Below are 41,825 nucleotides of genomic sequence, written 5' to 3'. Positions count from 1 at the left end.
ATCCGCATCGTCGCGAAAAAGAAAATCACCCTCAATGCCGGTGGCAGCTACATCACCCTTGATCAGAGCAGCATCGAGTCAGGGACTGTGGGGGACCACTACATCAAGGCAGCGCACTTCGACTTCCTGGGGCCGGCCAGCCTGAAGGCCGCTCATCCGGAGTATCCACAGAGCCTGTCCAAACAACCGCTGCGGATCAGTGTGCCGCAAGCCCCCAATGCGCCCGGTAAAGGCTGGGCAGGCATGCCCTACACCTTGTACGCCGACGGTGCAGTGTTAAAGCAGGGCGTGCTGGATACATCCGGGCAAGTGTTGATCGACCACGAGGTTGTGACCCAGCAGTACCGAATCGTCATGGCCAATGGCGTTAGCTTCCAGATACCGGTGCCCACCGATTACCGAAATGCCGAGCAGGCGAAGCTGGCCAACAGTGGCTTGCACAACCACCGCTCGCAAACCGATAGCGAGGTGAGCCAACCCACATCGCATACAGATCAACGCGCGCTTTACGACGACGTAATGAGCGCAGTCAGTGGCCTGGAAGAGAAAATCTCATGACTCAGACCGACATTGTTGTACCCGTCGCCCTGCAACATACCCAGCAGGCCACCTGTACCTCGCCCTGGTACGTGCAGAACACTGAATATCACCCTGTCGAGGCCACCTATCAGCCATTGATCAACGGGGAAGAAGCGTTCAAAGCCGTGCATTTGGCTATCGCCCAAGCGACTAAAACCGTCGATATCATCTGCTGGGGCTTCCAGCCGTCGATGTATTTCATCCGCGACGGCAAGAGCGTGAGTATTGGTGAACTGCTCAAGGCGAAGGCTAAAGAGGGGGTCAAGGTTCGCGTCTTGGGTTGGGAAATGCCGCTCAACTCCGCCGGCTTTGCGGGCGAGGCGAACCTGCCTGGCAAGGGCACGGTGCGCATCAGTGACCGGGCGCTGCAAAGTTCTACTCAGGCGCAGTACGACGAGGACCGTCGTTGGTTTGCCGACTGTGCGGTCTCGGATGCCGAGGCTGTCAAGCAGGGGACGAGGGGGCTTCCAGTGTTTGTCAGTCGCGGTTTCAGCTGGGAGGAGAGGTCGAGGATTTCCGATGAGCTGAAACATGAACGTCTCGATTCGCAAATCAGCGCAAAGATGCGCAACACGCTGAAGCTGACGGCCTCGCACCATCAAAAAAGTGTGCTGGTCGACTATGAAGTGCCGGCCCGCGCGGTTGGCTTTGTCATGGGCCACAACATGCTCGATGAGTACTGGGATAAAGACGAGCATTCGGCTCTGCGACGTTCCAAGGATACAAAGCCTGAGCCCAATGGCGGCCCCCGTGGCGACACGCCGCGCCAGGATATTTCCAGTCAGATCAGCGGGCCGATCCTGGAGCACCTGCACCATAACTTCGCTACCGCCTGGCGCAAGGAAACCGGTGAGGAGCTGCTCGTATCGCGCAATGCGATGGTGGTGGGACCACAACTTCAATGTACCCCCGGTGCCACTCGCCAGCTGGCCCAACTGTTGCGCACCCAACCACAGACAGGCAAGCGCGACATTGAAAGGCTCTACCTGAACGCGGTCAACAACGCGACCCAGTTCATCTACATCGAGAACCAATACTTTCGCTGGCCACCTCTGGCGGAAGCCATCAAGAAGGCGGCGGCCGACCAGACCGCGGCTGGGCGTGATCCGGGGTTGCATGGCGCGTTGCACTTGTTCGTGATCACCAATGCGACCGATGACGGCATGGGCGCAGGCACCGTGAATACCCAGCGCATGCTCCAAAGTCTGGGGCGTGCCGAGACCATTCCGGGGGTGACTGAGTTGCGGATCAGCGAACAGGTGATAGACGCCGCTCCGCCCCGGCCACGACCTGATTCACGGGATCACGCCGGGCAGAGAGAGCTGGCCAAGTGGCAGGCCGAAGTCGATCAGAAAATCCAGGAAATTAAAGACAACACGATTGTTCCGCAGGAGATCCCTGGCCTGAAAGTTCACGTGTGCTCGTTGGTAGCGCCTGATTCGCCGGCGGGGAAGTCATGGATGCCGGTGTACATCCACTCCAAGGTGATGATTGTCGACGACGTATTCACCACCCACGGCTCGGCGAACATCAACACCCGCAGCATGCAGGTGGATAGCGAGCTGAATATTGCGCATGAGTGGGTGAGTGTGACGCAGGCGATGAGGCGGCGGTTGTGGGAGCTGCATACGGATAAGAGGGGGGCGAAGGATGATCCCGGGGAGGCGTTTGATGCCTGGGCGGAGATCATCAAAGAAAACAAAACACGCCTATCGAAAAATCTGGCACCCGACGCTCCGCTCGTCGAATTTTTTTACGGTGAAAAGACCCTGAAGGATCTTGACTGATGCACCGGCCCCTTCTGCTCTCAAGCCTGCTGCTGGCTGCCTGCAACAACGGCGGTTCCCTTACTCATCTTAACCAGGACATTCCCATGAATCCGATCACTGAGGCTAAGAAAAAACTGGCCTTTACCTGCGTGCACGAAAACATACCCGAGCCGTCGGCCGAAGCCGATGTGCTATTTCAATACGCCCGCTGGTTGCAGAAAAATAACCAGCTCAGGCAGGACAAAACCGTCAATATCGGGATTGAACGACTGTATCGGATTGCCGCTGAGAATGGTCATTACAAGGCCAATATCAACTTGCAGAACGGCGCCTTGCGTGGAAAGTTCAAACTCCGGAACGACGAGCATCTGCGCCTGAGCCAGCAACTGATCGACGCGAACGTGGCGACGGGGTACTACTTTATTGGAGTTTTCCTGAAGAACGGCTCCGCCGGGCTGAAGTCTGATCCGGAAATATCGCTGCGCTATTATCGCAAGGCAGCCGATCAAGGTAACGCTCAAGCCCAAGACTACGTAGCTGAGAAATTAGCTCCGATTAACTTCGCACCGGACATCGCCCGACAGATGCGCCGTTGTGCGGCGGAACAAGGCTATGGCGAGGCAGCAGATTCTTTAGGTGTTGACCTAAAAATAGATGGTCAGTACCAGGCCTCTCTGGAGGCATTCCAACTGGGCGTTGCAGCTGGCACCAGCACCTCGGCCTCACGCTTGTACAAAGGTTTTAGTAATCCGCCACCGTCTAATCAGCTTTATTACCTCGCCCAACAGGAAGACCTTGAACGCGCCGAACGTTACGAAAAAATTTGGCGAATTCTCGCAAATTACTCCTACGCCGACCCCAAAGTCCCTGAAATTAACGAAATCCTCCCCCTGCCCCCCGCCAAATTGCCCGTATGGGATGGAAAACTCCAATGGCTGGAAACCCGCCTCGCCAACATCCCGCCAGAAAAGCCCAGTGAAGCGTTGATCAACCAACTGGCCAAGGCCATGGTCCTCGACCCGGAGACCGGAAAACCAATGCCTGGCTCGCCAGCGTTCAGCGAAACCAACTTCTTGGGGCCGACCTGCGGAAGCGGCGAAGCGTGCCCGCAGAGCGGCTACTGGAGGATCAGGTGGAGTGGCCGAGGGCGGTACTATTTGTTGCAAGCCAACGGTGCTCGCTACTTCGAACAAGGCGAGATCATGCCGAAGGCCGAAGTCGACTTTGATCGCAAGCGCATGTGGCCTCTTTCCGTGAAGATCGTAAAGACAGAAATAGGGGTGACATGGGGACTGCTTGGATGAGGCGCTACGCTCTTATAGGGCTGCGATTGAACGCGCTTATTTAGCCTAAACCCCTACCGCCGCAGGATTTGAACCCATGGCGGAAACAGGGCCCGTGCTTTACTCCATCGAGTCGGTAAGTTGCCCAGTGTCGTCCCGGGAGCCTCTGATTTTGTTTTTCATGGGGTTGCTATTTTCTTTGGCGAAAAAGTGCACTGGTAGCCCTGAAAAATCATGTATTTCTCGTCCTTGCCGCACCATTTGGCACTTCCCCCCCCCCAGGCCTAGTTGCTGGAGCCACCACCGGGGGCCGTGCCGCCCTGTTTCTGGTCGTAGTACTCGGGAATAGGGTACTTGTAACTCTCCAGCAAACGTTGCAAGGCTAGGTCGCGTTCAGCGGGCGTGGCCTTTTGCACCTTGGCGGACGCCCGTTCGCCGCTGACTTGCATCTGCAGCCAGCCCTCGGTCTGTTTTTGCTGTGGCGAAGACGGCCCGGGTTCAATCGCCAGCGCTGTCAGCGGCACGCTGGCTGAGAGCAGGGCGGCAAGCAGTGTGAGTTTCATCGTGTGTACTCCCTTCAGAAACCTATTTGACCGACGCCGGCGGCACGTCGCTGACGGCAGCGACCTGATCCTTCGGCGCTGCCGCCGTTGATGTGGGCGCCTTGAGTTGCTGCGCCCGCGCTTGGGCCTGCGTCACCTGTTCGGGGCTCAGGCCCATGCGGCTGGCCACTTGTGCGGCTTGCTCCCAGTTGTCCTGGTAGATCATCAGCGTCACCAGATTGATCGCTGCCAGTTGATCACTCTGCTTGAGCTCCATGGCCGTGAGGAATTCAAAACGTGCGTCTTCCAGGCGCCGTTGGTTGAGGTACACGACGCCCAGGTCGTTGCGGATTTTCTCGTCGGTGGGCGACATCTTCGCCGCGCGTTGCAAGTGCGCCATGGCCTGGCCGTTGTCACCCCGGGCGGCGGCCAGTTGGCCCAGGCCGTGCTCGCCTTCGGCAGCCATGCAGGTGCCGAGCAGGCTGCGGTACAACGGTTCGGCTTCGCTGCGCCCCAGCAGGCGGTACACCTTGGCCTGGCGCTGGCGCACCTGGGGCAGGGTGTCCGGCAGGTTTTGCAGGTTGGCCAGGCTGGCGTGCAGCTTGCCTTCGTTGGCCATATCGTCGGCCAGGTTCAGCGACAACTCCTGATTGGAATTGGGCTTGGCACAACTGCCCTGCGCGCTGAACCCTGCCCACGGCAGCTGTCCGTTACTGGCGCAACCGCCCAACAACAACAGGCTGCAGGCGATCATCACGGTCTTCATGGCATGTCCTCTTAAAACGTGAAGGCTTTGGCGATGGCGATAAAGCCAGGGCCGGCCAATACGATCAGTAGTGCGGGAAACAGGAACAGCATCATCACCACGGACATCTTGGCGGACATCTTGGAAATGTATTCCTGCAAGCGGGTCAGGCGCCGGTCATCCAGCAGCAGCTTGAGCGACTGCAGTGACTTCATCGCACCGCCGCCCTGATGCAGCAGCTGCTGGAGGATCAGGCAGGTGTCGGTGAGTTCATCCACGGCCAGTACCTGACTGGCCTTGTTCAGTTCTTCACCCAGCTCCAGCCCGGAGTCGACGCGCGCCAGCACCAGGCGCAGTTCGGCGGTCAGCACCGGCAACAGTTTCTGCGCGTCGTAGGCCATGACCCGAAGCGCCTGCTCCACGGCCATGCCGGACTCAAACAGGATGCGCACCAGGGGAATGAAGGTCGTCACTTCCCGGCCGATTTGTGCCTGGCGCTTTTTGGCGAGAGAAACCAGGACTCGCTTGGGCAGCAGGTAACCGATGATCAGGCCCAGCAGGGCGATCACAGCACCATGCTCGGTGTCGGGAAAAAACACATTCAGTGCCAGCGCGGTCAGGCCCAACAGGAGTATCGGCGCGCCGATCTGGCAGGCGGCGAACATCGAACGCTGGCTGGCCTTTCTCCAGCCCATGCGGTTGAGCAGGGTTTGGGTTTCGTTGTCGAGGCTGACGGTGCGCTGGCCGATCCGGGTACTGCCCAACTGGTGCAACCACTCACTCATCTTGTCGTTGCGGCCCGGCTCGCCTTGCAACCGTTGGGTGACCAGGCGTTGTTGACGACGACTGCTCAAGATATTGGCCAGCAGCAGCGATAACGCGGCAAGAAACAATACGGCACTGATCACTATTGCCATCTCATATGCTCCGCAACATGCGCCATAGCACCACGCAGCCGGTGATTTGCAAGGCGAATGCTGCGAGCATCAGGCGCTGGCCACTGTGGTCATCCCACATGGCCATCAGGTACGTCGGATTAACGATCAGGAAGTAGCCCGCGACACTCACCGGCAGCACTGCGAGTACCAGCGCGGTCACTCGGGTTTCCCCCGTCATGGCGCGTAATTGCCGTGCGCCCTGGTCGCGCTCGCGAATCATCTTGATCAGGTTTTCCAGCAGCTCACTGGCGTTGCCTCCGTAGCGGTGGTTGACCTTGAGGCCCAGGGCAAACAGGCGCAGTTCATCCTGTTCATAAAACTCAGCATAGTCTTGAGCCGCGTCGGGCAGGCTGACACCCAGTTGCACATTGCGCTTGATGCGGCCCATGGATTTTTTCAACGGGTCGTCGCTGGCATCGATACCGCTCAAGATCGCATCCGCCAGGGTGCGCCCGGATTTGAGGCTGCGTACGGCGTGGTCTAGCAATTGCGGCAGTTGCTCGATCATTCGGCGCAGCCGGCGGCGGTAGCGTACGGCGATGTACAGGCGTAATGCCAAAGGCGGTGCCACCACCATCACGAACAGGCCTATCCACTGGCCCAGGAGCCCTCCCAGCAGGGCGCCAACGGCCCACAGGGTCAGCCACAGGCCCAGGCGTTCGGTCGGCCTGCCAAGGCCTGCACGGATAAACGTGCGCTCCAGGCTGGTGGCTACCGCGTTGTCTTTGATGGACTGGGGTTGCCCTTGGGCCAGGCGCACCAGCACCCGGTCGGTCTGGGCCTGGCGCAAACCGTTGCGCATCAGGCCTATCCCCAGTACCAGAAAGGCCACGGCGAGCAGGGCGAGCAAAATCGGAACGATCATCGGGTTGCCTCCTACACCGGCAGGTGGCCTTCGTGGCGCAACTTGTCACCCGCGGGATTGACGGCTTCGCGCAGGAAGCCGAAGCCGGTGCGCTTGTCGTGGCGAAACAGGGTGTTGGTGACGTACACGTCCTCGCGGATGCCCACCACTTCCACTATTTCGCTGACGCAACGGCGGCCGTCGGGCAGGCGCGTCAGCTGGATTACCACGTCCAGCGCCGCACAGATCATTTGCCGCAGGGTTTTTTCCGCCACCACCCGGCCGGTCAGGCCCACCAGGGTTTCCAGGCGCAGCAGGGCGTCCTGGGCGTTGTTGGCGTGCACGGTGCTCATCGAGCCGTCGTGGCCGGTGTTCATGGCGGTCAATACGTCGATGACTTCCACACCCCGAATCTCGCCGAGGATGATCCGGTCGGGCCGCATCCGCAGGGCGTTGCGGATCAGGTCACTGGCTTTCACCTCGCCATGCCCCTCGGCGTTGGGCGGGCGGGTTTCCAGGCGCACGACGTGGGGATGACCCAGTTGCAACTCGGCCACGTCTTCAATGGTGACCAGGCGTTCGCGGGGGTTGATCAACTGGCTGAGAATGTTCAGCAGCGTGGTCTTGCCGGTGCCGGTACCGCCGCTGATCAGGATATTGCAGCGCTTGCCCACGGCGTCCTGGAAGAACTCGAAAATCGCCTGGTCGATGGTTTGCATGGCCACCAAGTCGCTGCTTTTGAGCATGTCCTTGCGAAACTTTCGAATCGACAGGCAGGGCCCGTCCAGGGCAATCGGCGGGATGATCGCATTGACCCGGCTGCCATCGGGCAGGCGCGCATCGACCATCGGCGACGACTCATCCAGCCTCCGTCCCAGCGGCGCGAGGATGCGCTGCATGACCCGCTCCACATGGTGGTCGTCGATGAAGCGCAAATCACTCTGCTGCAGCAGGCCATCGCGCTCGACGAATACCCGGTGCGGGCCGTTCACCAGAATCTCGGTGACGGTCGGGTCGCGCAGCAGCACTTCCAGCGGGCCGAAGCCGGTCAGCTCATCGACGATCTCTTCGGCCAGGCGTTCCATCTCATAGCGGGAAATCGCCAGGTGCATACGCGTGATGTATTCGGCGACCTTGTCGATTACAAATTGCGCCAGGGATTGGCGGGTGCCTTCCAGCAGGTTTTTCCCCGACTCTTCGATGGCATCGATGATGTAGCGATGCAGCACCAGTTTCAGGCCGTCGTGATCGGTGTTGCCGACGCTGCCGCGAGGCGGAACACCAAACAGCTTCTCGCCGCTCATTTGGTCCTCAGCAGGCGGTTAAGCCAGTTGGTGGAGGGTTTTTCCAAGCCTTCGGAGCGTTTTGCCAGGCGCTCGCCCAAGGCGCGCAACGCTTGGGTCAGGCTTTCCCGAGGCGCCAGGGAGAACAGGGTCTGGGCCTGGTTTTTCGCGCTCAGGCGCACCTCCGGGCTCCAGGGCAATACCGCAATCACTTCCAGCCCGAAGCTTTTTTCCAGCGCTTCCGAGTCCGGGGCGGCGCCTTTGAGGTAGCGGTCCACCAGCAGGCGGGCGTGGTCCAGTTTCATGCCTTTTTCGCGCCACAGGTTGAGCACCGCCAGGTTGCGGCGACAGTCCGGCACGCTTTGGTCGGTGCACCACAGCAACTTGTCGCAATGGCTGACAAAGGTGCGCAAGGCTTCACTGTCGGGCTGCCCGGTCAGGTTCACCACAATGTGCTGGAAGTGCTGACGCAGGGCGCTGAGCAACATGTACAGCTCAGCCGCACTGGTACGCTCCAGGGGCTCGTCGTTTTGGTGATAGGCGAGGATGCGCAGGCCTGCTTCGGCTGACGTGAACGCGCTGTTGATCAGGGTCGAGTCCAGGCGGCGCAGGTGGCGCAGGGCATCGCCGAAATGAAAAGAACTTTCCAGCCCCAGCAATGCCAGGCTGTCTGCGAGGGGCAGGCCCAGGTCGAGCAATAACGTTTGCTGCCCGCTCTTTTGCACCACCAACGCCAAGTGGCTGGCGATCAGCGCGCCGTCGGCATTGCCTTGGGTGCCGTAGAGCACGGTCAGCCCGCCCAGATGGGCATTGGGGGTCACTGCCGGCAAGCGTTTACTGAGGCGGCGGACCAGGCCGGCGACTTCACTGGAGCGTGAGCCGTAGGCCACAAAGTCCCGTGCGCCGGCACGCATCGCGTTCAGCACGAGCTGGTTGTCCATGCCGTCGCCCAAGGCCACGATGGCGAGCATGGGCTTGGCTTCCAGGGCGCCTTCGATCAGGGCGCACTGGGTGGTCACGTGTTCACGGTCCAGGCCAATGAACACCAGGTTGGCGAAGGTCACGTCCACCAGCGCCAACAATTCGTCGAGGCTGCCAGCGCCAGCGCTGACCACCTGGCCCAGAGGCGCGAGTGCACCCTGGAGCCATTCCAGATCCGTGGTGTTGCGGGTGATTGCCAAAAAGGTCTGGCTCAGGCTCTCGCTCATTCGGACAGTCCACTGCGGCGGTCGAAATTGCCGTTTTCGAGGAAATACAGGCGGTACCAGTTAGGGTCGTAGTTGCGCAGTTTTTCTCCTGGCAACGAAGGCAGTTGGGCGTTGGCAGCCAGGGGCTGAACAAGGTGTGGGGTGACGATCATCAGCAACTCTTTTTCCTGGCGGCTGACGCTGGAGTCGCGAAAGAACGCACCCAGGATCGGGATGTCGCCCAGGCCCGGAAACTTGCTGACGCTGGAGGTGTTGTTGGTGCTGATCAGGCCGCTGATCACGAAGCTTTCGCCGTCGGCCAGGGAGATGCTGGTGTCGGTACGGCGGATCGTCAGCGCCGGTACCGAGATGCCCTGGATGGTGACGGCGTTGCTGTAGTCCAGCTCACTGACCTCCGGCGCGACCTTCAGGGAAATTCGCCCATGGTCGATGACGGTCGGGGTCAGGGTCAGACGGATACCGAACTCCTTGTACTCGATGGAGATGGTGTTGCTGCCGCTGCTGGGCACCGGGATCGGCACTTCACCACCGGCGAGGAAGGTCGCACTTTGCCCACTGAGCGCCACCAGGCTTGGGCGGGCCAGGGTGTAAGCAAACCCGCTGCTTTCCAGGGCGTTGATCATGGCCGAGACACGCCCGCCGCCAAAGCCGATGTTGAAGGTGTCGTTGTTCACCGGGAGTCCCCGGAATCCCGTGGCTGCCGCGTTGGCGACATTGTTTGGGGCACCGAACAGAAAGTTGCCACCCCGGCCAAATATCGAGGTACTGGCCTCCTTGAGTTTGGTGCGGCTCACTTCCACAAAACGGATGTCGGTTTGCACCTGGCTGGGCAGCGTCGGGTCATCGGACGGCGACAGGGCCAGGCTGGTCAGGGCCGAGGTGGCCTTGCCCTGGACGAACACCATGCTCTGGCGCGGGCTGCTGGAACAGGCCGTCCAGACCATCAGGCTGGTGGTGCCAGGCGCCATGCCGGTGAGCAGGAATGCCTGGTTGCCGTTGACCTGCACATCGGCCACTTTCGGATCGCCAATGGCCAGCCGCGTAATCGGCACCGGCGATTGAATGGCTTGTTGAGTGCCTTCGCCCACCTGCAGCACCGCCGGAAGCTGGCCCAGGCCAGCGCAGTTACCTGACGCTGCCAGTGCCGCCCCGACGGGCAGGCTCAGGGTGAAAAGAGCCCCGAATACTCGCGAAAAAAACCACACGGTACGACTGCTCATTCAAGGCATCCTTAGCACTTTCAGGGCGTTTGTTGAGTCACCTGGTTGCCGCGTATCACCTCGACCCCCGAGCGTTTTGGAGCACCATTGGCGGTGGCTTGGCCGAAGCTGTTAAGGGGCGCCGGGCTGAAAGACAATTGGTTGAACTGATAGAGATCGCGCTTGGTGTTTTCCAGGTTCATCGCGGACTCCGTTTCACCGGCCCAGTATTGGCTCAGCAGTTGTTCGTCGGCACTGCGTACAGCCAGGCGCAACACACCGGATTGGGCCGCGAGCATCAGCCGGCTCATGAGCTCCTCGGGTACCGCGAGGAGTACCGTGCGTGCGCTGGCGCGATTCTGCTGTGCCTTGAGTTTTTCGTCCGGGGTGCTCGGTGGTACAGAGCCGGGCTGGCCATCGTTGGTCAACCCCAATTGATCGCCCACACCCAGCAGGCGCAAGGCGGGTACCACCACTTGTGCGGACTGCTGCGGGTTGCTGGCTTCCTGGCGCAGGAAGAGCAGGACGTCCACGTAGTCGCCCGGGTTGAGTTGCCCGCCGGCACCGATCACTTCATCCACCGCGACCGCCAGGGCTCGCTCGTTGGGGCGGATCATTCGCGCCAGGGTGCCGCCGGAGTTGAAGCTCTCCTCGGTCAGCCAGGTTCCGGCCGGCAGCGGTCGCCAAGGGATCTTGCCCACGGCCTGGTCGAGGTTGGTCAGGCTGCCGGCGGGAACCGTGCGCAGTCTTTCCAGGGTCAGGTCGGCGGCGGTGAGTGCCACAAAAGGCGCAACATCGTGGGCCAGGACCACCACGGGTTGGCGTGTCTGGTCTTCGGTGACGGGTTGTACAACGTCGGGTGATGGGGGCACGGGCGGGGCGACAGGGGCAGGGCGGCTGAGTACCAGGCCCCAGTAGCCTGCAATCAATGCACCTACCAATAGCAGCCCGGCAAGAATCAAGCTAATCCGACTGTTCATGAAGGCTCTCCCTTTCCTGCTGCATCCACTGCACTTTCCTACTAATGCCTGCGTATTCGGGTTACTGCGAGCGTCTAACTATTTCGCTATTTGAAGGTAGTTCAGCTAGGACAAAATGCCATTACTGGGCAGAAAATATCTCCAAGTCTTCTGAAAAAGTTGGATTTTTGGCGTCAGTCTATCGACTACTACTTTGTGATTAATCAGTTCTTACAGTTGTTGGTATGGGGTTTGTTGACAATGCTCTAGTGGCACACCGGAATCATTTTGTGATGCCGCGATACCGGCGCCATGGGCGCAAAGGAGAAGTCATTATGTTCCTTGATCTGATTCGCATGGGTTTCATCAAAGTCCAGATTTTTTTCTATTCGAAAGAAGGAGCGTCAGGTATCGAGTACGCGCTGGTAGCGGCTATGGTTGCTGTGGCGCTGGCTGCCTTTATTACACCCATCCGGACGGCGATAACCGGCGTCTTTACCTCGATACAAGCCGCCATTCATACTTGACGCTGGTACTCGCGCAAACACGTGCAGGTTCCGCTGAATGATCTATTGCGCATCAGGCATTTCTCCATGAATTCCTCTTTGTCTCCCCGGCAACAAATCCTTTTGGTGGACGATGAAGAGGACGCCCTCATTGAACTGGCCGAGTCGCTGGAGAATGAGGGCTTTGTCTGTTTTACCGCCACCTCGGTCACCTTCGCTTTGCAAGAGCTGACCCTGCATCCCGATATCGCCCTGGTGATCACCGACCTGCGCATGCCCGAGGAAAGCGGTATCTCCTTGATCAAGCGCCTGCGCGAACACACCTCACGCCAGCACCTGCCGGTGATCGTCATGTCTGGCCATGCCGAGATGGATGATGTCAGTGACATGCTGCGCTTGCAGGTGCTGGACCTGTTTCGCAAGCCGATCTACCTGGTACGGTTGATCGACACCCTCAACAGCCTTTTCCCCATTCCGAAAATCAGGCTCATGTAGGAGCGAGCGGGCTCGCTCCTACAGGGTTCAGAGTTGGTAGCTGAAACTCAACGTATACCGCGGCCGTCGATTGAAGCTGTCCAGGGCGATGTCCGACATTGGCTTGGCCGCTTCCAGCGCGATGTTGTAGTACTTGTTATCGCCGAAGCGCAGACCCACCGCCGCCGATGACATGTTGTTGCCCTTGACCGGCAGTTCGTTGAACCAGGTCTTGGCCTTGTCCAGCACCACATACGGCTGCAGGATTTTTACCCACTCGCCGCTGCGGTTGAAGCTGTAGTTGACCTCATACGCCACGCCCCAACCCTTGTCGCCCGAGCCCTGGTCATCCGGGTAACCGCGCCCGAAATTCTGCCCGCCGAACGTCGCCCGTTCGCTGTCGGGCAAGGTGTCGTCGCTCCAGTAAAAGGCCGCCGATGCGACGCCTTGCCAGTTGTCGAAGAACTTGTCGCTCTGCACGCCCGAGACGCGCAGGCGGAAGAAGTCGATGTCGGGCTTTATGCCCTCGAAGTCACTGCGGGTCTTGGCACCCAGGCCGTCGATGCCTTGGTACAGGCCGGCGCTGAGGATGCGCAGTTGGCGCGTGTCGGATTTGCGCCAGTCGCCTTCAAACGCCAGGGCGCGCAGGTTGGTTTCCAGGTCGAAACGTTGGGGGAAACCCACCAGTTGATAACGGGTGGTCTGGTCCACGGCATAGAGCCGCGTGCCCAGGGTCAGCGACTCGGTGGGGGAGGCGATCAGGGGATGGCTGAGGCCGATGGAATAGCGGTCGATTTCCTGGTGGGGCTTGAGTTCAAAACCACCGTCCAGCTGCACATTGCTGCGTGGGTCGGCGCGGTAGCGCTCGGCGTTGACCACCAGTTGGGTACCCTCGGCATTCACGAACTGGCTGTAGCCCAGGCGGTAGTAGTGCTCCTTGTCCTCGCCGGGCGGGAACAGGCCGCTGACGCTCAACTGCTCGCCCATGGAGGTCTGGGAATTGCTGGTGCCGGTGATCAGGGCTTGCAGGCCGCCACGGCTGTCGTCGGTCATGCTCATGCTGCTGGTGAAGGGTTTGCGCGAGGCCTGGATCTGCATGCGCGTGCCGCCATCGGTGGTGCCCGGCGGCGGTACTTGCGCCTGCAGCGTCACTCCCGGAATACGCCCCATCAACGTGGTGTAGCGTTCGAAGGTCTTGCGGGTCAGCGGGCGCTCGGCCAGCAGCTTGGCTGCCAGTTTGTCGACGTAGGCCGAGACTGAACCGATGTCGCCCTGAATGTTGTAATCCTTGATGTAGCCCTCCACCAGCACCACGTGCACCAGGCCGTTTTCGAAGCGCTGGTCGGGCAAGTAGGCGTAGGACAACAGGTAGCCATCCTGCTGGTAGCGGCGGGTGATGCCGCGGGTGGCTTCAATCAATTGGGCGACGGTGGTTTCGTGGCCAATCAGCGGCTCGAAAACCTGGGCCACGTCCTTGAGCGGGTAGATCGTGCCTCCGTCGATTTGCAGCTTGCGAATGGTCACTTTGGTGTCCATCAACAGCGGCTGGCCCTGGGTGGCCGCCGGCTCCGGCAATTGGGTCTGCGGGGTGACCGGGCGGTAGGCATCGGCGGGGAGATTGGGCACCGGCAGGTTGCGAATGGTGTCGTTACTGTTGAGGAAACTGGGCAGGGTCTCGGCGTGGACACTGGAAGCAATGAGGGTGAGCAGAAACAAAGGCGTCAGGGCGCGCATAGGACACTCCATGGTCAAACTGCAGCAGCGTTTCGCGGATTCCCGCCGGGTTCTGGGGCGCGGTTCGGGAGGGCCTTTCACTGGCCAATAAAAAAGACGAGAGACTCATTGGAATCTCTCGTCTCAACCAAGCGTAGGCGCTGGAGGGGAGGCCGTCTAATGGCCAGGTGCAATTCTATTTTTTGCCAGTCAGCCCACCGAGCAAGCCGCCCAGACCACCGCCTGTGTTTGCGTTTGCAGTGCCGCCGGCAGAAGCGCTGGCACCCACATTCAAACCACCGAGCAGGCCGCCACCGCTACCGCTGGTGCCACCGGTGACCAAGCCGCCCACCGAGCCGACAGTCCCGCCGACGGCATTCAGGGTACCGCCCAAGGCGTTAGTGATCGGGTTGGCATTGGCTGCCGTCAGGTTGGCGCCCAGGCCGCTGACTGCACCACCGACCTGAGTGACCAGACCGTTGACCGGGGCGCCGATACCGGTGCTGGTGCCGATGTTTTGGGTCAGGCCGGCCACGCCGGACGTCACTGGGTTCAGGGCTGCGCCGACATTCGTTGCCAGGCCGGCGACCGGAGCCGTGGCGCCTGTGTTGGCCACGCCGTTGCCGCCAATCAGCGTACCGAGGGACGCGACAGTGTTACCCACAGCGCCGCCGGTGATGCCTGCTGCACTGACAGTGCCGTTGGTATTACCGATATTCAAGCCGTTGCCAACGTTGGCGACCAGACCGCCGACGAGTTCAGGCAGGCCCGACTGCGGGGTAGTGGTGGCGGGATTGACATAGCCACTCGACTTATCAAGGGTGCCGCCAACGCCCGTCAGCACGCCACCCACGAGCGTGCCCAGCGGGTTGTTGGTGCCGGCCACCTGGCCGCCCAGACCGGTGACCGTGGAGCCGACTTTATCCAGGACGCCACCGACCGGGTTGCCCAGGCCGGTTTTATTCCCGAGGTTGCCGGTAGTGTTTTCCAGCAGGGAGACGACAGGGACCAGCACGCTTTTGCCGACGGTATTGGTCACGTTGCCCAGTGGTCCGGTGGTGCTGGCCGTGCTCAGGGTGTCGCCGAGCATGGTCACGGTTTGGCCGACCTTATCGACCAGGCCACCTGCCGCACCGCCCACGCCGCCGGTCAAACCGCCGACGACAGGAATACCGCCCAGCGTGGTGCCCAGGGTTTTGCCGGTGTTGGACACGCCAGTGCCCAGGTCGGCAACGCCATCGGCCACACCGGCAACGGTGGTACCCAAGGCATTGCTATTGGTGCCTAATGTTCCCAGCCCATTGGTCAGGCCGCTGCCGATGCTGTTGACGGCAGTGCCTGTCGCGGTGACCAGCCCGCCAGCGGTAGTGCCTACAATCGGGATGGTGGTCAGGGTTGTACCCAGGTCACCCACTGCGGTGCCGACATTACCGACGACACCACCGACGGCGCCAACTACCTGGCCAGTGACCAGAGGTGTGGTCGAACCGGTGCCTCCACCTGTTCCGCCGCCTGTGCCTCCACCGGTACCACCACCCGTGCCGCCACCGGTACCACCACCCGTACCGCCACCGGTGCCTCCACCTGTACCGCCACCTGTGCCTCCACCAGTGCCACCACCGGTACCACCACCATCTGTCCCGCCGCCGGTACCACCGCCAGTACCGCCACCCGTTCCGCCGCCGGCATCCGGAGACGAAGCTGCAACGCTACTGTGATGACCGCCACCACCGCTGCTGCAGCCTCCGAGGCTTACTGCCAGAATCAGGGCCAGCGCGGTACTTGCTTTCCACAACACGACTTGAGTTTTCATGATTGAGATCCTTGCACCTGGTACAGCCTTTGTTGTTATCGAAGTTCGCTGTTTCTATGGGCAGCGATACATTCGTCCGTTATGGCTATAACAGTCTCGGAAGCTTTTTCTCGCAACGCTCAACTTGGTATTAACGATTTATATACAGGCAGGGCAGGGCCGCTTAGTGACTAATACCAAGGGTATATCGCAGGAGAGTTTAAAAGGGTGAGGGTCTTGAAAATCATGAAGTTAATAAACTTAGCGGGCTATCGATAGCCCGCTATAACTTAGGGTGTATATATACAATTAATCAGGCGATCGGCCGCCAGCGGCCAATCATATGCTCAATATCTGCGGCGCCTTTTAGTTGAAGTTCTCCGCTGGAGCCCGCGGCACTTGCCAATAAGATTACCTCGCTGGGCAAGCGCACCGGCTTTTTAAACTCGACGTCTATCTCGATATTCGCCGCAGGCAAATGCTCACTCAGGGCGGCCAGTGTGCGTGCCTTGTTCCACAGCCCATGGGCGATCGCCTGGGGGAAGCCGAACAGCTTGGCGGTGAGGGCGCTCAGGTGGATCGGGTTGTAGTCGCCGGACACCCGGGCGTAGCGGCGCCCGATATCGGCGGGGGCTTTCCAGCGGGTCAACTCGCTGACGCTGGCGGGCGCTTGCAGGGCGTTATCCGCCGCCACGCCGTCAAGCTTCACGCCGCGACAAAGCATCCGGCTTTCGGCTTCCCACAGCAGCCCCAGTGAATCCTCGACCGTGGTCACGATATCGAACGTCGCGCCCTTGGCATGGGGCTGCAGGTTCTGTGCGTAGACGCCGACCATCACGTCACTTATACCGCCCAACGGGCGCAGGATGCGGATCCGGTTACTCAGGTGAATCAACCCCAGCAGCGGGAACGGGAATGCCTTGTCGGTGAGCAATTGCATCTGCAGGCCGAACGCCAGGATATGTGGATAAGTGGCCGGCAGCACCGGGCTCTCGGCAAACCCGCAGACCTTGCGGTAGGCGGCCACCTCCTTGGGGTTGACGCTGACCCGGCAGCGCAACCCTTGCTCGGGCAACGTGGTACCCGTGATCTTGCGTTTGAACGCCGCGCGCCAATACAGCGGCGGCAGGAACGGGGTGCTGCCTGATGTGTGCCACTCCATGCTTACGCTCCCAATAGACTTTGCCCACACACCCGCAGCGCCTGCCCGCTGACCGCGCCGGACCCTGGCTGGCCGAGCCACGCCACGGCTTCAGCGACGTCCTGAGGCAAGCCGCCCTGGCCCAATGAACTCATGCGGCGCCCGGCCTCACGCAGGGCGAAGGGAATATGCGCGGTCATCTGGGTTTCGATGAAGCCCGGGGCCACGGCGTTGATGCTGATCCCGCGCTCACCGAGCAATGGCGCCCAGGCCTGGGCCAGGCCGATCAGCCCGGCCTTGCTCGCGGCGTAGTTGGTTTGCCCGCGATTGCCGGCGATACCGCTGATGGAGGCCAGCAGCACCACGCGGCCGTTGTCGTGCAGGGTGCCGCTGTCCAGCAGCGCCTTGGTCAGCACCTGCGGCGCGTTGAGGTTGACGGCCAATACCGCGTCCCAATATTCCGGGGTCATGTTGGCCAGGGTTTTGTCGCGGGTGATGCCGGCGTTGTGCACCACGATATCGATGCCGTCTGGCAGGTGTTCGATCAACTGCGTGGCGGCGTCTTCGGCGCAGATATCCAGGGCGATGCTGCGGGCGCCCAGGCGCGCCGCCAAGGCATCGAGGTCGGCCTTGGCCGGCGGCACGTCTAGCAGAATCACCTCGGCACCGTCACGGGCCAGGGTTTCGGCAATCGAGGCGCCAATGCCACGGGCGGCGCCGGTCACCAGCGCCTTGCGCCCGGCGAGCGGCCGGGTCCAATCCTCGACCTGGGTCGCGCAGGCGTTCAGGCGAATCACCTGGCCGGAGATATAAGCGCTTTTCGGCGACAGGAAGAACCGCAACGCGCCTTCCAACTGGTCTTCGGCGCCTTCGCCCACATACAGCAATTGCAGGACGCCACCGCTGCGCAGCTCCTTGGCCAACGACCGGCTGAAGCCTTCAAGGGCACGCTGGGCGCTGGCGGCAAATGGGTCGCTGAGGCTTTCCGGGGCGCGGCCCAGGATCACCAGGTGCGCGCTGTGATCGAGATTTTTCAGCAGCGGCTGAAAGAATTCCCGCAGCTGCTTGAGTTGATCGGTGTGCTGCAGTTGGCTGGCGTCGAACACCACCGCCTTGAGCTTGGGCCCGTGGCCGGGAATCCAGGGGGTGGCCGCCGATGGTTCGGTGCCGTAGCTATAGATGGCGTCGGTCAGCTTGTTGGCGAACGGCAGGATGTGGCTCGCCAGCGGGCCACCGCCGATCAGCAAGGCACCTTCCACCGGCCGCAGGCGTCCGGCCTGCCAGCGTTCCAGGCGTACCGGCGACGGCAGGCCAATGGCGGCGACCAAACGATGGCCGAGGCTGGAGTTGGCGAAGTCGATATAACGGTCAGACATGGAACGCTCTCCGAATGCTGGGGTTCAAACGGTGGACCATCAAGAGGTGAAAGTCGTTCGATTGAGCCTAGGCTAGTCTCAAAGACTCACCCCACAACCTTCAGGGAGTTTTCCATGACTCAATTGCGCCGTGTAGCGATCATTGGCGGTAACCGCATCCCCTTCGCCCGCTCCAACGGCCCTTACGCCACGGCGAGTAACCAGGCGATGTTGACCGCCGCCCTGGAAGGCCTGATCGAACGCTACAACCTGCACGGCCTGCGCATTGGCGAGGTGGCCGCCGGGGCGGTGCTCAAGCATTCCCGGGACTTCAACCTCACCCGCGAGTGCGTGCTGGGTTCGCGCCTGTCGCCGCAAACCCCGGCCTACGATATTCAGCAGGCCTGTGGCACGGGGCTGGAAGCGGCGTTGCTGGTGGCGAACAAGATCGCCCTGGGGCAGATCGAATGCGGGATTGCCGGCGGTGTCGACACCACGTCCGACGCGCCCATCGGAGTTAATGAAGGCCTGCGCAAAATCCTCCTGCAAGCCAATCGCAGCAAATCCATGGCGGACAAATTAAAAGTCCTGTTACAACTTCGTCCCCATCACCTCAAGCCGGAACTGCCGCGCAACGGCGAACCGCGCACCGGGTTATCCATGGGCCAGCACTGCGAGTTGATGGCGCAAACCTGGCAGATTCCCCGCGCCGAGCAGGATCAACTGGCACTGGAAAGCCATCAGAAAATGGCCGCGTCCTACGCCGAAGGCTGGCAAAACGATTTGCTCACGCCCTTTCTCGGCCTGACCCGCGACAACAACCTGCGCCCCGACCTGACCCTGGAAAAACTTGCCAGCCTCAAGCCTGCCTTCGAACGCAGCGAAAAAGGCACCCTCACCGCCGGCAACTCGACGCCGCTGACCGATGGCGCCTCGTTGGTGCTGCTGGGCAGTGAAGCCTGGGCGAAGGAGCGCGGTTTGCCGATCCTCGCCTATCTGCGTGATGGCGAGGCGGCAGCGGTGGATTTCGTCAACGGCGCCGAAGGCCTGCTGATGGCGCCGGTGTACGCGGTGCCACGCTTGTTGGCGAGGAATGGCCTTACGTTGCAGGACTTCGATTACTACGAGATCCACGAAGCCTTCGCTGCCCAGGTGTTGTGCACGCTGAAGGCCTGGGAAGACCCGCAATACTGCAAGACCCGCCTGGGGCTGGACGCGCCGCTGGGGTCCATCGACCGCAGCCGGTTGAACGTCAAGGGCAGTTCACTGGCCGCCGGCCACCCGTTTGCGGCCACCGGCGGGCGTATCGTCGCCAACCTGGCCAAACTGTTGGACGCGGCGGGCAAGGGCCGGGGCCTGATCTCGATCTGTGCCGCCGGGGGCCAGGGCGTCACGGCGATTATTGAGCGGTAGGCGCGAGCTTGCAGATTAATTTGGCATATTGGATGCATTCTTAAGCGGTCAAAGGTCGGTACCCTCTCCCCGCGGCGAGAGGATTGCCGTATAACGAGTGCCATACGCGTGTTTGGTAATAAAGGACCCACAATAAAAGCTGATGAAGACTCCTAAACGCATTGAACCCCTGATCGAGGACGGTCTGGTCGACGAGGTGCTGCGCCCACTCATGAGTGGTAAAGAAGCAGCTGTTTACGTGGTGCGCTGCGGCAACGAGTTACGTTGCGCCAAGGTCTACAAGGAGGCGAATAAACGAAGTTTTCGTCAGGCGTCCGAATACCAGGAAGGCCGCAAGGTCCGCAACAGCCGCCAGGCCCGGGCCATGGCCAAGGGCTCCAAGTTCGGCAAGAAAGAAACCGAAGACGCCTGGCAGAACGCCGAGGTAGCGGCGCTGTTTCGTCTGGCCGGCGCGGGCGTTCGCGTGCCCAAGCCGTACGACTTCCTTGAAGGCGTGCTGCTGATGGAACTGGTAGCCGATGAATACGGCGACGCCGCGCCCCGTCTTAACGACGTGACGCTGGACCCGGACCAGGCCCGTGAATACCACGCCTTCCTGATTACCCAGATCGTGCTGATGTTGTGTACCGGCCTGGTGCACGGTGACCTTTCCGAGTTCAACGTGCTGCTGACGCCGACTGGCCCGGTGATCATCGACCTGCCCCAGGCGGTGGATGCGGCGGGCAACAACCACGCGTTCAGCATGCTGGAGCGGGATGTGGGCAACATGGCTTCCTACTTCGGGCGGTTTGCCCCGGAGTTGAAGAAGACCAAGTACGCCAAGGAGATGTGGGCGCTGTATGAAGCCGGCACTCTGCACCCGGCCAGTGTCTTGACCGGCGAGTTCGACGAGCCGGAAGAGTTGGCTGATGTTGGCGGGGTTATCCGCGAGATCGAAGCGGCGCGGCTCGATGAAGAGCGTCGCCAGGCGATTCGCGCGGCCGACGATGCGCCACCGAGCAAGGCATCGGAAGAGCCTCCACCGCCGCCCTGGATGCAGTGATCCCACGGCGAGTGGATATCCAATTGTGGGAGCGGGCTTGTGTGGGAGCCGGGCTTGCCCGCGATAGCATCACCGCGGTGTGACCGACACACCGAGGTGCCTGCATCGCGGGCAAGCCCGGCTCCCACAAAGGTCTGCTCCCACATTTGTTTGTGTGCCGTCAGCTAAATTGTCAGGCGCAACAACTGCCCGACGCCAACTCCTTGAGAATCGGACAGTCCGGCCGGTGATCGCCCTGGCAGTGCTCCACCAGGTCCTGCAACGTATCCCGCAACTGCCCCAACTCGCGAATCTTCTGGTTCAGCTCATCGATATGCTGGCGGGCCAGTGCCTTGACGTCGGCACTCGCGCGCCCGCGGTCCTGCCACAGCGTCAGCAGCTTGCCGACTTCCTCCAGGGAAAACCCCAGGTCCCGAGACCGCTTGATAAACGCCAGGGTGTGCAAGTCATCGGCGCCATAAACGCGGTAGCCGCTGTCGGTGCGATGGGCCGCTTTCAACAGGCCGATGGACTCGTAGTAACGAATCATCTTGGCGCTCAGGCCGCTTTGGCGTGCTGCTTGGCCAATGTTCATGGACGCTTGTCCTCCAGATCCTTGGGTTTCCAGGTTTTCAACAGCAGCGCGTTACTCACCACGCTGACGCTGGACAGGGCCATGGCTGCGCCGGCCATGACCGGGTTGAGCAGGCCGAATGCGGCCAGCGGAATGCCGATCAAGTTATACACAAAGGCCCAGAACAGGTTCTGTCGAATTTTAGCGTAGGTCTTGCGGCTAATTTCCAGGGCGGCGGGCACCAGCCGTGGGTCGCCGCGCATCAGCGTGATGCCGGCCGCGTGCATGGCCACGTCGGTGCCACCGCCCATGGCGATGCCGATGTCGGCCGCCGCGAGGGCGGGCGCGTCGTTGATGCCGTCGCCGACCATCGCCACCACGCCGGTCTTTTTCAGTTCGGCGACGGTGGCGGCCTTGTCGGCGGGCAGCACTTCGGCGTGCACGTCGTCGATGCCCAGGGCTTGGGCGACCACCCGGGCGCTGCCACGGTTATCGCCGGTCAGCAGGTGGCTGCTGATATGCCGGGCCTTGAGTGCCTGTATCGCTTGCAGGGCGCCCGGTTTGAGGGTGTCGCCGAAGGCAAACAAGCCCAGCACCCGAGGCTGCGGGCCTTGCTCGATCAGCCAGGACAAGGTGCGGCCCTCGGCCTCCCAGGCGCTGGCCGAGTCGGCGAGGTCGCCGGTGCTCAAGCCGGTTTCTTCCAGCAGGCGACGATTGCCCAGGGCCAGTGGCCGACCGTCTAGGGTGCCGGCAATGCCGCGCCCGGTCAGCGACTGGCTGGCGCTGACATCCGCCACGTTCAAGCCTCGCTCGGCGCAAGCATCCAGCACCGCCTTGGCCAGCGGATGTTCACTGCCCCGTTGCAGCGCGCCGGCCTGTTGCAGCAGCGCCGCTTCGTTGCCATCGACGGCCGCCAGGTGGGCGATTTTCGGCGCGCCGGAGGTCAGGGTGCCGGTCTTGTCGAACACCACGGCGCTGACTTCATGGGCGCGCTCCAGGGCTTCGGCGTCCTTGATCAGGATCCCGTGGCGAGCCGCGACGCCGGTGCCGGCCATGATGGCGGTGGGCGTGGCCAGGCCAAGGGCGCAAGGGCAGGCGATCACCAATACGGTAACGGCGTTGATCAGCGCGACTTCCAGCGGTGCGCCATACAACCACCAGCCGATCAGCGTGGCCAAGGCCAGCACCAGCACCACCGGCACGAACACCTGGCTGACTTTATCCACCAGTTTCTGGATCGGTGCCTTGGCGGCCTGGGCGTCTTCCACCAGGCGGATGATCCGTGCCAGTACGCTTTCTGCACCAAGGGCCAGGGTGCGCACCAGCAGCCGGCCTTCGCCGTTGATGGCGCCGCCTGTAACGGCGTCTCCGGGTTGTTTTGGCACCGGCAGGCTTTCACCGCTGATCAGCGCTTCGTCGGCGTGGCTTTGGCCTTCGACCACTTCACCGTCCACCGGGAAGCGTTCGCCGGGTTTGACCAGCACCAGGTCGTTCAGCTTGAGGGCGGTGATGGCGACGTCGTGCTCGCGGCCATCGATCACCTGGATCGCCCGCTCCGGACGCAAGGCTTCCAGGGCGCGGATGGCGCTGGCGGTCTGGCGTTTGGCGCGGCTTTCCAAATATTTGCCGAGCAGCACCAGGGCGATCACCACCGCCGAGGCTTCGAAATACAGATGCGGCATATTGCCTGCGGTTGCGGTGAGCCATTCATAAATACTCAGGCCGTAACCGGCGCTGGTACCGATGGCCACCAGCAGGTCCATATTGCCGGCTCCGGCGCGCACGGCTTTCCAGGCGGCGATATAGAAACGCGCACCGAAGATGAACTGCACCGGAGTAGCCAGGGCGAACTGGACCCAGGCCGGGAGCATCCAGTGCAGGCCGAACGGCTGCACCAGCATCGGCAGCACCAATGGCGCGGCGAGCAGGATCGCCAGCAGCAGCGCCCAGCGTTCATGGCTCAGGCGTTGTTCCTGGCTGGCCTGGGTGGCGGTTTCGCTTTGGGGCAGGGTGGCGGTGTAGCCGGCCTTGTCGACGGCGGCGATCAGGACGCCGGGGTCCATTTGGCCCAGCACTTCAATGTGGGCGCGTTCGTTGGCCAGGTTGACGCTGACACTTTGCACCCCGGGCACTTTGCCCAGTGCCCGTTCAACCCGCCCGGCGCAGCTGGCGCAGGTCATGCCGCTGATGGGCAGGTCGAAGGTGGTGGATCCGTTCATGGGCAGTACTCCAGGAGAGATTGCCCCTAGGATCAACCTTGACCTGTGGGGAAGGTCAAGGCTTCAGATCAATGTTTCAATATTCCAATGCCGCGGGCTTCAGGTACATGCCGTCCGGCCCTTGTGCGATACGCAATTTACGCACGTCACCGGCCTTCAACGTGATGTTCTGCGCCGGTGGCGCGAGCATGCCCGGCGAGCAGCCCTGTGATTGCCCCGGCAGCAGCTTCAGGCGCAACGATACATTCCCGGCCGGCAAGTTGAAGGAGGTGGCCTGCTCCTGGAACAGCCGTCCGGCCAACTGGTCCTGGATATACAGGCCAATCTCGCAGTTGGTCGGCACTTCCAGGCGCTCCCGGGAAATGATCAGCACCGCATAATCCTGATCGGCACTGGCCACCGGCACAGCAGCGAAAAAGCCCATCAGGCTGACAAGGCCAAAAAACGACCAGCGCATGGCGAATTCTCCGAGGTTCACATCGTGGATAGGTGCAGCTTGGCCGACGGCGCGAATGAATGCCAGCCCGGCAGATATTCACAGAACTTGACCTTGCCATCGTGGCAAGGTCAAAACTGTGGGCAACCTCATCAAAGGAGTCATGTCATGCAAGTATTCAGTGTTGAAGGAATGACCTGCGGCCACTGCGTTCGCTCGGTCACCCAGGCGGTGCAGGACAAGGATCCGGCCGCCAGTGTGCGCGTCGACCTCGCGTCCAAGGAAGTCGGTGTGGAAAGTAAGCTGCTGTCGCCGGCGGAAGTGATCAACCTGATCAGCGAAGAAGGCTACAGCGTCAAACTCGCCTGACTTTCTGATAGTTAGCGAGCTAACTTAATGTTCAAGGCACCCATGCCCGGCTAGACTGTCGGGCTGCCGACTCTACTGGGTGCCTGATGAACCTTCGTATAATCCTGATTTTGGGCGCCTTGAGCGCGTTTGCGCCGCTGGCCATCGACTTCTACCTGCCGGGTTTTCCGGCCATGGCCGTGGCATTCGGCACCGACGAAAAACATATTCAACTGACCCTGGCCGTGTACTTCACGGGCCTGGCGATCGGCCAGTTGATCTACGGGCCGCTGGCGGACCGTTTTGGCCGGCGCGGACCGCTGCTCAGCGGTGTCACCCTGTTTACCCTGGCGTCCTTTGCGTGTGCGTATGCGCCGTCCCTGGAATGGCTGATCGGTGCGCGTTTCGTCCAGGCCCTGGGCGGCTGCGCCGGCATGGTGATCTCCCGGGCGGTGGTCAGCGATAAATGCGACGCGGTGGGTTCGGCCAAGGTGTTCTCCCAGCTGATGCTGGTGACCGGGCTGGCGCCGATCCTCGCGCCGCTGGCGGGTGGCGTGATGGTCGGGGTGTGGGGCTGGCAGTCGATCTTCCTGGCGCTGACGGCATTCAGCGTGATGGCGGCCATTGCGGTAGCGGTCGGGTTGCCGGAAAGTTTCCCCGCCAATCAACCACGTCAGCCGCTGTCGGGTGCGCTGCGCCAGTACGGCCGGTTGCTGTCGGACCGGGTGTACCTTGGCTATGCCTTGACCGGTGGCATCTCGATTGCCGGCATGTTTGCCTACATTGCGGGTTCGCCGTTCGTCTTTATCAAACTCTATGGCGTGCCCGCCGAGCACTATGGCTGGGTATTTGGCTCCAACGCCGCCGGCTTCATCCTGGTCGCCCAGGTCAATGCACGTTTGCTGGCTTCCCGCGGCCCGGCGTTCTTGCTGTCGCGCACGGTGTGGGTCTACCTCGCGGCGGGCCTGTCGTTGCTGGCAATTACCGCTCTTCGCACTGACGCCTTGTGGCCACTGCTGGTGCCGCTGTTTATCTGCATCGCGAGCCTGGGCTGCATTTTGCCCAACACCTCGGCTTGCGCCATGAGCGGGCAGGGCGCACGGGCAGGCAGCGCGTCGGCGTTGCTCGGTTGCATTCAGTTTGGTGTAGCGGCGGGCGCGGCGTCGCTGGTCGGTGTGTTGCACGACGGTACGGCGATGCCGATGGCGATGGTCATCAGCTTGTGCGGCGTATTGGCGGTAACGTTCGCGATGCTGACCCGGCGCCTGCAGCGCCAACGGGCACTGCAAGCGGCGGATTGAGCAGGGTCAGCCAGCAGAGCGCTGCTGGCTTTCGGGAAATCGGTGAGGCGCCTGGATACGGGTTTGCAGGGTGTCGGCAAACGCGCGGGCTTCGGCCTCGGTGCGGAAGGTGAAGGCGTTCTGGTCGAGACGGACTTGCCATTTGTTGCCGTGGGATTTTGCTAACGCTTTTATCAGGATCTTCATTGCTGACTTCCTCACGTAAAAGAATCGTGGCAAAGGCGGCCAATATAAACCCGAATGCGTCCACAGATGTGACAAGGATCAAGTCTCTGACTAGTGGTGTCGTCCATCACTCACATCAATAACAGACGACACTTACAGATCTATCTCCTTAGAACCCTTCCAGCACAATCTTGCCCTTGGCCTTGCCGCTTTCCAGCAGTTCGTGGGCGCGGCGCAGGTTGGCCGCGTTGATCACGCCAAAGTGCTCGCCCACCGTGGTTTTCAGGGTGCCGGCGTCGATCAGTTCGGCCACGCGATTGAGCAGGTTGTGCTGCTCGATCATGTCGCTGGTCTCGAACATCGAGCGGGTGTACATGAACTCCCAATGCAGCGACAGGCTCTTGCGCTTGAGCTTGCTCACGTCCAGCACCTTGGGATCATCGATCAGCGCCAGTTTGCCCTGGGGAATCAGCGCTTCTACCAATTGGTCCAGGTGCTGGTCGGTCTGGGTCAGGCTGGCGACGTAGTTCACCTGCGGATGGCCGGCCTTTTTCAGCTCTTCGCTCAGCGGTTTGCTGTGGTCGATCACCAGGTCAGCGCCCAGGTCTTTGGCCCATGCCTGGGTTTCAGGACGGGAGGCGGTGCCGATGACTTTCAGGCCGGTGAGCTGTTTCGCCAGTTGGGTCAGGATCGATCCCACACCACCGGACGCACCGACGATCAGCAGGCTCTGGCCCTCATCGGCCTGGCCTTCGCGTACTTGCAGGCGTTCGAACAGCAACTCCCAGGCGGTGATGGCGGTCAGCGGCAGGGCGGCGGCGTCGGCGAACCCCAGGGTTTTTGGCATATGGCCAACGATGCGCTCATCCACGGTGTGCAGTTCGCTGTTGCCACCCGGGCGTACCAGGGAGCCGGCGTAGAACACCTTGTCGCCGACCTTGAACAGGCTGACTTCGCTGCCCACGGCCTTGACCACACCGGCCACGTCCCAGCCCAGCACTTTGGCCGCGCCGTTTTCCGGGGCGACGTTCTGGCGCACTTTGGTGTCCACCGGGTTCACCGAGATGGCTTTGACTTCCACCAGCAGGTCGCGGGGGCCGGCCACGGGTTCTGGCAGTTCGATGTCTTGCAGGGATTTTGGATCGTTGATGGGCAATGCGGCGTAGTAGGCGATAGCTTTCATGATGGTTTCCAAAAAAGAGTCGGTTGATCAGGCAAGAAATTTCAGGCGCTTGAGTTCGAAATGTTCGAGCACGTCGGCAGCCTTGGCGCGGAAGTTCTGGATATGGGCGCTCTGGTCGTGGTCGGCCAGCGCCGCGTCGTCGCTCCAGCGCTCGAGCATGTAGAAGGTCTCGGGGTGTTGCAGGTCCTGGTGCAGGTCGTACTGCTGGCAGCCGGCTTCGACGCGCGTCGGTTCCAGCAGCCCGCGCAGCAGGGTTTCCAGGGTGGCCTGTTGGCCGGGTTTGGCGATCAGCGTGGCGATGACGTTAAAGGCAGCGGACATATTCGACTCCAAACACGTAATGAACGGGATGGACAGATGATTGGCTATTTCTCTGGAAGATAAAACCCGCTAAAAGAGCAGTCTCTTTCAATGTTTTTTTGATAATGGACGGTCAGCGTGCTGCGTTTTGATGACTTGCAGTTGTTTGTGCGCGCGGCAGACCTGGGCAGCCTTTCGGCGGCGGCGCGGGTCATGGACATGTCGGCGGCGGTGGCCAGCGCGGCGTTGAAGCGCATCGAGCAGCAGTTGGGCACGCGTTTGCTGGCGCGCTCCACCCGCAGCCTGCGCCTGACGGCCGAGGGCGAAGGCTTTCTGGAGTACGCCCGCGCGGCCTTGAGTAGCCTGGATGAAGGCCGGCGTTTATTGGCCTGCGGCCAGGATCAGGTCGGCGGGGTATTGCAACTGTCGGCACCGTCGGACTTTGGGCGCAACCAGTTGTTGCCCTGGCTCGATGAGTTCCAGCGCGAGTACCCCCAGTTGAGCGTGCGCCTGCTGCTGGGTGACCGGATTGCCGACCTGTTCCGCCAGCCCGTAGACATCGCCCTGCGTTATGGCGAACCGGAAGATTCCAGCCTGATCGCACTGCCCATCGCCCCGGACAATTACCGCGTGCTGTGCGCTGCTCCCAGCTATCTGGCGCGGCATGGCGAACCCCGTCATCTGGAGCAACTGACCCAGCACAATTGCCTGCTGTATATGCTCGGCAGCCGGGTGCACGACCATTGGAGTTTCAGCGACGGCAAGCGCGACGTCGGCCTGACGGTGACCGGCGACCGCTTCAGTGACGACGCCGATGTGGTGCGGCGCTGGGCCGTGGCCGGGGTGGGTATCGCCTACAAGTCCTGGCTGGATGTGAGCTCCGATGTGCTGGCCGGGCGCCTGCGCCTGGTCCTGCCGGAGCTGCGGGGCGAGCGCACGCCGCTTAACCTGTTGTGCGCCCATCGTGCGCAACTGAGCAAGCCGATCAATCTTCTGCGGGAAATGCTCGTTGCCCGCTGTGCGACATTGACCGCGCAGTTGCCGGCGCAGTCGGCCTTTACGCCCTAACCCCGGGGATATAAGGAAATTTCCTTCAGCTCCTGTCCTTGGTTGCTCTGTAAGACGGCACGGAACCCGGCGTTTTCACGCTTATACTTTTGCGCCAACCGCAGCAGACGAATGCTTCACAGGGAGTGAATGAGCACATGGAACAGGCACCTTGCATCAGTCAGATCGCCACCTTGCTGGCCGACCCGAAACGTACCGCGATGGTGTGGGCGTTGATGGACGGCTCGGCCAAACCCTCCGATGAATTGGCTGTGCTTGCGGGATTGTCAGCGGCGTCGGCCAATGCCCATCTTGCTCGATTGACGGCCGGCGGGTTGCTGCGGGTCGAAGCCCGTAGCGGCAGACGCTTCTTTCGGGTGGCCGCCGCCGATGTGGGGGCCGCCGTGGATGCCCTGGCCTGCACCACCATGGCCAGCGTCGCCCGCAGCACGCCCACTCATTCGCAGTCACTGATTGCGCCTGCCGCTTTACGACGGGCGAGGCTGTGCCAAGGGCATTTGGGTGGAGAGCTGGCAGCAGGCGTGTATCAACGGATGATGGCGGCGGGGTGGGTAGAACGCGCGGAGCAGCGTCTTGACGTGACGCCTTACGGAGCACGCAAACTCGCAGGGCTGGGGATTTTCACCCAGGCACTGGCTCAGCCGATCGTGTGCGATTGCTTGGATTGGAGCGAGCAGCAGCCGCACCTGGGCGGTGCGTTGGGGGCCGCGCTGTTGCAGCTGTGCATGCAGTCGGGTTGGGTCAGTGTGATCAATGAGTCCCAGGCGTTACAGGTCAGCGAAGCCGGGCAACTGGAGATTGCCCGGCTCGCCACATCGGTCGGGCGTTAAGGCTTGACCAACCGCGCATCCAGGCTGTTTTGCGCCAGGCGTTTGGCCTGGTCCTGGGTCATGCCCAGGGAGGTGTACAGCGCATGGAAGTTCTCGGTGACATAGCCGCCGAAGTAAGCCGGGTCGTCCGAGTTCACCGTCACCTTCACCCCACGCTCAAGCATGTCGAGGATGTTGTGCTGGGACATGTCGTCGAACACGCACAGTTTGGTGTTGGACAGCGGGCACACCGTCAGCGGGATTTGCTCGTCGATGATTCGCTGCATCAAGCGCTCGTCTTCAATGGCGCGTACGCCATGGTCGATACGCTGGATCTTCAGCAGGTCGATGGCTTCCCAGATGTATTCCGGCGGGCCTTCTTCACCGGCGTGGGCTACGGTCAGGAAGCCTTCGTGACGGGCACGGTCGAACACACGCTGGAACTTGCTCGGCGGGTGGCCCATTTCCGAACTGTCCAGGCCCACGGCCACAAACGCGTCACGGAATGGCAGCGCCTGGTCGAGGGTTTTCTCGGCTTCTGCTTCGCTCAAGTGACGCAGGAAACTCAAGATCAAACCGCTGGTGATACCCAGTTGCTGCTCGCCGTCTTTCAATGCGGCGGCGATACCGTTGAGCACTACTTCAAAGGGCACGCCGCGGTCGGTGTGGGTCTGCGGGTCGAAGAACGGTTCGGTGTGGATCACGTTCTGCGCCTTGCAGCGCAGCAGGTAGGCCCAGGTCAGGTCGTAGAAGTCCTGGGAGGTGCGCAGTACGTCGGCACCCTTGTAGTACAGGTCGAGAAACTCTTGCAGGTTGTTGAAGGCGTAGGCCTTGCGCAGGGATTCGACGTCGTTCCACGGCAGCGCGATCTTGTTGCGTTCAGCCAGGGCGAACAGCAGCTCAGGCTCCAGCGAGCCTTCCAGGTGCAGGTGCAATTCAGCCTTGGGCAGGGCGTTGAGCCAATCGTACATTTATAAATTCTCATCAGGTGCAATGGCGGCATTCTACAGGCGCACGCCGAAATAATCGGCAAAACCTGACCAAGCGGTGAGTATCCCTTGGCGTCGTGCAAGCGGTGCGTGAACTAAGGTGTAACGAAACGTTAGCGGCGTGGTGCAGTCTGTACCCCATCAATAACGGATTAGCCGCGTTTAAAAGGCCTGCAATGCTCACATCAATCAAGCAAGAAAAATTCATGCTGCTGGCGCTGATCGCCGCCATCGCTGCCTACCCGCTGGAGCATTGGATGCTGCACAGCGGGCAGATGGTGGCGCTGCTCGGCGGCGTGGCGCTGATCGGCTTTATCGTCGTGGCCTCGATGCGCGTAGCCCATCACGCCGAGCAACTGGCGGAAAAGGTCGGCGACCCCTACGGCACCATGATCCTGACCCTCGCCGCCGTGCTGGTGGAAGTGGTGATTTTGGCGATCATGATGAGCAACGAGCCGTCGCCGACCCTGGTGCGCGACACCATCTACTCGGCGGTGATGCTCGACATCAACGGCATCCTCGGCCTGGCGGCGCTGATGGGCGGGATCAAGCACGGCGAACAGTCCTACAATGACGATTCGGCGCGGACCTACAGCGTGATGATCCTGACCGCCATGGGTGTGTCGATGGTGGTGCCGGAATTTATCCCCGAGGCCGATTGGAAAATTTACTCGGCCTTCACCATCGGCGCGATGGTGGTGCTGTACACCCTGTTTCTGCGAATGCAGGTGGGGCCCCACAGTTATTTCTTCAGCTACAGCTACCCGGAAAAACGTCGCAAGAAACAGCCGGAAGAAGAGTCGCCGCCGATCAACCTGGCGTTTTCCATCGGGACCCTGGTATTTGGCGTGATCGTGATTGGCGCGTTGGCCGAGGTGATGTCCAAGACCCTCGACCTGGGCCTGGAAGGCACGGGCGCTCCGCCGGTGATCACGGCAATTGTCGTGGCCGCAATTTCCGCCGCGCCGGAGATTTTGACCGCGTTGCGCGCAGCCCTCGCCAACCGCATGCAGTCGGTGGTGAACATCGCGCTGGGTGCGTCACTGTCGACGGTGATTTTGACGGTGCCGGTGATGGAGGCCATGGCCTTGTACACCGGCCAGCCGTTCCAGATGGCGATGACGCCGGTGCAGACCGTGATGGTATTTATCACGCTGATTGTCAGCGCGATCAACCTCAACGATGGCGAAACCAACGCCATCGAAGGGATGACCCATTTTGTGTTGTTTGCGACGTTTATCATGCTGTCGCTATTGGGGTTGTAACAGACACCGAGGAGCCAATGTGGGAGCTGGCTTGCCTGCGATAGCATCACCTCGGTGCAACTGAACGACCGAGGTGCCTGCATCGCGGGCAAGCCCGGCTCCCACATTTGATCTGTGTTTGGCTCAGATCCCGCTGATCAGCGCTCGCGCCGCCTGGCTGTGATCGGCAATCAAGCCCTTCAGATCCAGGCCTTCGACCTGCCCGTCGATCACCCGCCATTTCCCGCCCACCATCACCCGATCCGCTCGGTCGGCGCCGCACAGCAGCAGCGCCGATATCGGGTCGTGGCTGCCGGAGAAGCGCAGCTCATCCAGTTTGAACAACGCCAGGTCGGCCTGTTTGCCTACGGCCAGTTCACCGATATCGCTACGGCCAATTAACTGCGCCGAACCTTTTGTTGCCCAACCCAACACCAGTTCCGGGGTGATCTTCTCTGCCCCGTAACGCAGGCGTTGGATGTACAACGCCTGGCGCGTTTCCAGGATCATGTTCGACGCATCATTGGATGCCGAGCCGTCCACCCCCAGGCCAATCGGCGCGCCGGCCGCGAGCAGGTCGAGGGTCGGGCATATGCCGGAAGCCAGGCGCATGTTGGAGCTCGGGCAATGGCAGATCCCGGTTCCGGCGGCGCCGAGGCGGGCGATTTCTTCCGGGTTGAAGTGAATGCCGTGGGCCAGCCAGGTGCGCGGGCCCAGCCAGCCGACGCTGTCGAGGTAGTCCACGGTGCGCAGGCCGAAGCGCTGCAGGCAGAAGTCTTCTTCGTCGAGGGTTTCCGCCAGGTGGGTGTGCAGGCGCACGTCGAGGTGGTTGGCCAGTTCGGCGCTGGCTTCCATGATTTCCGGGGTCACGGAAAACGGCGAGCAGGGCGCCAGGGCGATCTGGATTTGCGCGCCGTCGCCGCGTTCGTGGTACTGGCGGATCAGGCGGCGACTGTCTTCCAGGATCACTTCGCCCTGTTGCACGGTTTGCTGGGGTGGCAGCCCGCCGTCGGCTTCGCCCAGGCTCATGGAGCCGCGGGTGAGCATGGCGCGCATGCCCAGTTCGCGCACGCTGTCGACTTGCACGTCGATCGCCTGTTCCAGGCCGTCGGGGAACAGGTAGTGGTGGTCTGCCGCGGTGGTGCAGCCCGAGAGCAGCAATTCAGCGAGGGCGACTTTGGACGCGAGGGCGAGCTTTTCCGGGGTGAGCCGGGCCCAGACCGGGTACAGGGTTTTCAGCCAGGGAAACAGCGGCTGGTTAACCACCGGTGCCCAGGCGCGGGTCAGGGTTTGGTAGAAGTGATGGTGGGTGTTGATCAGCCCCGGAAGCACCACATGCTCGCGAGCATCGAACACTTGTCCACAGGGCACGGCGGGTTCACGTCCCCAGCCCAGCACTTCGACGATGACACCGTCTTGCAGCACCAGGCCGCCACGGGCGTCGAGGCCATTGGCAGTGAAAATCGCGAGGGGGTTTTTTAACCAGATACGGGTCGCAGGCATTGGCCGGCTCCTCTGAATGATGGGTTCAGGTTTGCCAGCTCAGTGTTGCCCTGTCTGCTGATCCAGGGTCGCCGGGAAGGGCGAGGTGCGCAGTTTACGTGTGGATCGTTATCGACGGCAATCGGCCGATAACGATCGCGATTTTTTTACCAGGCGATGGTGTCGCCCTTGTAGTCCACAAAGTGATGGCCGCCCTTGCCACTGTAGGCATTTACCTGGTCGAGCAGGCCGCGCACGCTGGTGGCCACGTCGATGTGCGCGTTTTCGCCGCCCATGTCGGTTTTCACCCAGCCTGGGTGCAGCGACAGCACGGTGAGTTTCTGATCGCCCAACTGGGTGACGAAACTGTTGGTCATGGAGTTGAGGGCGGCCTTGCTGGCTTTGTACAGGGCCAGGTCCGAGCCGTCGGGGATGGTGACGCTGCCCAGGATCGAACTCATGAAGGCCAGTACGCCGGTGTCGGGGCGCAGCTGCCCGACAAAACGCTGGGCCAGGTTGATTGGCGCCACGGCATTGGTGAAAAACAGTTGGCCGACTTCCGCCTGGGTGGCGTGGCCCGGTTCCTGATTGGCCGGGCCTTTGACGCCGGCGTTGACGAACAGCAGGTCGAAGGTTTTTGCCTTGAGACGCTGGTTCAGGGCGATCACTGCCTGCTGGTCATCCATGTCGAGCTTTTCGATCTGCACCGGGCCCAGGGCCTTCAAGGCATCGGCTTTTTGCGGGTCGCGCACGGTGGCTGTCACGTCCCAGCCGTCTGCCAGCAGTTGCTTGACCAGGCCAAGGCCCAGGCCCCGGGAGGCGCCGATAATCAGTGCGGTTTTTGAAGTAGACATGAATGGCTTCCTTTGACGGTGGAGGTTCACGGGTTCAGTGGACAACGCTGGCCGAGTCTTTGCTGCAACTCCTGGCGCAGTTGGTCGAGTTCGGTGATGCGGGTTTCGATCAGGTTGAGCTTGTCTTGCAGCAGTTGGGTGACGGCGCTGTCGGGGTCTGGAGCTTGCCATAATGCGCCGACGCTGTTGCCGATTTCGCTGAGGCTGAAGCCCAGGCGCTGGGCGGTCTTGATGTACAGCACCAGTTGCACCATGTCGGCGGGATAGTCGCGGTAACCGTTGGTGCTGCGTTGTGAGGCAATCAAGCCGCGTTGCTCGTAGAAGCGCAGGGTGTCGCGGCTGACCTGGCTGGCCTGGGCTAATTCGCCGATACGCATGTAGAGGGCTCGAGAGGGCTTGACCTTGGAGCATACTCCAGGCTTTACCTTGCTGGCTTCTTGAATTGAAGGAGCTTGCTCTCATGTGGACTGCCCACCAATACCGTCGACTGGTCAGGGCCAGCGGCTGGTATGACCTGATTGTCACCGCGGCGCTGGTTACCCCCTGGACTTTTGTTTTGCTGCATAACGCCCTGGTGGCGTTGAACCTGCCGGGCGAGCTGCCGCCGTTCGCGCCTGTGCATATGTTGATGGCCAACCTGATGGGCTCGATTGTCTGTGTGTGGTCGGTGCTGCGAATCCGCGATCCTCAAGCGATTTTTGGTCGCTATGACGCGGCTGGCCGGGTGCTGTTTGCGACCTGGCAGATTTACGCGCTGGCCCATGGCGCAAGTACGGTGTTGGTGATCGTCGTGGTGTTTGAAGTGCTGTGGGCGGTGGCGCAGTTGATACCGGTACGTCGGACCGAAAATTGATCAAAAAACGCTCAATTGTGCCGGGGCGTTGCGGGCTCTGACGCCGGGTCACTCTTGCACGGGTTATCCACAGGTTGCTCCACAGTAATTGTGCGCAAGCGTGATCGGTGGATATAAGCGCTGAGGCCCTTTGTTCTAAAGGACATAACCCGCCTAACTGACTGTTTTTGAGCCGGATTAATACTTTAGTGTGGTCGCCTGAGCAAAAACTGAACAACCGCCTGAAACCCTTGTGACAGAAGGGTTACAGGCGAGTGTGCTCAGGTTATCCACAGGCAGGTGCACAGCAGATGTGGGCAGTTTCAGCGCGCTAGCAGAATGCGTCCGCGGCTCAGGTCGGCCAGCTGGCTTTGCAAGGTGTCGATATGGGCTTCGCCCAGGGCCAGTTGCAGGTCGACGCCATTGGCGGTGAAGGTTTCTTCCACCACCAGCCCGCCCAGCTCGGCTACCCGCAATTTCACCAGAGCAAGCTCGGCAAAACCACAGGAGCAGCTCAGCGGCACGCGTTTGATCAGCTCGACGCGTTCGGCGGCTTGCAGGCATTTGTTGGCGCCGCCGCCATAGGCGCGGGCCAGGCCGCCGGTGCCCAGCTGGATGCCGCCGTACCAGCGGATCACCAGCACCACGACCTGGTCGCAATCCTGCGCTTCGATCGCGGCCAGGATCGGTCGCCCGGCCGTGCCGCCGGGTTCGCCGTCATCGTTGCTGCGGTATTGATCGCCGAGTTTCCAGGCCCAGCAGTTGTGCGTGGCGTTCAGGTCGCTGTGCTGGTCGATGAAGGCCTGGGCGTCCTGGGAGCTGGCAATGGGGGCGGCGAGGGTGATGAAGCGGCTTTTGCGAATTTCTTCGCGAAACTCGCAAAGGCCGGTAAGCGTGAAAGGCATGGGTGACTTCGTTTAGAGGGCGGGCTTGATGCCGCAGCCTTTGAGGATGATGTGGATAAGGTTGGTGCCGGCGTCTTCCATGTCTTGCTTGGTCAGCTTGGTGCGCCCGGTCACACGGCAGATCTGCGTGGCAAAGTCGGCGTAGTGCTGGGTGCTGCCCCACAGCAGGAAGATCAGGTGCACGGGGTCGATGGGGTCCATCTTGCCCGCGTCGATCCAGGCCTGGAACACCGCCGCACGGCCGCTGAACCAGGCACGGTAATCCTGGCTGAAATACTCGGTCAGGCATTCACCGCCGCTGATGATCTCCATCGCGAAGATCCGCGAGGCTTGTGGCTGGCGCCGGGAGAACTCCATCTTGGTGCGGATGTAGCGGGTCAGGGCGGCGGCCGGGTCATCCTCGGCGGTCAGCGTGTTGAAGGTGCTGTCCCACAGTTCGAGGATGTTGCTGAGCACGGCAATGTAAAGCCCCAGCTTGTTGGTGAAGTAGTAGTGCAAGTTGGCTTTCGGCAACCCGGCACTCGCCGCGATGGTGTTCATGCTGGTGCCTTTGTAGCCATGACGGGCGAACTCGTCTTCGGCGGCCTGCAGGATCGCTTGTTCGTTCTTTTGCCGAATGCGGCTTGCAGGCTTTCCGGCGTGGTTGCTGTGGGCAGGAACTTCGAGGCTCATGGAGGTTTCCGTGCAGATCGATGAATACGACGTGTGCACAGATAACCCACCCTCAAGCCCCAGACAAGTCCCGATACGATAAAACCCTCAAAGCGGCTCCAGAGTGTCGCTTTCCAGAGGCTGGTTTGCGGCATCGGTGGTGGCCTTGGGTTCAGGCAGCAACAGGCACAACACAATGGCGGTCAGGCCGCCGCTGGTGATGGCCGAGTCAAACAGGTTCTGCACCAGGGTTGGCATCAGGTGCAGCAGGTTTGGCTGGGCGGCGATCCCCAGGCCCACGCCGAACGAGGTGGCGATGATCAACATGCTGCGTCGATCCAGCGGGGCCTGGGCGAGGATGCGCACGCCGGCGGCGGCCACGCTGCCGAACATCACCAGGGTTGCGCCGCCCAGTACAGGTTTGGGGATTTGTTGCAGCACCGCGCCAATCAGCGGAAACAGCCCGAGACAAAACAGCACCACGCCGATGTACAGGCCGACGTAGCGACTGGCGACGCCGGTCAGTTGGATCACACCGTTGTTCTGGGCAAAGGTGGTATTGGGAAAGGCGCTGAAGGTGGCGGCGATCATGCAACTGATGCCATCTCCCAGCACACCTCCCTTGAGCCGGCTTATATAGGAAGGGCCGCTGATGGGCTGGCGGGCGATCATGCAATTGGCGGTGAGGTCGCCGACGGTTTCGATGGTGCTGATCAGATAAATCAGCGCCACCGGCAGGAAAGCCGTCCAGTCGAAGTTGAAACCGAAGCGGAACGGTGTAGGCAGGCTGATCAACGGCAAGTCCGGCAGGGCCTGGGGCACCAGTTTTCCGCTGAACCAGGCAGCGAGGCTGCCCAATGCCAGGCCGATGATGATGGCGGATAGACGTACCCACGGGGTGTTCGAACGGTTGAGCAGGATGATCGTCAGTACCACGAACAGGCCGAGTGCCAGGTTGGTCGGGGCGCCAAAGTCCGGGGCGTTGAAGCCGCCGCCCAGGTCGGTGATGCCGACTTTGATCAGGCTGATGCCAATCAAGGTGATGACGATGCCGGTCACCAGCGGTGTGATGACCCTTTTGAGCTGACCGATGAAGCGGCTCAACACCACTTGCACCGCCGCGCCGAAGAAGCAAATGCCGAAAATCATCGCCAGGATGTCTTCCGGGCTGCCGCCGCGTTGCTTGACCAGAAACCCTGCCGACAATACGGCGCCGAGAAACGCGAAGCTGGTGCCTTGCAGGCAGATCATCCCGGCGCCGATGCCAAACGGCCTACGGGCCTGGATGAAGGTACCGACACCGGAAACCATCAATGCCATGCTGATCAGGTAGGGCAGGTGAGCGGTCAGGCCCAGGGTGGAACCGATGATCAGCGGCGGAGTGATGATGCCGACAAAGGCGGCCAACACATGCTGCAACGCAGCGAGCAAAGCGGGCAATGGTTTTGGGCGGTCGTTAAGGCCGTAGATCAGGTCGCTGGGGCTGGAGGATTCTGGCGGCATGGCGTGGGAACTCATGGCTGTTGGTTCTAGGTCCCCATGCCTTGCAAAAAGCTGTCCAGTTGCTCAGGTTTTTCTTTAGGGCCCGTCCTAGCGCGTTGCGGCCAGACTTTCGAGAAAGCTTTCCAGCACCAAATGAGGGCGACGGCCCTTGCGCGTGACCGAAGCGAGGCTCAAATCGTAAAAACGTGTGGCCGGTTTCAGCGCACGCAGTCGGCCTTGTTGCACCCACAGGCTGGCGTAGTGATCGGGCAGGTAGCCGATGTAGCGGCCGGTGAGGATCAGGAACGCCATGCCCTCACGGTCCGAGGCGCTGGCGGTGCAGTTGAGCGCCTGGTAGTGAGCCTGGATATCGGCGGGCAGGCGGAAGGTCGGGGCGATGGCGTCCTGGCTGTTGATGCGTTCGTCGTCCAGTTGCTTGTCGTCGGCATAAAACAGCGGGTGGCCAACCGCGCAATAGAGCAGCGAGCGTTCGCTGTACAGCGGCTGGTATTCAAGGCCCGACAAGGCGCTGGCCTGGGGGACGACGCCCACATGCAGGCGACCGTCGAGCACACCTTGTTCCACTTCATTGGGCGCGATCATGCGGATCTGGATCTGCACGTCCGGGCCGCGCTCCTTCAACTGTGCCAAGGCGTGGGTGATGCGCATGTGGGGCAGGGTGACCAGGTTGTCGGTCAGGCCGATGATCAGTTCGCCGCGCAGGTGCTGGTGCAGGCCGTTGACCTCGGTGCGGAAACTTTCCAGGGCGCTGAGTAATTGCAACGCGGACTGATACACCTCGCGTCCTTCCTCGGTCAGGGAAAAACCCGCACGCCCGCGTTGGCAGAGGCGTAGGCCCAGGCGCTGCTCCAGATCACTCATCTGCTGGCTGATGGCCGAGCGCCCAATCCCCAATACGGTTTCCGCCGCCGAGAAGCCGCCACACTCCACCACGCTGCGAAAGATGCGCAATAGGCGGATATCGAAGTCGCTGACTTGGGCGAGTGGGTCGGGTCGACGGCTGCTCATAGTTTAGTGAAGGCCTGACTGAAGGTTAGAAGAGTTGGATTTCACCGACTTTATCCCCGTGGCAATTTAGCTGCAACAACGCTTTTCAAATCCCTACGCTGCCTTTTGCCTTGCGAGGTTTTGCTCATGAACATGCCCGAAAACGCTCCGTCCACCCTGGCCAGCCAACTGAAGCTGGACGCGCACTGGATGCCGTACACCGCCAACCGTAACTTCCATCGTGACCCGCGCCTGATCGTGGCGGCCGAAGGCAGCTGGTTGACCGATGACAAGGGGCGCAAGGTGTATGACTCGCTGTCGGGTCTGTGGACTTGCGGCGCCGGGCACACTCGCAAGGAAATCCAGGAAGCGGTCGCCAAGCAACTGGGCACGTTGGACTACTCGCCGGGCTTCCAATACGGTCATCCATTGTCGTTCCAACTGGCAGAAAAGATTACCGACCTGACTCCGGGCAACCTGAACCACGTGTTCTTCACCGACTCGGGCTCCGAGTGCGCCGATACCGCGGTGAAGATGGTGCGTGCGTACTGGCGCCTCAAGGGTCAGGCGACCAAGACCAAGATGATTGGCCGTGCCCGTGGTTATCACGGTGTGAATATCGCCGGTACCAGCCTGGGCGGCGTTAACGGTAACCGTAAGATTTTTGGCCAGGGCCTGATGGATGTTGACCATCTGCCTCACACCCTGTTGGCGAGCAATGCCTTCTCCCGTGGCATGCCGGAGCTGGGCGGTATCGCCTTGGCGGACGAGCTGCTCAAGCTGATCGAACTGCACGATGCGTCGAACATCGCGGCGGTATTCGTTGAGCCGATGGCGGGTTCCGCTGGTGTGCTGGTGCCGCCGCAGGGTTACCTGAAGCGTCTGCGTGAGATCTGCGATCAACACAACATCCTGTTGGTGTTCGACGAAGTGATCACCGGCTTCGGTCGTACCGGCTCGATGTTTGGTGCCGACAGCTTCGGCGTGACCCCAGACCTGATGTGCATTGCCAAGCAAGTCACCAATGGCGCGATCCCGATGGGCGCGGTGATTGCCAGCACCGAGATTTATCAGACGTTCATGAACCAGGCGACGCCTGAGTACGCGGTGGAATTCCCGCACGGTTACACCTACTCGGCTCACCCGGTGGCCTGTGCGGCTGGCCTGGCGGCACTCGACCTGCTGCAGAAGGAAAACCTCGTGCAGAGCGTGGCCGAAGTCGCCCCGCATTTCGAGAATGCGCTGCACGGTTTGAAGGGCAGCAAGAACGTAATCGATATTCGTAACTATGGCCTGGCCGGTGCGATCCAGATTGCACCGCGTGATGGTGATGCGATCGTGCGTCCATTCGAGGCCGGCATGGCCTTGTGGAAAGCCGGTTTCTACGTGCGCTTTGGCGGCGACACCCTGCAATTCGGGCCAACCTTCAACAGCAAGCCGCAGGACCTGGATCGCTTGTTCGATGCGGTCGGCGAAGTGCTGAACAAGATCGACTGATTTCTCCTTCTATATAGAACAACTTTTCAGGAGCCCTGCATGAGCCTCATCCAGCATTTGATCAACGGCCAGATGGTGACCGAAAACGGTCGCACCGCGGACGTGTACAACCCGTCGACGGGCCAGGTGATTCACCAGGTGCCATTGGCCAGCCGTGAAACTATCCAAAGTGCTATCGACTCGGCCAAGGCGGCGTTCCCGGCGTGGCGCAACACGCCACCGGCCAAGCGTGCCCAGGTGATGTTTCGTTTCAAGCAATTGCTGGAACAGAACGAAGCGCGCATCTCCCAACTGATCAGCGAAGAGCATGGCAAGACACTGGAAGACGCGGCCGGTGAACTGAAACGCGGGATCGAGAACGTGGAGTACGCGTGTTCGGCACCGGAAATCCTCAAGGGCGAGTACAGCCGTAACGTCGGTCCGAACATCGACGCCTGGTCTGATTTCCAGCCGTTGGGTGTGGTGGCCGGCATCACGCCGTTCAACTTCCCGGCCATGGTGCCGTTGTGGATGTACCCGCTGGCGATCGTCTGCGGTAACTGCTTCATCCTCAAACCGTCGGAGCGTGATCCGAGTTCGACGCTGCTGATCGCGCAGCTGTTGCAGGAAGCTGGCTTGCCTAAAGGTGTGCTGAGTGTGGTGCACGGGGACAAAGGCGCTGTGGATGCACTGATCGAAGCGCCGGAAGTCAAAGCGTTGAGCTTCGTGGGTTCGACGCCGATTGCCGAGTACATCTATTCCGAAGCTACCAAGCGCGGCAAGCGTGTGCAGGCGTTGGGCGGGGCGAAGAACCATGCGGTGTTGATGCCGGATGCGGATCTGGATAACGCGGTCAGTGCCTTGATGGGCGCGGCCTATGGTTCGTGCGGTGAGCGTTGCATGGCGATTTCGGTTGCTGTGTGTGTCGGTGACCAGGTGGCTGATGCGTTGATCGCCAAGTTGGTGCCGCAGGTCAAGGCGCTGAAGATTGGTGCGGGCACTTCGTGCGGTTTGGATATGGGGCCGCTGGTGACTGGCCAGGCGCGGGATAAGGTCAGTGGCTATATAGAAGACGGCGTTTCTTCGGGCGCTGAGTTGGTAGTCGACGGTCGTGGCTTGAGTATTGCCGGGCATGAAGAGGGTTTCTTCCTGGGGGGCAGTCTGTTCGATCGCGTGACCCCGCAGATGCGTATCTATAAAGAAGAGATCTTTGGGCCAGTGTTGTGCGTGGTTCGGGTGAACAGCCTGGAAGCGGCCATGCAGTTGATCAACGATCACGAGTATGGCAACGGTACCTGCATCTTCACCCGTGATGGCGAGGCGGCGCGTCTGTTCTGTGACGAGATTGAAGTGGGCATGGTGGGCGTCAACGTACCGCTGCCGGTGCCGGTGGCGTATCACAGCTTTGGTGGCTGGAAGCGTTCGCTGTTTGGCGACTTGCATGCCTATGGGCCGGATGGTGTGCGTTTCTACACCCGTCGCAAGGCGATCACCCAGCGCTGGCCGCAACGGGCCAGCCATGAAGCGTCGCAGTTTGCCTTTCCAAGTTTGTAACTTGCAGGCGTAGAAGGCCGGCCCCTTGGGGCCGGCCTTTGCTTTTCCGGGGTTTTTTGACCGATATGACAGTATTGTGAAAAAAGGGGTTGACGGCAGATTCTGGAAGTCTATAATTCGCCCCACTTCCGGCGCAGTCGAAACGGAAAACTCCTTGGTAAACAAAGAGTTATGTAGGTTT

41 protein-coding genes are annotated in these 41,825 nt (G+C 61.3%); 15 read left to right on the top strand and 26 right to left on the bottom strand.

Annotation, left to right across the window (positions count from 1 at the left end):
* From M2400_RS30210 to M2400_RS30200, 3 genes are all read left to right on the top strand, one after another.
* Window positions 1–558, top strand: a 558-nt coding sequence (locus tag M2400_RS30210; protein ID WP_259201411.1) for a DUF2345 domain-containing protein, incomplete at its 5' end; no start/stop codon positions are given.
* Window positions 555–2,366 (top strand): phosphatidylserine/phosphatidylglycerophosphate/cardiolipin synthase family protein, encoded by a 1,812-nt coding sequence (locus M2400_RS30205; protein WP_259227791.1) that lies wholly within the window; start codon window positions 555–557, stop codon window positions 2,364–2,366. The genes M2400_RS30210 and M2400_RS30205, both read left to right, overlap by 4 nt.
* The gene (locus M2400_RS30200) at window positions 2,366–3,652 is read left to right on the top strand and encodes a sel1 repeat family protein (protein ID WP_259201056.1); all 1,287 of its coding nucleotides are present in this window, start codon (window positions 2,366–2,368) and stop codon (window positions 3,650–3,652) included. The genes M2400_RS30205 and M2400_RS30200 overlap by 1 nt, the downstream gene beginning before the upstream one ends.
* A 263-nt stretch (window positions 3,653–3,915) precedes the next feature.
* On the opposite strand, the gene M2400_RS30195 is transcribed toward M2400_RS30200, so the two are convergent.
* The 8 genes from M2400_RS30195 to cpaB are packed head-to-tail and all read right to left on the bottom strand — an operon-like array spanning window position 3,916 to window position 11,370.
* On the bottom strand, window positions 3,916–4,194 hold the full coding sequence (locus M2400_RS30195) for a DUF3613 domain-containing protein (protein WP_259201057.1): 279 nt from the start codon (window positions 4,192–4,194) through the stop codon (window positions 3,916–3,918).
* Between the two features lie 22 nt (window positions 4,195–4,216).
* Complete coding sequence (locus M2400_RS30190) at window positions 4,217–4,939, bottom strand: tetratricopeptide repeat protein (protein ID WP_177041455.1); 723 nt, start codon at window positions 4,937–4,939, stop codon at window positions 4,217–4,219.
* 11 nt (window positions 4,940–4,950) lie between these two features.
* Window positions 4,951–5,835, bottom strand: a complete 885-nt coding sequence (locus tag M2400_RS30185) for a type II secretion system F family protein (RefSeq protein WP_177129875.1) — start codon at window positions 5,833–5,835, stop codon at window positions 4,951–4,953.
* Between the two features lies 1 nt (window position 5,836).
* Window positions 5,837–6,721, bottom strand: coding sequence for a type II secretion system F family protein (locus M2400_RS30180; RefSeq protein ID WP_177114098.1), 885 nt, complete (start codon window positions 6,719–6,721; stop codon window positions 5,837–5,839).
* An 11-nt stretch (window positions 6,722–6,732) separates the two neighbouring features.
* Window positions 6,733–8,004 carry a CpaF family protein gene (locus tag M2400_RS30175; protein WP_177114096.1) on the bottom strand — a complete coding sequence of 424 codons (1,272 nt, stop codon included), beginning with the start codon at window positions 8,002–8,004 and terminating at the stop codon, window positions 6,733–6,735.
* Window positions 8,001–9,191 carry a pilus assembly protein gene (locus M2400_RS30170; protein WP_259201058.1) on the bottom strand — a complete coding sequence of 397 codons (1,191 nt, stop codon included), beginning with the start codon at window positions 9,189–9,191 and terminating at the stop codon, window positions 8,001–8,003. The genes M2400_RS30175 and M2400_RS30170 overlap by 4 nt, the downstream gene beginning before the upstream one ends.
* A complete protein-coding gene (locus tag M2400_RS30165) occupies window positions 9,188–10,411 on the bottom strand; it encodes a type II and III secretion system protein family protein (RefSeq protein ID WP_177041465.1) in 1,224 nt (407 codons plus the stop codon). Before M2400_RS30165 ends, M2400_RS30170 begins: the two co-directional genes overlap by 4 nt.
* A 20-nt stretch (window positions 10,412–10,431) precedes the next feature.
* Window positions 10,432–11,370: a Flp pilus assembly protein CpaB gene (gene cpaB / locus M2400_RS30160; protein ID WP_259201061.1), complete on the bottom strand. Its 939-nt coding sequence runs from the start codon at window positions 11,368–11,370 to the stop codon at window positions 10,432–10,434.
* 314 nt (window positions 11,371–11,684) lie between these two features.
* Between cpaB and M2400_RS30155 the strand changes: the two genes are divergently transcribed.
* Together M2400_RS30155 and M2400_RS30150 are read left to right on the top strand one after the other, a co-directional pair.
* Window positions 11,685–11,876: a Flp family type IVb pilin gene (locus M2400_RS30155; protein ID WP_177129867.1), complete on the top strand. Its 192-nt coding sequence runs from the start codon at window positions 11,685–11,687 to the stop codon at window positions 11,874–11,876.
* Between the two features lie 66 nt (window positions 11,877–11,942).
* Entirely contained in the window at window positions 11,943–12,350 is a 408-nt protein-coding gene (locus M2400_RS30150; RefSeq protein ID WP_177041470.1) for a response regulator, read from the top strand.
* A gap of 27 nt (window positions 12,351–12,377) precedes the next feature.
* On the opposite strand, the gene M2400_RS30145 is transcribed toward M2400_RS30150, so the two are convergent.
* From M2400_RS30145 to M2400_RS30130, 4 genes are all read right to left on the bottom strand, one after another.
* A complete protein-coding gene (locus M2400_RS30145) occupies window positions 12,378–14,063 on the bottom strand; it encodes a ShlB/FhaC/HecB family hemolysin secretion/activation protein (protein ID WP_177120480.1) in 1,686 nt (561 codons plus the stop codon).
* A gap of 175 nt (window positions 14,064–14,238) precedes the next feature.
* A complete protein-coding gene (locus M2400_RS30140; RefSeq protein WP_259201063.1) occupies window positions 14,239–15,855 on the bottom strand; it encodes a collagen-like triple helix repeat-containing protein in 1,617 nt (538 codons plus the stop codon).
* Window positions 15,856–16,147: 292 nt separating this feature from the next.
* Window positions 16,148–16,996: a MaoC/PaaZ C-terminal domain-containing protein gene (locus M2400_RS30135; RefSeq protein ID WP_259201064.1), complete on the bottom strand. Its 849-nt coding sequence runs from the start codon at window positions 16,994–16,996 to the stop codon at window positions 16,148–16,150.
* Window positions 16,997–16,998: 2 nt separating this feature from the next.
* Complete coding sequence (locus M2400_RS30130) at window positions 16,999–18,351, bottom strand: 3-oxoacyl-ACP reductase (RefSeq protein WP_259201065.1); 1,353 nt, start codon at window positions 18,349–18,351, stop codon at window positions 16,999–17,001.
* 114 nt (window positions 18,352–18,465) lie between these two features.
* Here M2400_RS30130 and M2400_RS30125 point away from each other — a divergent pair, with 114 nt between their 5' ends.
* Together M2400_RS30125 and M2400_RS30120 are read left to right on the top strand one after the other, a co-directional pair.
* A complete protein-coding gene (locus M2400_RS30125) occupies window positions 18,466–19,743 on the top strand; it encodes an acetyl-CoA C-acetyltransferase (RefSeq protein WP_177041480.1) in 1,278 nt (425 codons plus the stop codon).
* 142 nt (window positions 19,744–19,885) lie between these two features.
* On the top strand, window positions 19,886–20,785 hold the full coding sequence (locus M2400_RS30120; RefSeq protein ID WP_010174098.1) for a PA4780 family RIO1-like protein kinase: 900 nt from the start codon (window positions 19,886–19,888) through the stop codon (window positions 20,783–20,785).
* A gap of 172 nt (window positions 20,786–20,957) precedes the next feature.
* Here the strand turns inward: M2400_RS30120 and cueR are convergent, their stop codons facing one another.
* From cueR to M2400_RS30105, 3 genes are all read right to left on the bottom strand, one after another.
* Window positions 20,958–21,359 (bottom strand): Cu(I)-responsive transcriptional regulator, encoded by a 402-nt coding sequence (gene cueR, locus M2400_RS30115; protein WP_177041481.1) that lies wholly within the window; start codon window positions 21,357–21,359, stop codon window positions 20,958–20,960.
* Window positions 21,356–23,557 (bottom strand): cation-translocating P-type ATPase, encoded by a 2,202-nt coding sequence (locus M2400_RS30110; protein ID WP_177076282.1) that lies wholly within the window; start codon window positions 23,555–23,557, stop codon window positions 21,356–21,358. Before M2400_RS30110 ends, cueR begins: the two co-directional genes overlap by 4 nt.
* A 76-nt stretch (window positions 23,558–23,633) precedes the next feature.
* On the bottom strand, window positions 23,634–24,014 hold the full coding sequence (locus tag M2400_RS30105) for a hypothetical protein (RefSeq protein WP_259201066.1): 381 nt from the start codon (window positions 24,012–24,014) through the stop codon (window positions 23,634–23,636).
* A gap of 147 nt (window positions 24,015–24,161) precedes the next feature.
* On the opposite strand from M2400_RS30105, the gene M2400_RS30100 reads away from it, so the two are divergent.
* Together M2400_RS30100 and M2400_RS30095 are read left to right on the top strand one after the other, a co-directional pair.
* Window positions 24,162–24,362 carry a heavy-metal-associated domain-containing protein gene (locus M2400_RS30100; protein ID WP_177129854.1) on the top strand — a complete coding sequence of 67 codons (201 nt, stop codon included), beginning with the start codon at window positions 24,162–24,164 and terminating at the stop codon, window positions 24,360–24,362.
* A gap of 86 nt (window positions 24,363–24,448) precedes the next feature.
* A complete protein-coding gene (locus tag M2400_RS30095) occupies window positions 24,449–25,642 on the top strand; it encodes a multidrug effflux MFS transporter (protein ID WP_177041487.1) in 1,194 nt (397 codons plus the stop codon).
* Window positions 25,643–25,648: 6 nt separating this feature from the next.
* Here the strand turns inward: M2400_RS30095 and M2400_RS30090 are convergent, their stop codons facing one another.
* The 3 genes from M2400_RS30090 to M2400_RS30080 all read right to left on the bottom strand — a co-directional run bounded on the left by M2400_RS30090 (window position 25,649) and on the right by M2400_RS30080 (window position 27,311).
* Window positions 25,649–25,828 carry a hypothetical protein gene (locus M2400_RS30090; RefSeq protein ID WP_177041489.1) on the bottom strand — a complete coding sequence of 60 codons (180 nt, stop codon included), beginning with the start codon at window positions 25,826–25,828 and terminating at the stop codon, window positions 25,649–25,651.
* Window positions 25,829–25,976: 148 nt separating this feature from the next.
* Complete coding sequence (locus M2400_RS30085; RefSeq protein ID WP_177041490.1) at window positions 25,977–26,990, bottom strand: zinc-binding alcohol dehydrogenase family protein; 1,014 nt, start codon at window positions 26,988–26,990, stop codon at window positions 25,977–25,979.
* 27 nt (window positions 26,991–27,017) lie between these two features.
* Window positions 27,018–27,311, bottom strand: a complete 294-nt coding sequence (locus tag M2400_RS30080; RefSeq protein ID WP_259201068.1) for a putative quinol monooxygenase — start codon at window positions 27,309–27,311, stop codon at window positions 27,018–27,020.
* A gap of 117 nt (window positions 27,312–27,428) precedes the next feature.
* Here M2400_RS30080 and M2400_RS30075 point away from each other — a divergent pair, with 117 nt between their 5' ends.
* A complete protein-coding gene (locus tag M2400_RS30075) occupies window positions 27,429–28,358 on the top strand; it encodes a LysR family transcriptional regulator (RefSeq protein ID WP_177041494.1) in 930 nt (309 codons plus the stop codon).
* A 137-nt stretch (window positions 28,359–28,495) separates the two neighbouring features.
* The gene (locus tag M2400_RS30070; RefSeq protein WP_177076288.1) at window positions 28,496–29,188 is read left to right on the top strand and encodes a helix-turn-helix transcriptional regulator; all 693 of its coding nucleotides are present in this window, start codon (window positions 28,496–28,498) and stop codon (window positions 29,186–29,188) included.
* On the opposite strand, the gene M2400_RS30065 is transcribed toward M2400_RS30070, so the two are convergent.
* On the bottom strand, window positions 29,185–30,138 hold the full coding sequence (locus tag M2400_RS30065; protein ID WP_259201069.1) for an adenosine deaminase: 954 nt from the start codon (window positions 30,136–30,138) through the stop codon (window positions 29,185–29,187). The two genes, M2400_RS30070 and M2400_RS30065, sit on opposite strands and share 4 nt — an antisense overlap.
* 194 nt (window positions 30,139–30,332) lie before the next feature.
* Here M2400_RS30065 and M2400_RS30060 point away from each other — a divergent pair, with 194 nt between their 5' ends.
* The gene (locus M2400_RS30060) at window positions 30,333–31,421 is read left to right on the top strand and encodes a calcium:proton antiporter (protein ID WP_177076290.1); all 1,089 of its coding nucleotides are present in this window, start codon (window positions 30,333–30,335) and stop codon (window positions 31,419–31,421) included.
* 123 nt (window positions 31,422–31,544) lie between these two features.
* Here the strand turns inward: M2400_RS30060 and M2400_RS30055 are convergent, their stop codons facing one another.
* The 3 genes from M2400_RS30055 to M2400_RS30045 all read right to left on the bottom strand — a co-directional run bounded on the left by M2400_RS30055 (window position 31,545) and on the right by M2400_RS30045 (window position 34,113).
* A complete protein-coding gene (locus M2400_RS30055) occupies window positions 31,545–32,903 on the bottom strand; it encodes an 8-oxoguanine deaminase (protein WP_177076292.1) in 1,359 nt (452 codons plus the stop codon).
* Between the two features lie 146 nt (window positions 32,904–33,049).
* Window positions 33,050–33,736 carry an SDR family oxidoreductase gene (locus M2400_RS30050; protein ID WP_177041503.1) on the bottom strand — a complete coding sequence of 229 codons (687 nt, stop codon included), beginning with the start codon at window positions 33,734–33,736 and terminating at the stop codon, window positions 33,050–33,052.
* Window positions 33,737–33,762: 26 nt separating this feature from the next.
* Window positions 33,763–34,113: a MerR family transcriptional regulator gene (locus M2400_RS30045; protein WP_259201071.1), complete on the bottom strand. Its 351-nt coding sequence runs from the start codon at window positions 34,111–34,113 to the stop codon at window positions 33,763–33,765.
* An 83-nt stretch (window positions 34,114–34,196) separates the two neighbouring features.
* On the opposite strand from M2400_RS30045, the gene M2400_RS30040 reads away from it, so the two are divergent.
* Window positions 34,197–34,589 carry a hypothetical protein gene (locus tag M2400_RS30040; RefSeq protein ID WP_177041506.1) on the top strand — a complete coding sequence of 131 codons (393 nt, stop codon included), beginning with the start codon at window positions 34,197–34,199 and terminating at the stop codon, window positions 34,587–34,589.
* A 302-nt stretch (window positions 34,590–34,891) separates the two neighbouring features.
* Here M2400_RS30040 and M2400_RS30035 read toward each other — a convergent pair whose 3' ends face one another.
* The 4 genes from M2400_RS30035 to M2400_RS30020 all read right to left on the bottom strand — a co-directional run bounded on the left by M2400_RS30035 (window position 34,892) and on the right by M2400_RS30020 (window position 38,635).
* On the bottom strand, window positions 34,892–35,473 hold the full coding sequence (locus tag M2400_RS30035) for a YigZ family protein (RefSeq protein ID WP_259201073.1): 582 nt from the start codon (window positions 35,471–35,473) through the stop codon (window positions 34,892–34,894).
* Window positions 35,474–35,485: 12 nt separating this feature from the next.
* Window positions 35,486–36,145, bottom strand: a complete 660-nt coding sequence (locus M2400_RS30030; protein WP_003211175.1) for a TetR/AcrR family transcriptional regulator — start codon at window positions 36,143–36,145, stop codon at window positions 35,486–35,488.
* An 87-nt stretch (window positions 36,146–36,232) separates the two neighbouring features.
* On the bottom strand, window positions 36,233–37,627 hold the full coding sequence (locus M2400_RS30025; protein WP_177041541.1) for a uracil-xanthine permease family protein: 1,395 nt from the start codon (window positions 37,625–37,627) through the stop codon (window positions 36,233–36,235).
* 87 nt (window positions 37,628–37,714) lie between these two features.
* Window positions 37,715–38,635, bottom strand: a complete 921-nt coding sequence (locus M2400_RS30020; protein ID WP_010174131.1) for a LysR family transcriptional regulator — start codon at window positions 38,633–38,635, stop codon at window positions 37,715–37,717.
* A gap of 126 nt (window positions 38,636–38,761) precedes the next feature.
* Between M2400_RS30020 and M2400_RS30015 the strand changes: the two genes are divergently transcribed.
* On the top strand, window positions 38,762–40,111 hold the full coding sequence (locus M2400_RS30015) for an aspartate aminotransferase family protein (protein ID WP_010174133.1): 1,350 nt from the start codon (window positions 38,762–38,764) through the stop codon (window positions 40,109–40,111).
* A 39-nt stretch (window positions 40,112–40,150) separates the two neighbouring features.
* Window positions 40,151–41,644 (top strand): CoA-acylating methylmalonate-semialdehyde dehydrogenase, encoded by a 1,494-nt coding sequence (locus tag M2400_RS30010; protein WP_177041508.1) that lies wholly within the window; start codon window positions 40,151–40,153, stop codon window positions 41,642–41,644.
* Window positions 41,645–41,825 lie beyond the last annotated feature (181 nt).

It is taken from the genome of Pseudomonas sp. BIGb0558 (assembly GCF_024807515.1).
GTDB lineage: Bacteria > Pseudomonadota > Gammaproteobacteria > Pseudomonadales > Pseudomonadaceae > Aquipseudomonas > Aquipseudomonas yamanorum_A.
The sequence above is the reverse complement of the archived record's forward strand: the minus strand, read 5'-3'. Positions and strand labels throughout refer to the sequence as shown.

Excerpts from the sequence above, each read along its gene's own strand:
- M2400_RS30205 (WP_259227791.1), top strand. The coding sequence starts at position 555 with ATGACTCAGACCGACATTGTTGTACCCGTCGCCCTGCAACATACCCAG.
- M2400_RS30200 (WP_259201056.1), top strand. The coding sequence starts at position 2,366 with ATGCACCGGCCCCTTCTGCTCTCAAGCCTGCTGCTGGCTGCCTGCAAC.
- M2400_RS30195 (WP_259201057.1), bottom strand. The coding sequence starts at position 4,194 with ATGAAACTCACACTGCTTGCCGCCCTGCTCTCAGCCAGCGTGCCGCTG.
- M2400_RS30190 (WP_177041455.1), bottom strand. The coding sequence starts at position 4,939 with ATGAAGACCGTGATGATCGCCTGCAGCCTGTTGTTGTTGGGCGGTTGC.
- M2400_RS30185 (WP_177129875.1), bottom strand. The coding sequence starts at position 5,835 with ATGGCAATAGTGATCAGTGCCGTATTGTTTCTTGCCGCGTTATCGCTG.
- M2400_RS30180 (WP_177114098.1), bottom strand. The coding sequence starts at position 6,721 with ATGATCGTTCCGATTTTGCTCGCCCTGCTCGCCGTGGCCTTTCTGGTA.
- M2400_RS30175 (WP_177114096.1), bottom strand. The coding sequence starts at position 8,004 with ATGAGCGGCGAGAAGCTGTTTGGTGTTCCGCCTCGCGGCAGCGTCGGC.
- M2400_RS30170 (WP_259201058.1), bottom strand. The coding sequence starts at position 9,191 with ATGAGCGAGAGCCTGAGCCAGACCTTTTTGGCAATCACCCGCAACACC.
- M2400_RS30165 (WP_177041465.1), bottom strand. The coding sequence starts at position 10,411 with ATGAGCAGTCGTACCGTGTGGTTTTTTTCGCGAGTATTCGGGGCTCTT.
- cpaB (WP_259201061.1), bottom strand. The coding sequence starts at position 11,370 with ATGAACAGTCGGATTAGCTTGATTCTTGCCGGGCTGCTATTGGTAGGT.
- M2400_RS30155 (WP_177129867.1), top strand. The coding sequence starts at position 11,685 with ATGTTCCTTGATCTGATTCGCATGGGTTTCATCAAAGTCCAGATTTTT.
- M2400_RS30150 (WP_177041470.1), top strand. The coding sequence starts at position 11,943 with ATGAATTCCTCTTTGTCTCCCCGGCAACAAATCCTTTTGGTGGACGAT.
- M2400_RS30145 (WP_177120480.1), bottom strand. The coding sequence starts at position 14,063 with ATGCGCGCCCTGACGCCTTTGTTTCTGCTCACCCTCATTGCTTCCAGT.
- M2400_RS30140 (WP_259201063.1), bottom strand. The coding sequence starts at position 15,855 with ATGAAAACTCAAGTCGTGTTGTGGAAAGCAAGTACCGCGCTGGCCCTG.
- M2400_RS30135 (WP_259201064.1), bottom strand. The coding sequence starts at position 16,996 with ATGGAGTGGCACACATCAGGCAGCACCCCGTTCCTGCCGCCGCTGTAT.
- M2400_RS30130 (WP_259201065.1), bottom strand. The coding sequence starts at position 18,351 with ATGTCTGACCGTTATATCGACTTCGCCAACTCCAGCCTCGGCCATCGT.
- M2400_RS30125 (WP_177041480.1), top strand. The coding sequence starts at position 18,466 with ATGACTCAATTGCGCCGTGTAGCGATCATTGGCGGTAACCGCATCCCC.
- M2400_RS30120 (WP_010174098.1), top strand. The coding sequence starts at position 19,886 with ATGAAGACTCCTAAACGCATTGAACCCCTGATCGAGGACGGTCTGGTC.
- cueR (WP_177041481.1), bottom strand. The coding sequence starts at position 21,359 with ATGAACATTGGCCAAGCAGCACGCCAAAGCGGCCTGAGCGCCAAGATG.
- M2400_RS30110 (WP_177076282.1), bottom strand. The coding sequence starts at position 23,557 with ATGAACGGATCCACCACCTTCGACCTGCCCATCAGCGGCATGACCTGC.
- M2400_RS30105 (WP_259201066.1), bottom strand. The coding sequence starts at position 24,014 with ATGCGCTGGTCGTTTTTTGGCCTTGTCAGCCTGATGGGCTTTTTCGCT.
- M2400_RS30100 (WP_177129854.1), top strand. The coding sequence starts at position 24,162 with ATGCAAGTATTCAGTGTTGAAGGAATGACCTGCGGCCACTGCGTTCGC.
- M2400_RS30095 (WP_177041487.1), top strand. The coding sequence starts at position 24,449 with ATGAACCTTCGTATAATCCTGATTTTGGGCGCCTTGAGCGCGTTTGCG.
- M2400_RS30090 (WP_177041489.1), bottom strand. The coding sequence starts at position 25,828 with ATGAAGATCCTGATAAAAGCGTTAGCAAAATCCCACGGCAACAAATGG.
- M2400_RS30085 (WP_177041490.1), bottom strand. The coding sequence starts at position 26,990 with ATGAAAGCTATCGCCTACTACGCCGCATTGCCCATCAACGATCCAAAA.
- M2400_RS30080 (WP_259201068.1), bottom strand. The coding sequence starts at position 27,311 with ATGTCCGCTGCCTTTAACGTCATCGCCACGCTGATCGCCAAACCCGGC.
- M2400_RS30070 (WP_177076288.1), top strand. The coding sequence starts at position 28,496 with ATGGAACAGGCACCTTGCATCAGTCAGATCGCCACCTTGCTGGCCGAC.
- M2400_RS30065 (WP_259201069.1), bottom strand. The coding sequence starts at position 30,138 with ATGTACGATTGGCTCAACGCCCTGCCCAAGGCTGAATTGCACCTGCAC.
- M2400_RS30060 (WP_177076290.1), top strand. The coding sequence starts at position 30,333 with ATGCTCACATCAATCAAGCAAGAAAAATTCATGCTGCTGGCGCTGATC.
- M2400_RS30055 (WP_177076292.1), bottom strand. The coding sequence starts at position 32,903 with ATGCCTGCGACCCGTATCTGGTTAAAAAACCCCCTCGCGATTTTCACT.
- M2400_RS30050 (WP_177041503.1), bottom strand. The coding sequence starts at position 33,736 with ATGTCTACTTCAAAAACCGCACTGATTATCGGCGCCTCCCGGGGCCTG.
- M2400_RS30045 (WP_259201071.1), bottom strand. The coding sequence starts at position 34,113 with ATGCGTATCGGCGAATTAGCCCAGGCCAGCCAGGTCAGCCGCGACACC.
- M2400_RS30040 (WP_177041506.1), top strand. The coding sequence starts at position 34,197 with ATGTGGACTGCCCACCAATACCGTCGACTGGTCAGGGCCAGCGGCTGG.
- M2400_RS30035 (WP_259201073.1), bottom strand. The coding sequence starts at position 35,473 with ATGCCTTTCACGCTTACCGGCCTTTGCGAGTTTCGCGAAGAAATTCGC.
- M2400_RS30030 (WP_003211175.1), bottom strand. The coding sequence starts at position 36,145 with ATGAGCCTCGAAGTTCCTGCCCACAGCAACCACGCCGGAAAGCCTGCA.
- M2400_RS30025 (WP_177041541.1), bottom strand. The coding sequence starts at position 37,627 with ATGCCGCCAGAATCCTCCAGCCCCAGCGACCTGATCTACGGCCTTAAC.
- M2400_RS30020 (WP_010174131.1), bottom strand. The coding sequence starts at position 38,635 with ATGAGCAGCCGTCGACCCGACCCACTCGCCCAAGTCAGCGACTTCGAT.
- M2400_RS30015 (WP_010174133.1), top strand. The coding sequence starts at position 38,762 with ATGAACATGCCCGAAAACGCTCCGTCCACCCTGGCCAGCCAACTGAAG.
- M2400_RS30010 (WP_177041508.1), top strand. The coding sequence starts at position 40,151 with ATGAGCCTCATCCAGCATTTGATCAACGGCCAGATGGTGACCGAAAAC.